The 57,671-nt window shown below is 36.5% G+C and carries 50 protein-coding genes and 2 pseudogenes (2 of these 52 cut by a window edge); 21 read left to right on the top strand and 31 right to left on the bottom strand.

The genetic code is table 11. From position 1 onward, the window contains the following. Together QUF94_RS28105 and QUF94_RS28110 are read right to left on the bottom strand one after the other, a co-directional pair. Window positions 1-511, bottom strand: the 5' portion of a protein-coding gene (locus QUF94_RS28105) for a cytochrome c oxidase assembly protein (RefSeq protein WP_289319013.1). Its footprint begins 317 nt before the window's first position; 511 of the gene's 828 nt are visible here — the first part of the coding sequence; its start codon is at window positions 509-511; the stop codon falls past the left edge of the window. Further along, window positions 498-1,016 carry a DUF2243 domain-containing protein gene (locus tag QUF94_RS28110; RefSeq protein ID WP_289318920.1) on the bottom strand — a complete coding sequence of 173 codons (519 nt, stop codon included), beginning with the start codon at window positions 1,014-1,016 and terminating at the stop codon, window positions 498-500. Before QUF94_RS28110 ends, QUF94_RS28105 begins: the two co-directional genes overlap by 14 nt. Before the next feature lie 437 nt (window positions 1,017-1,453). Here QUF94_RS28110 and QUF94_RS28115 point away from each other — a divergent pair, with 437 nt between their 5' ends. Beyond that, entirely contained in the window at window positions 1,454-2,281 is an 828-nt protein-coding gene (locus QUF94_RS28115) for a glycerophosphodiester phosphodiesterase (protein ID WP_289318921.1), read from the top strand. A 571-nt stretch (window positions 2,282-2,852) separates the two neighbouring features. On the opposite strand, the gene QUF94_RS28120 is transcribed toward QUF94_RS28115, so the two are convergent. The 4 genes from QUF94_RS28120 to QUF94_RS28135 form a co-directional block, all read right to left on the bottom strand. After that, complete coding sequence (locus QUF94_RS28120) at window positions 2,853-3,323, bottom strand: hypothetical protein (protein WP_289318922.1); 471 nt, start codon at window positions 3,321-3,323, stop codon at window positions 2,853-2,855. 312 nt (window positions 3,324-3,635) lie between these two features. Further along, window positions 3,636-4,301, bottom strand: a complete 666-nt coding sequence (locus tag QUF94_RS28125; protein WP_289318923.1) for an HAD family hydrolase — start codon at window positions 4,299-4,301, stop codon at window positions 3,636-3,638. A gap of 132 nt (window positions 4,302-4,433) precedes the next feature. Then, the gene (locus QUF94_RS28130) at window positions 4,434-4,811 is read right to left on the bottom strand and encodes a hypothetical protein (protein ID WP_289318924.1); all 378 of its coding nucleotides are present in this window, start codon (window positions 4,809-4,811) and stop codon (window positions 4,434-4,436) included. A gap of 170 nt (window positions 4,812-4,981) precedes the next feature. Further along, a complete protein-coding gene (locus QUF94_RS28135; protein ID WP_289318925.1) occupies window positions 4,982-5,482 on the bottom strand; it encodes a GNAT family N-acetyltransferase in 501 nt (166 codons plus the stop codon). A gap of 332 nt (window positions 5,483-5,814) precedes the next feature. On the opposite strand from QUF94_RS28135, the gene QUF94_RS28140 reads away from it, so the two are divergent. Both QUF94_RS28140 and QUF94_RS28145 read left to right on the top strand, forming a co-directional pair. After that, window positions 5,815-7,491, top strand: a complete 1,677-nt coding sequence (locus QUF94_RS28140) for a M4 family metallopeptidase (RefSeq protein WP_289318926.1) — start codon at window positions 5,815-5,817, stop codon at window positions 7,489-7,491. 567 nt (window positions 7,492-8,058) lie between these two features. Then, window positions 8,059-8,399, top strand: a pseudogene (locus tag QUF94_RS28145) (alpha/beta fold hydrolase); the annotation flags it as partial. A gap of 124 nt (window positions 8,400-8,523) precedes the next feature. Here the strand turns inward: QUF94_RS28145 and QUF94_RS28150 are convergent. The 5 genes and pseudogenes from QUF94_RS28150 to QUF94_RS28170 form a co-directional block, all read right to left on the bottom strand. Further along, window positions 8,524-9,771 (bottom strand): helix-turn-helix domain-containing protein, encoded by a 1,248-nt coding sequence (locus tag QUF94_RS28150; protein WP_289318927.1) that lies wholly within the window; start codon window positions 9,769-9,771, stop codon window positions 8,524-8,526. 309 nt (window positions 9,772-10,080) lie between these two features. Continuing rightward, the gene (locus tag QUF94_RS28155) at window positions 10,081-14,163 is read right to left on the bottom strand and encodes a S8 family serine peptidase (RefSeq protein WP_289318928.1); all 4,083 of its coding nucleotides are present in this window, start codon (window positions 14,161-14,163) and stop codon (window positions 10,081-10,083) included. A gap of 346 nt (window positions 14,164-14,509) precedes the next feature. After that, a pseudogene (locus tag QUF94_RS28160) lies at window positions 14,510-14,719 on the bottom strand (GNAT family N-acetyltransferase); the annotation flags it as partial. Between the two features lie 631 nt (window positions 14,720-15,350). Beyond that, the gene (locus tag QUF94_RS28165) at window positions 15,351-15,689 is read right to left on the bottom strand and encodes a hypothetical protein (RefSeq protein WP_289318929.1); all 339 of its coding nucleotides are present in this window, start codon (window positions 15,687-15,689) and stop codon (window positions 15,351-15,353) included. 541 nt (window positions 15,690-16,230) lie between these two features. Beyond that, complete coding sequence (locus QUF94_RS28170) at window positions 16,231-16,827, bottom strand: RIO1 family regulatory kinase/ATPase (protein WP_289318930.1); 597 nt, start codon at window positions 16,825-16,827, stop codon at window positions 16,231-16,233. 321 nt (window positions 16,828-17,148) lie between these two features. Here QUF94_RS28170 and QUF94_RS28175 point away from each other — a divergent pair, with 321 nt between their 5' ends. From QUF94_RS28175 to QUF94_RS28190, 4 genes are read left to right on the top strand one after another with little or no spacing between them, the layout of a single operon-like run. Next, window positions 17,149-17,622: an NUDIX hydrolase gene (locus QUF94_RS28175; protein ID WP_289318931.1), complete on the top strand. Its 474-nt coding sequence runs from the start codon at window positions 17,149-17,151 to the stop codon at window positions 17,620-17,622. Then, window positions 17,622-18,710 (top strand): glycosyltransferase, encoded by a 1,089-nt coding sequence (locus QUF94_RS28180; protein WP_289318932.1) that lies wholly within the window; start codon window positions 17,622-17,624, stop codon window positions 18,708-18,710. The genes QUF94_RS28175 and QUF94_RS28180 overlap by 1 nt, the downstream gene beginning before the upstream one ends. Window position 18,711: 1 nt before the next feature. Continuing rightward, window positions 18,712-19,584: a HipA family kinase gene (locus tag QUF94_RS28185; RefSeq protein ID WP_289318933.1), complete on the top strand. Its 873-nt coding sequence runs from the start codon at window positions 18,712-18,714 to the stop codon at window positions 19,582-19,584. Between the two features lie 29 nt (window positions 19,585-19,613). Continuing rightward, the gene (locus QUF94_RS28190) at window positions 19,614-20,402 is read left to right on the top strand and encodes a HipA family kinase (RefSeq protein ID WP_289318934.1); all 789 of its coding nucleotides are present in this window, start codon (window positions 19,614-19,616) and stop codon (window positions 20,400-20,402) included. A gap of 64 nt (window positions 20,403-20,466) precedes the next feature. Here QUF94_RS28190 and QUF94_RS28195 read toward each other — a convergent pair whose 3' ends face one another. After that, window positions 20,467-21,036: a kinase gene (locus QUF94_RS28195; RefSeq protein WP_289318935.1), complete on the bottom strand. Its 570-nt coding sequence runs from the start codon at window positions 21,034-21,036 to the stop codon at window positions 20,467-20,469. Between the two features lie 34 nt (window positions 21,037-21,070). Beyond that, the gene (locus tag QUF94_RS28200) at window positions 21,071-21,667 is read right to left on the bottom strand and encodes an RIO2 family protein (protein ID WP_289318936.1); all 597 of its coding nucleotides are present in this window, start codon (window positions 21,665-21,667) and stop codon (window positions 21,071-21,073) included. Window positions 21,668-21,875: 208 nt separating this feature from the next. Here QUF94_RS28200 and QUF94_RS28205 point away from each other — a divergent pair, with 208 nt between their 5' ends. Next, window positions 21,876-22,466 (top strand): serine/threonine protein kinase, encoded by a 591-nt coding sequence (locus QUF94_RS28205; RefSeq protein WP_289318937.1) that lies wholly within the window; start codon window positions 21,876-21,878, stop codon window positions 22,464-22,466. Window positions 22,467-22,876: 410 nt separating this feature from the next. Beyond that, window positions 22,877-23,206 carry a hypothetical protein gene (locus QUF94_RS28210; protein ID WP_289318938.1) on the top strand — a complete coding sequence of 110 codons (330 nt, stop codon included), beginning with the start codon at window positions 22,877-22,879 and terminating at the stop codon, window positions 23,204-23,206. A gap of 1,486 nt (window positions 23,207-24,692) precedes the next feature. On the opposite strand, the gene QUF94_RS28215 is transcribed toward QUF94_RS28210, so the two are convergent. The 4 genes from QUF94_RS28215 to QUF94_RS28230 form a co-directional block, all read right to left on the bottom strand. Beyond that, window positions 24,693-28,841 carry a S8 family serine peptidase gene (locus tag QUF94_RS28215; protein WP_289318939.1) on the bottom strand — a complete coding sequence of 1,383 codons (4,149 nt, stop codon included), beginning with the start codon at window positions 28,839-28,841 and terminating at the stop codon, window positions 24,693-24,695. A gap of 271 nt (window positions 28,842-29,112) precedes the next feature. Then, window positions 29,113-29,754 (bottom strand): response regulator, encoded by a 642-nt coding sequence (locus tag QUF94_RS28220; protein WP_098373780.1) that lies wholly within the window; start codon window positions 29,752-29,754, stop codon window positions 29,113-29,115. Further along, complete coding sequence (locus tag QUF94_RS28225; RefSeq protein ID WP_289318940.1) at window positions 29,729-31,588, bottom strand: GAF domain-containing sensor histidine kinase; 1,860 nt, start codon at window positions 31,586-31,588, stop codon at window positions 29,729-29,731. Before QUF94_RS28225 ends, QUF94_RS28220 begins: the two co-directional genes overlap by 26 nt. A gap of 814 nt (window positions 31,589-32,402) precedes the next feature. Further along, a complete protein-coding gene (locus tag QUF94_RS28230; RefSeq protein WP_289318941.1) occupies window positions 32,403-32,642 on the bottom strand; it encodes a hypothetical protein in 240 nt (79 codons plus the stop codon). Window positions 32,643-33,148: 506 nt separating this feature from the next. Here QUF94_RS28230 and QUF94_RS28235 point away from each other — a divergent pair. Further along, window positions 33,149-33,298, top strand: coding sequence for a hypothetical protein (locus QUF94_RS28235; protein ID WP_289318942.1), 150 nt, complete (start codon window positions 33,149-33,151; stop codon window positions 33,296-33,298). Between the two features lie 352 nt (window positions 33,299-33,650). On the opposite strand, the gene QUF94_RS28240 is transcribed toward QUF94_RS28235, so the two are convergent. From QUF94_RS28240 to QUF94_RS28255, 4 genes are all read right to left on the bottom strand, one after another. Further along, window positions 33,651-33,812: a hypothetical protein gene (locus QUF94_RS28240; RefSeq protein WP_289318943.1), complete on the bottom strand. Its 162-nt coding sequence runs from the start codon at window positions 33,810-33,812 to the stop codon at window positions 33,651-33,653. A gap of 414 nt (window positions 33,813-34,226) precedes the next feature. Further along, on the bottom strand, window positions 34,227-34,571 hold the full coding sequence (locus QUF94_RS28245; protein WP_289318944.1) for a hypothetical protein: 345 nt from the start codon (window positions 34,569-34,571) through the stop codon (window positions 34,227-34,229). Between the two features lie 134 nt (window positions 34,572-34,705). Continuing rightward, window positions 34,706-34,891: an NlpC/P60 family protein gene (locus QUF94_RS29010; protein WP_353957826.1), complete on the bottom strand. Its 186-nt coding sequence runs from the start codon at window positions 34,889-34,891 to the stop codon at window positions 34,706-34,708. Then, window positions 34,866-35,111 (bottom strand): lysozyme family protein, encoded by a 246-nt coding sequence (locus tag QUF94_RS28255; RefSeq protein ID WP_289318946.1) that lies wholly within the window; start codon window positions 35,109-35,111, stop codon window positions 34,866-34,868. Before QUF94_RS28255 ends, QUF94_RS29010 begins: the two co-directional genes overlap by 26 nt. Window positions 35,112-35,973: 862 nt before the next feature. Here QUF94_RS28255 and QUF94_RS28260 point away from each other — a divergent pair. From QUF94_RS28260 to QUF94_RS28270, 3 genes are all read left to right on the top strand, one after another. Beyond that, on the top strand, window positions 35,974-36,273 hold the full coding sequence (locus QUF94_RS28260; RefSeq protein WP_430103291.1) for a hypothetical protein: 300 nt from the start codon (window positions 35,974-35,976) through the stop codon (window positions 36,271-36,273). 237 nt (window positions 36,274-36,510) lie between these two features. After that, window positions 36,511-36,921 (top strand): hypothetical protein, encoded by a 411-nt coding sequence (locus tag QUF94_RS28265; RefSeq protein ID WP_289318947.1) that lies wholly within the window; start codon window positions 36,511-36,513, stop codon window positions 36,919-36,921. Beyond that, complete coding sequence (locus QUF94_RS28270) at window positions 36,908-37,498, top strand: hypothetical protein (protein WP_289318948.1); 591 nt, start codon at window positions 36,908-36,910, stop codon at window positions 37,496-37,498. Before QUF94_RS28265 ends, QUF94_RS28270 begins: the two co-directional genes overlap by 14 nt. A gap of 309 nt (window positions 37,499-37,807) precedes the next feature. On the opposite strand, the gene QUF94_RS28275 is transcribed toward QUF94_RS28270, so the two are convergent. From QUF94_RS28275 to QUF94_RS28285, 3 genes are all read right to left on the bottom strand, one after another. Further along, window positions 37,808-39,463, bottom strand: a complete 1,656-nt coding sequence (locus tag QUF94_RS28275) for a helix-turn-helix domain-containing protein (protein ID WP_289318949.1) — start codon at window positions 39,461-39,463, stop codon at window positions 37,808-37,810. Further along, entirely contained in the window at window positions 39,463-39,948 is a 486-nt protein-coding gene (locus tag QUF94_RS28280) for a hypothetical protein (RefSeq protein WP_289318950.1), read from the bottom strand. The genes QUF94_RS28275 and QUF94_RS28280 overlap by 1 nt, the downstream gene beginning before the upstream one ends. A 651-nt stretch (window positions 39,949-40,599) precedes the next feature. Further along, on the bottom strand, window positions 40,600-40,824 hold the full coding sequence (locus QUF94_RS28285) for a VOC family protein (RefSeq protein ID WP_289318951.1): 225 nt from the start codon (window positions 40,822-40,824) through the stop codon (window positions 40,600-40,602). Window positions 40,825-41,112: 288 nt separating this feature from the next. On the opposite strand from QUF94_RS28285, the gene QUF94_RS28290 reads away from it, so the two are divergent. Beyond that, the gene (locus QUF94_RS28290; protein WP_289318952.1) at window positions 41,113-41,382 is read left to right on the top strand and encodes a MerR family transcriptional regulator; all 270 of its coding nucleotides are present in this window, start codon (window positions 41,113-41,115) and stop codon (window positions 41,380-41,382) included. Window positions 41,383-42,041: 659 nt separating this feature from the next. Here the strand turns inward: QUF94_RS28290 and QUF94_RS28295 are convergent. After that, the gene (locus tag QUF94_RS28295; protein ID WP_289318953.1) at window positions 42,042-42,539 is read right to left on the bottom strand and encodes a hypothetical protein; all 498 of its coding nucleotides are present in this window, start codon (window positions 42,537-42,539) and stop codon (window positions 42,042-42,044) included. Between the two features lie 637 nt (window positions 42,540-43,176). Here QUF94_RS28295 and QUF94_RS28300 point away from each other — a divergent pair. Then, entirely contained in the window at window positions 43,177-44,298 is a 1,122-nt protein-coding gene (locus tag QUF94_RS28300; protein ID WP_289318954.1) for a hypothetical protein, read from the top strand. 954 nt (window positions 44,299-45,252) lie between these two features. On the opposite strand, the gene QUF94_RS28305 is transcribed toward QUF94_RS28300, so the two are convergent. Next, window positions 45,253-46,155 carry a hypothetical protein gene (locus QUF94_RS28305; protein WP_289318955.1) on the bottom strand — a complete coding sequence of 301 codons (903 nt, stop codon included), beginning with the start codon at window positions 46,153-46,155 and terminating at the stop codon, window positions 45,253-45,255. 587 nt (window positions 46,156-46,742) lie between these two features. Between QUF94_RS28305 and QUF94_RS28310 the strand changes: the two genes are divergently transcribed. Together QUF94_RS28310 and QUF94_RS28315 are read left to right on the top strand one after the other, a co-directional pair. Continuing rightward, window positions 46,743-47,993: a ParM/StbA family protein gene (locus QUF94_RS28310; RefSeq protein WP_289318956.1), complete on the top strand. Its 1,251-nt coding sequence runs from the start codon at window positions 46,743-46,745 to the stop codon at window positions 47,991-47,993. A 57-nt stretch (window positions 47,994-48,050) separates the two neighbouring features. Beyond that, window positions 48,051-48,524 carry a hypothetical protein gene (locus QUF94_RS28315; RefSeq protein ID WP_289318957.1) on the top strand — a complete coding sequence of 158 codons (474 nt, stop codon included), beginning with the start codon at window positions 48,051-48,053 and terminating at the stop codon, window positions 48,522-48,524. Between the two features lie 455 nt (window positions 48,525-48,979). On the opposite strand, the gene QUF94_RS28320 is transcribed toward QUF94_RS28315, so the two are convergent. The 4 genes from QUF94_RS28320 to QUF94_RS28335 all read right to left on the bottom strand — a co-directional run bounded on the left by QUF94_RS28320 (window position 48,980) and on the right by QUF94_RS28335 (window position 53,087). Continuing rightward, on the bottom strand, window positions 48,980-49,192 hold the full coding sequence (locus QUF94_RS28320) for a hypothetical protein (RefSeq protein ID WP_289318958.1): 213 nt from the start codon (window positions 49,190-49,192) through the stop codon (window positions 48,980-48,982). A gap of 62 nt (window positions 49,193-49,254) precedes the next feature. Beyond that, window positions 49,255-49,875 carry a hypothetical protein gene (locus QUF94_RS28325; protein ID WP_289318959.1) on the bottom strand — a complete coding sequence of 207 codons (621 nt, stop codon included), beginning with the start codon at window positions 49,873-49,875 and terminating at the stop codon, window positions 49,255-49,257. A gap of 1,200 nt (window positions 49,876-51,075) precedes the next feature. Next, the gene (locus QUF94_RS28330; RefSeq protein WP_289318960.1) at window positions 51,076-51,216 is read right to left on the bottom strand and encodes a hypothetical protein; all 141 of its coding nucleotides are present in this window, start codon (window positions 51,214-51,216) and stop codon (window positions 51,076-51,078) included. A gap of 1,268 nt (window positions 51,217-52,484) precedes the next feature. Further along, on the bottom strand, window positions 52,485-53,087 hold the full coding sequence (locus QUF94_RS28335; RefSeq protein ID WP_289318961.1) for a ParB N-terminal domain-containing protein: 603 nt from the start codon (window positions 53,085-53,087) through the stop codon (window positions 52,485-52,487). 367 nt (window positions 53,088-53,454) lie between these two features. On the opposite strand from QUF94_RS28335, the gene QUF94_RS28340 reads away from it, so the two are divergent. The 4 genes from QUF94_RS28340 to QUF94_RS28355 all read left to right on the top strand — a co-directional run bounded on the left by QUF94_RS28340 (window position 53,455) and on the right by QUF94_RS28355 (window position 56,842). Then, window positions 53,455-53,973 (top strand): hypothetical protein, encoded by a 519-nt coding sequence (locus QUF94_RS28340; RefSeq protein WP_289318962.1) that lies wholly within the window; start codon window positions 53,455-53,457, stop codon window positions 53,971-53,973. A 731-nt stretch (window positions 53,974-54,704) separates the two neighbouring features. Continuing rightward, on the top strand, window positions 54,705-54,800 hold the full coding sequence (locus QUF94_RS28345) for a YjcZ family sporulation protein (RefSeq protein ID WP_289318963.1): 96 nt from the start codon (window positions 54,705-54,707) through the stop codon (window positions 54,798-54,800). A gap of 294 nt (window positions 54,801-55,094) precedes the next feature. After that, complete coding sequence (locus QUF94_RS28350; protein ID WP_289318964.1) at window positions 55,095-56,021, top strand: O-fucosyltransferase family protein; 927 nt, start codon at window positions 55,095-55,097, stop codon at window positions 56,019-56,021. 239 nt (window positions 56,022-56,260) lie between these two features. After that, the gene (locus QUF94_RS28355) at window positions 56,261-56,842 is read left to right on the top strand and encodes a hypothetical protein (RefSeq protein WP_289318965.1); all 582 of its coding nucleotides are present in this window, start codon (window positions 56,261-56,263) and stop codon (window positions 56,840-56,842) included. 5 nt (window positions 56,843-56,847) lie between these two features. On the opposite strand, the gene rfbB is transcribed toward QUF94_RS28355, so the two are convergent. Continuing rightward, window positions 56,848-57,671: the 3' portion of a dTDP-glucose 4,6-dehydratase gene (rfbB, locus tag QUF94_RS28360; protein WP_289318966.1), read on the bottom strand. 160 nt of this gene lie beyond the right edge of the window; 824 of the gene's 984 nt are visible here — the last part of the coding sequence; its start codon lies beyond the right edge, outside the window; its stop codon occupies window positions 56,848-56,850.

Here is a 57,671-nt window from a genome sequence, read left to right on the forward strand (position 1 = left end):
AATGCACAATGAAATTCAAAACGGTACTCTCGTGCATAAGTGAGTATAGGTTGGTCGTGTACAACAACCACAGCCCTCCTATATTTAAGACAGATGTAACAATAGGATGGGTAAACATGCGAGACAGCCAACTCCTTAGAACACGAGTAAGACGTCTTGCTAAAGTGATTCTTATTGTTCGTAGCACTAGCGTCATTGGTGCAGCAAGTACCATAAGCAATGGAGCTAGCATCCCCAAGAGTAAATGACCTAGCATATGCGCTGTAAAATCTATGTGGGCGCGATTTGCTAGGGGTCCGGCCACTGATATAACTGCCAAGAGAACTCCAGAAACCCAGTATACAGTTCGGGATAGAGGCCATTGCTTATGATGCCGATTGGAGATAATTACAGCAAAAATATACAGAATCAACGCTAATATAAAAGGCAGTGCTAAAAGTAGCTGAGGTGCTATCTCTGCTACTTGGTTCAAGTTAGTTCCCACGCTATTACTGTGATTATTGTGATTCATGGGTAACAGTCTTTCCATGTTGTTGTCTGCTTCGTGTACGAATAATGAGGGTGGCACCGATTATAATCATGACAATAGCAAGGAAATTCCAGATCAAATCATAGACATACACATTATCTACATAGCGAATCTGATGTAACTCCATTAATTTGTGCTGGATGGTCCCATCGTATAACTGGAAAGCCCCTCCCCCAAGAAACACACCTGCTAACCACCTTTTGAACCAATAAGCTTGTTTACGGTGTAAGTCTGCTAATAAAAACGAAGAAGCAATGGTCGCAAACCAACTAAAAGCATGGAACAAACCATCCGAAACCAGTCCAATGTCTGTAGTTGATTTGTCGTAGAAATGGTGCCAATGTAACAGCTGATGAAACACAACTTCATCGATAAAACCGACTAAACCGAGTCCGAATAGAATCCCAGTCCATATATTTCTACTTGAGTAAACAGATCGATTCGAAATGTTTGAATTATTTTCGAGGCTTTTATTTGTATTACTCATTTGCTCCTCCTTTTCTATAAGCTTTATTAACTCTGTCATTTTGTATTTACCCTAATATCCCCAAAAATCATCATTTATATTCAGAAAAAACAGAATTTTCTAGATTCATGTTCTGTATTACTACTCTGGTGCTGCAGGTGTTCCAAAACCACTGAAGCTATGAATACCATTCTCCGTATCCTAGATAGTGAAGAATAATAAATAGCCTAAAGGCTTTGGCAGGGTTAACCCTGATTTGTGCCTTTAGGCATCTGTAACTTAGAAATAAAGTTTGAACGGTCCCATACTTCTTCTTGATAGGGAATCTTAACCGTAAATATACAATTGATTAAAAAGGATATTAGACATATAAAACCAATACATTATAAACATATTTCTTCAACATTTCTTTTCTATAATTATAGTTGTATACATATTTTAGATTGGAGATGGAGAACATGAACAAAAAATTATTAGCAGGTGCCGGGGTAGCGTTTACGTTGTTATTCAGTCCACTAAGTCAAGCTTTTGCATCAGAAACAATAGGAGACTTAAGAAAGGTTGATAATGTTGCCCATCGTGGGGCATCAGCATATGCACCTGAAAATACGATTGCTGCTTTTGATAAAGCAGTAGAAATGAAGGCAGATTATATTGAAATCGATGTTCAAAGAAGCAAGGATGGAGAATTAGTACTTATCCATGATACGACAGTTGATCGTACAACTGATGGAACTGGAAAAGTTGGTGATTTCATGTTTGAAGAACTAAGAAGCCTTGATGCAGGCAGCTGGAAAGGTGAGCAATTTGCTAGTGAACAAATCCCAACATTTGATGAGATTCTTGATCGTTACCACGGGAAAATTGGAATATTAATAGAATTAAAGGCTTCAGAGCTTTATCCTGGGATTGAAGAAAGTGTAGCTGAAGAATTAAAAGAACGAAATCTTGATAAACCACAAAATGAAAAAATCATTATCCAATCATTTAACCATAAATCAATGGAAAAAATGAATGATCTCGTTCCTAAAGTTCCAATCGGTGTGTTAACATCTTCAAGAGCTGACACAACAGAACTAGCCTTACAGGAATTTTCAACATATGCCGACTATTTTAATCCAAGCTATGGAATTGTTACTGAAGAATTAGTGAATCAAGTTCACTCTCTTGATATGAAAATTGGATCATGGACAGTACGTAGTCAAGAGGCAGCAGATTTCCTATTAGATATGGGAGTTGACGCAATCATTACGGATTATCCAGATTATGTAGATCCAAGAAACTAATATTTTTGTATAATTATTAGAAAAAAGGTCGATTTCTACAGGAGATTGATCTTTTTTTTGGGGTTGAAACCTTCTTAACGTTAGAAATCCCCATTTTCCAGACGTCTATTATGGAATGTATGACCCTATTTATTTGAATCGAATAGGTAATTTAAGTCTAAATGTAGTTAATTTCGTTGTAGAGCGTTTCTCAGCATTAATTTTTTTAAAAAACAGGTGTTTTTAACTGGTAAAAGGTATGTTTTCACTTTCAGTTAGGTTTGGGCTCAGCTTTTATTCAAATGAAGCAATTGATTTTGTATTTTTATTTTAATTAACATAATCTACCTCACAAATTACTCAACAATCAATGCTACAATTATTATGAGGTGGTATCTTTGTTTATTTCTCCTATGCTATTGCACAAAACAGAGCAACCCTTCGAGGATGAAAATTTTATAACTGAACTCAAGTTATCTATACCTAAATTATAAAACCTTAATAAATAAAGGAGAGTACATATTAACCATGTATAATATGTACTCTCCTTTTCTTAATGAACTAACGCACCCGTTAGTTCATTAAGGATTAATTAAAACTTAATGTTTAATAATTCTTTCATTTCAAGAAGAACATCAGTATGTTTTTCTTTTGATAAATACATCATTTTCTGTCCTGCTCCATTTGCTTCTTGCTTCTTTCCGTTCGGTTCTTGAAACATAATCCTTCCATCACTAAAAAAATTCATAGTGTACACTTTGTTATCCATGGTTTCTTTATCGGATAATACAAAAAAGTAATTCCCTTTTTTATTTAATTCTTTACTCTTCTCCAATAACTCCTTATTAGGAGGTTGCACAACTTCCATTTTGTTCACTTTTTCTATAAAAGCTTGTATTTCATTAATATCTGTAATGACCTTTGAAGTTGACTCGGAAGATCCCCCGTCCTCATCAACACCTTGCACTAATAAGATTGTATATTCATCTATATTAGGTATTTCTAAAATTTCACTTTTCGTTTTTGTAGTATTTAAACTACAAGCATTTAAGAATGCAATCATTAAAGTGCAAAAAGTAAACATCTTGAAAAACCTCAAATTTCATCCCTCCATTTCTCTCTTCTACATTATACGAAAATTGTAAAATTATCCATAATTATCAAACTATCCTGCCCCGTTAGTTCCATAAGAAAAAGGCTGCCGGCAGCAACCCCTGTTAATAAACTAAAGCACCCGTTAGTTTAAGTAGATTTCTTCACAAACTTTTTAGTATTTCAGTTAATACAGGAATGCTGCCCCTTTAGTTGCATAAAGAAAAAGCTGCCTTAAAGACAGCTCCGATCTTCAGCTAACACACCTTTAAGTTCAAGATCTTTATTTGACTTGACTACCCATCAATATATCCTTTAACTGGCTTACACTTTTGACAATATGAGTAGGGTTAGAATGACTTAGTTCTTCAAATGAACCATATCCATAAGTTACTCCAATAGAGTTAATTCCAGTGTTATTTGCACCAATAATATCGTGCTTCCTGTCGCCAATCATAATAAAGTCACTAAGCGTATGTTCCTTGTACTTATCTAGTATGTATTGAATTATTTCAGTTTTAGACGCTCTTGTTCCATCAAGGTTACTTCCGACAATAAGTTCAAAATATTGGTCAATATTAAAGTACTTTAGTATTTGTTTAGCAAATACAGTAGGCTTTGAAGTTGCTACAACTAAAGTAAATTGTTGTTCTTTTAACGATTTCAATAGTAATGAAATATTTGAATATAACTCATTCTCAAACATTCCCTTTTCCTTAAACCTCTCCCTATATAATTCAATTGCTTTTTGTGTGTCTTTCTCGTCAAAATCGTAATATTCAGCAAATGAAACTTGTAGTGGAGGACCAATAAAACATTCAAGTTTATCAATGTCAGGCTCAACAATGTTCATTTTTTGTAGTGCATATTGAACCGATTTAGTTATTCCTACCTTGGGGTCTGAAAGTGTTCCGTCTAAATCAAATAAAATTACTTTGTATTTATCCATATTAAACTCCCTTATTATATATAAGATTCACCCTGATTTTACCACAGTAAATACAAATAAGTTCCAACTCTTGTTGAACTAACCTGCCCCGTTAGTTGCATAACAAAAAGGTTTAATAAAGCTTTCCAATCATTACTCCCATGGATTTTCGTATTTAGTTCTAATTTTATCGACTTTATTATATTCGCAAATGGTATCTTTGCCTGATAATTGAACTTTCATCGTATTTTTTTCGACTATAATAGTAAAATTGTCAGAACCACCATCATAATCAAATTCGTAATCATTCTTCTCTATGTGCTTATATGTTCCAGAAGATTGTTCTCCGCCCTGGACTCTTGAATTTTGAATTTCAAAATTGTTTTCCCCTTTAAAGGTAAAGGAGTCTTGACAAACACTCTTTTCTCCATCCGTATTTTTCCACGTACCTTTCCAAGATAGTGCTTTTCCTTCACCACACGCAGCTAATACTAATACAGCCATCGTTGAGATCATTAACATTTTTTTCATTTATACACCTACTCCAAAGTACATCTTTATTTCCTGCTCCATTTAATACGAACTAAAAAGGTAAAAGTTCCCTTGTATTGAACTATCCTGCCCCTTTAGTTGCATAACAAAAAGGTTGCTTCAGCAACCTCCCCTTATTGAAGTAAAACACCTGTTAGCTTAACAAGATCTTATAACAATTTGGACATATAATACTGGTCGAAAAGTGTGTCATCTATCACTAGTGAGTTTCTTTTTATTCCTTCTATCTCAAATCCCATTTTCTTATATAGAGATACTCCTGCTTCATTTTGAGTGACTACTGTAAGTTCTAACCGTAAGATATTATGAGTTATTGCCCATTCTTCTAACCTTTCAAATAGACTTGTTCCTATACCACGCCCTGTGTATTCTTTTACAATACCTATAACTAGGTAGGCTGAGTGTTTGGTTCTTCTTGTATCTCCGCCAATAACTGCTAAATATCCTACTAACTGCCCACCTTCTTGTTCTGCAACAAGTACCTTTGAATTACTCTCTTTGTCCATTCGTTCCAACCATTTACGTTGTTGTTCAGGAGAACTTTTTCTTTCTCCTGGTTCCATAAGCATAAAATCAGCCTCGTTTTCAACTTGCTTCATTAGCAAATCAAAAAATTCAGCATCCTCAGGTTTTATCTCTCTAATTAACATCAGAATCCCCTCCACAAATATGTATATCCAATATTATACATCTTAATGAACTATCCTGCCCCTATAGTTCATTAAGAAAAACCAAAATTAGATCATTTCGGTTAATCTTTTTTATAAACGATTAAACTCTTTTCAAAATAGTACAACTGTTTGGGGGATTTTTGTTATGGTGACCATAAAAAATGCGAATGGTAAATTATGCCTATTACAACTCGTTAATTAGGCTTTCCCACATTTAGAAAATATTAAAATAATTAGAATTATTCATGTTATTTGATTTTTACTAATCTATAATAAACTATATGGGAATAAATAGGAGGTATGTATCATTGATGAAGAAAAAGTTTATTTTACCTGTAGCTCTGTCGTCAGCGATGTTGGTAGGTTCTATCCCAGTTAGCAGTGTATTTGCGCAGCCGGCTGATTCGAAGGTCATTAATAGTGTACAAGCTTCTAAGGAGTGGAATGAAAAAGCAAGCGTTCCATTATTTGTGAAGGAGAGATTTGCAGAGAAATTCTCTTCTAGCACCTCTTCCGATGCATTTAATTATTTGAAGAAAAACGAAAGTAAAACCGGAATTAATAATCCGAATAAGAATCTAAAAGTGAAGAGTGTACAAAAAGATAAACTAGGTATGACTCATGTCCGCTTTAACCAGTCAGTAAATGGAGTGAACGTAGAAGGATCTGAGGTTGTTGTTCATTTTAATAAGAATAATGAAGTCGTATCCGTCAACGGAAGGATAAATAAAACAATTTCCGATAAGGCAGTGGACACGTCTGCTTCTTTAAGTGGTGATGCTGCACTAAAGACAGCATTATCCTCTGTCAATGCTCCTGAAGAGCTGACCTATGAACCAACTACTGAGCTTGTTGTTCTTCCTTTTGAAGGGGAAAATTATACAGCCTATAAAGTGAATGTTAACTTCATGGGGCATGATCCTGGGAACTGGTTTGTTTTTGTGGATGCAAACACAGGAAAAGTCATCGACAAATATAATGGCTTAATGCATGCTGATGAAATGAAAACACAAAAAGGTGCTGGAAAAGGTGTACATGGCGAGCACAGGGAATTACATATTACCCAAGTGAAGGAACCGAATTCTGGAACGAAGTTTACATTAGCAGATTACTCTCATGAGAACCTTGAAGGAATCGTAACGTATGATGCTAAAAATGATAACACTTCCAGTAATGATACTCTCTATGTGGGGAATTCTGCGGCATTTATCGGCGACTATGATCGAGCGCTTGTCGATGCACACTATAATTCAGAAAAGGTATATGAGTATTATCTAAATGAGCATGGCCGCAATTCTCTTGATGGGGAAGGAATGGCGATCATTTCTAAAGTTCACTATGGTAACAATTATAACAATGCTTCTTGGAATGGGCGTTGGATGACCTATGGTGATGGTGACGGTGTGTTCATGACTTCTCTATCAGCTGGTCTTGACGTTGCTGCACACGAAATGACTCATGGTGTCATCACTCATTCAGCAAATTTAGTATACCGCAATCAATCCGGTGCATTAAACGAATCGTTTGCTGACGTCTTTGGTGCACTTGTTGACAATAGTGATTGGGAAATGGGCGAGGATATTATGGCACCGGCTGCTAAAGCTGATGGTGTAACAGTTTTGCGCAGCTTAAGTAATCCAAACAGTGTTGTCGTCAGCAACGAGCAAAGAAGGGCGTATAGTACAAATGGCGGAGTCTATCCAGACCATATGGATGAGTTTTATAATATGCCAACCTCTGTAGATGGCGGTGGTGTCCATGTTAACTCCTCCATTACAAACCATGCCGCATACTTGATTGGTCAAGAAATTGGAAGAGAAAAATTAGGACAAATCTACTATCGTGCTTTAACGGTTTATTTAACCCCTAATTCCGATTTCAGCGACGCACGTCAGGCTATCGTTCAGTCTGCTATCGATATTTATGGTGAAAGCAGCGAGGAAGAGGCTGCAGTCCAATCTGGATTTGATTCGGTGGGAATATACTAAGTATTTCAGATAGCCTGCAAGAATCACTGATATATCCCCCATATGGACAGTACATGCTCTTTTTTCTCTCCATGAAACCCGCCCGTAATTTATGCAATAAAAACGGGAAATACTTAAAATGTTTTTCCGACAAAAGACCATATATCAATGATGTATCAAATCCTGTATATTGGATAATTCGATGCCATTTTAAAACAATTGATATCACTGGCTTTGTGAAAATATCAACTGCCGGGAAGGGCCATTATGTAAAGTAGTTCTGCATCCCACATGCAACTTTTTGGCTACTGTTGATATTTATTAATTACACACTTTTAACTAAGATAACTTTAGTTGAGGAAACATATTAAAGGATCTTCCAATGGAAGATCCTTTTTCATTATCGATAGAATCGATCTCCTATGTAAACTCGCATAGTATTTTTGTTCAACGCCTCCGTTTTGGCGCTCCTTGTTGAACTATCCTTATTTTAATTTGTTGCAGCATTACGACACCCACTCCTTTCCTTTGAAATCTCCTGTTACTCTTTATTCAGTTATCATTTTAAATTCCTTGTTGAACTAACCGATAAATGACCGCCTTGCATTTCTTGACAAATTTACGAAGGATTTTTCGCGGCTGGTAATCGAACAGATTTAGTTAGTGAACCATTCCGTTTATATAATCGGGATATTGCAGATAGTGCATCACCTAAGGGAAAGCTCGATTGTATTACCGCCTTTAGTAAGACAGATTTTAGAGAGGACTTGGAAAAGTTCAATATACCTACTCTTATTATTCACGGAAAACGCACATATGATTCCATTCCTGGGAGTAAGCTCGCTCTAATACAGGGTGGTCCGCATGGATTAAACGTAACTCATGCAAAAGAATTTAATGAAGCGTTACTAACATTTTTAAAAGACTAATAAAGTAATGACAATTTTATTAAATGAGAAAGAGCAGTCTTTCTTTTTTACAAGGTTGTTATGAGGATAAATAAAACCTAAGTGTCAACTTTCGTTTAGGTTGCCACTAGGTTTTTATTAAGACTTATTCATGATCATAGTAGCTCTTTCTGCCTTGTATGTAAGAGTTGGCAATGTCCAATGCTTTTTGAACGGCACCAATTCGGTTATAGAAGTGGAAGAGTTTTTTTTCGTAGTGTTCAATTAACATGGTGAAGCCCATATTTTTAAAAAAAGGAAGGGCTGTAGTCTCAATAAAATGATAGTAATCGTCTTCTTCATGATTAAGCTGATAAAGGTGTAATTCAAAAAAAATCCAGTTATACGATTTTGTCGATTTTGCTATTCTTAGGCCTTTATGTGCTAATTCCAATAAAATCTCGTTTGAAAGTAGTTTTCCTTTATAACAAGTATTCATATAACCATCTAATGCAGTTAAATAATGAGGAACCTTTTCATCAATTAGTTCCATGGCTTCTTTGTACAGTTCGGATGCTTCTTTGTATTTTTTTCTTCTGTAAAGTTCAAATGCGAGATTATTAAGGAGCTTTGATTTACGGTCCATTTCATTAATGGTATCACAGGTACGTATTAATTGTTCGTAACGTTCTTTCGTCTCTTCAAAATCATGAAGCTCCTTTGAATTTAATTGTAATAACATGATCGTCTCTGTATCAATTATTCGGATGACATTTAACGTTTTTTGAAAATAGTCAAGGACTTTCTCTGCATAATAATACGATATTATATTAGAATGAATAAGGTGATAGGCTAGTGCCAAATGGTAATAATATTCAAAATGATTATATTGACTTTGATCAATCGATGTTAAAATTTGAATACAATCTCGATACTGTCCATTGTGAAAATAATACATACCTAGAACATTCTTTAACATATTGCGGTCTTGCGGAGAAAAAGATGATTCATTTTTTTGCAGGTTTTGAATAATTAATAATGCTGTTTCTAATTGATAATTAGATAAATAATACCTTGCAGAGAGTAATTGATAGAAAACTTGAAAATCTGGCAATTGAATCAGTGTTTCTTTTTCGATTTCATCTTTTAAAATTTCTGATTCTTTGCTTTGTTGCATAACGAACGTGTCGTGCCATAACTTTAGTTTCTTTTGAAGATTATGATACCGCACTAATTCATCATCAAGACAGATATTCAATCTTTGGGATAATAAGTGAGTAATTTCCCCTGAGTAATCTGTTATCCCTCGTTCTATCTTACTAAGATGTGTAACCGAACAAATTCCTCCACAAAGCTGCCCCTGAGTCAACCCTGCTCTTTCACGATAAAACTTGATAAGTTTCCCCTCAATCATAGCTGCACCTCTAGATTGTAATTTTATCTACTATATATAGAAAAAAATGAATATATAATCTATATATTCTAGTAAAATTAGGAAAAGCGCAAGGCTACTTTAATAGCTTCCCTCTATTTATTAGCTTTTTCAATAATCACTCTTATTTCGAATTCCCAACCTACCTCAATATTTTATTCTGAAGAAAATCCAAATAACGTAACCTTATTGGAATACTCTCTTTCTTTAAAAATACTTTTAGAAAAATTTTATACTTTCTTTAAAAGTTAAAACACGATGAAGCTAAGCTTTCATCGTGTTTTTTAATCGTTATGGCTGTATTCCCAACTCAACTAAAATTGATTCTAATGTCTTACCTTTATACATTTTCTTTGGTTTTGGAGCATTATCGACATGCTCATTTTGCTTGAGATAGTTTGTTTGAACATATTTCATATCTTTAGCATCAACTATTCCATCAAAGGTGATATCCGCTGCACGCTTCTTTGTTTTCCATGCATTTTGAATTTCAATTGCATCTAGAACATCAATGACATTGTCTTGGTTTACATCACCTGCAGTAATATCAAGGGCAGTTATCCAGCGATTTTGACCGTATAACTCACCATTGTGCTCAAAACCTATACCAGAATTTAGTTTTTCTTTCGTGACAAAGTGGCCTGGGACTTTCATTTCAATCGTGAAGGCACTTGTGCTTAACGGCAGCTTGTTGAATACATATTGTCCATTTTCTTCTACCGTTGATGTCGCATCGAACTCATTTCCTTCTGAATCAAAGATTTTCACTGTACCGCCAACCTTGCTCCAATCCCTTTTCTCTGTAACAGTACCATCTTCATTTTTAAATCCTTGCGGAGTGACATAACCGTTAGCCATTGAGAATTGAGGGTTAACCTTCCAACTATAACCAGATTTTAAAACACTGCTTGTCTGATTATTAGCATCCGTTACGCTCACAATCGGATTAATGGCTGCTCCAAGGGTATATTGATCATCCTGAACCTTTAAGGTAACCTCAACGACTTTTGCATGGTCTAATGCTTTACTCTCTTCATTAAATTGGACAGTAACGACATTGTCTTTAATCGTTAAAGAGGCTTTGTCCGAGAATTCGCTGTGAAGCTTGGCATCAACTAACTCTACCCTATCTAAACCACTGTCATAGCCTCCGTCACCATTAAAGTTCCATTCCGCCTTTGACACTGCGTTAAGGTTATCTAATGATAGCGTTGTTTTTACCGTATCGCCTGTTTTCACCTCATATTTTTCGCCAATAGCATACGCGACAGGTGTACCTTCTTTTACAAAGTAATATTGCTTTGTAGCTGGTTTGTTTCCTGCCATATCATATCCATTCATGCGGAATTGAAGTGCTGGGATGGATTCATCCAGGGCGATTTCTTCGACAAACTTTCCTTCTTTATCCATTGGAATTGGCGAAGAAGGGAAACCACCTTGACCCCAGTAATACACCATCGAGTTCGATGATTGATCGATATTTACGCCCAATTTCTTTAGTTCGTCAATGGTTGGATCTGTGATTTGAATTTCGAATGGATATGTTTCTTGACCTGGCTTATATTCAATAAATGGAGACTTTCCATCAAGTGAACTTTTAAAGCTCGGTGCATCGAGATCGATGAGCAAATGCTGCGTTTCAGTTGTAACCTTGCCGGAAGTACCTGTACCAATGAATTTCAACTTGTAATGTCCCGGTTTTTTCACATAACTTGCTTCTTCCGAAATGGGCTGTTTTGAGTTTCCTGTAAACTCATAATAAGCTCCATTAAATGCATATAATCCATAATCTACATTGTCATAAACGTAATCTAAATTTATTGTTCCGACCAACCCGAGGTCCTTTCCTGTTTTGCCATCTTGAAGAATGACATCCATTTTTTCCATTGGTGCACGAAGGTTAAAATCGGCTAATACAAATGGAGTACGCATAGGATCCCATCCTACTTGGTTTAAATGACTTGGGGAATAGGCAGGATTTAGTAGTCCAACCTTATTAAACCCATCTTCCATTGTTCGGAAGCTGAAAGGAATCCGATACTGCTCTGATGAATTCGCATTGTTTGTTAATGTAATATTGCCTTCATAAATTCCATCCTTTGCTTTCTTAGGAATAAGCAAACGTGGTGTTACTTTTTTGAAGTCTTCACTTTTTACGGAAATTTTGCTTGGAATTTCCATCTCCACTCCGTTTTCCTTCAAGCTATTTGAACCATTCGTTTCAGTTACAGTGACACTGAATGTTTTGTTTACTTTATCATTATTTTCAATAGTGATTGATTTTTTTAGATTTAGCTTTTTATCTACATAGTGAACATCAAAGCTGAGTCCGCCCGTCAATTCTTTTACCTTGATTAATTCCTCAGCACCTGGAACAAATGTTTTATCGTTAATTTTGAAGCTTGTTCCACTATACACAGCTTGGTATGGATCAACTCTTCCTGCTCCAACTTCAAATACACTGTAGTCTCCGTTGAGAGGATCTGCCGTATTCATTAGAACGACTTTAATATCTTCCGGCTCTAATTGCGGATTCGCTTGAAGCATGAGTGCTGCAATCCCCGCTGTATGAGGAGTAGCCATAGATGTTCCAGAATATCTTGAATATGCATATTGATAGTTTTCTTGATGTTCAGCGTCCACCATATAAGAAGGGATTGTTGAGAGAACACTTACTCCCGGTGCCGTCACTTCTGGCTTCATATCGTATGTTTCTCTTGCCGGGCCTCTTGAGCTAAAGTCCGCTAAGTGGTCACCTTCTGTCTGTTTATCCGCGTATTTGGAGAAAGTAAAATTCGCTTCACCTGCTTGAATCTGTGCTTTAATGCTTTCTCCCGCTTCTTTTGTTAAAGAAAATGACGGCACAAAGTCAACGGACTCTCCAAGATTGGCATTAATTTGCCCTTCCACATTGTTATAAAGAAGAACGGCGGCTGCTCCATTTTGTTTCGCATTGCTGACCTTTTCCGCTAAGGCGAATTCGCCGCGTTCCACAAGTGCAATTTTCCCTTTTACATCCTTGCCGGAATAATCAGAGCCATTTCCTAAACCGACATTCACTACCTCATAGGATTTCCCTTCCCATTCCTTTAATTGGTCTGAATAGTGGCGTGCCAAACTAACAAGTTCGATCGAATCTTTATTTCCGATTTTCCCACTGAAAGTAGAAACCGCCATCGGCACATCACTCGCCCCGACTGTCAAAGCAAGTGCTGCTGAGCCAGGTGAACCTAATGTATAATCATCTGATCCTGCATTTCCAGCTGCTACAACTGCTGTTACATCATTAAGGACAGCATAGTTAATGGCAGTACTGGTTGGATCATAAGGATCATTGATGTCCGATCCGAGGGAAAGGTTGATAACATCCATGCCATCGTTTACAGCTTTTTCTATACCTGCAATGACCCCTTCAGATGATCCTGAGCCATATGGTCCAAGAACACGATATGCATATAAATCCACATCAGGAGCCACACCTTTCACAGAAACCTCTGCATTCGTTCCTTGTCCAGCAATGGTACCTGCGACATGTGTTCCATGGGAAGTATAATAGGAAGAACCGGACCAGCTAAATTCTGGTTGCCCCGACGCTTGCCAATCCTTGTACGTTGCCTCCATTGGATCATTATCTTGATCAACTAAATCGTAACCGCCCTTATAGGCATCCTTCAAATCAGGGTGGTTGTAATCAATCCCTGTATCAAGAACCCCAACTTTGATTCCTTTTCCAGTAATACCTTCATTGTGCAGCTGGTCAACTTTTAAATATGGAATACTTTCAACGGATGTACCAGGGGCTGATTTCTCTCCCATGGCGATCGGATCGACCTTAAATTCTACATCTTTATATACTGCTTTTACGACTTCGGATTGTAAAAGCTGCTCTACCTGATTAGCGGGCAGCTTCATAGCTACCCCGTTATAAACGGTCTTAAAGGTAGAAGTGATTTTATGACCTGTTTTCTTGCTTCTAAGATTAGTAGATGGAAGAATCGATTGAATGTCTTTATTAAACTGAGCATGTTCCTTTTCTACTTTATCATCCGCTTGTTTTTTAGAAAGCTTCTTTCCTTTTACATTCGCATCCAAGACTGCAACTTTTCCCGGCTTTGATTTAAACTGGACGATGACCGAGATTTCTTTATCCTTTTTTAACTCTTCCATTTTAAATCCTTGCAATCCGACATTATCTGTCATTTCAAGTTTATTTAACGCTTTTCTTTGTTCACTTGTCAACGAAGCCAAGACGTCTTCTGCCTTTATGTTCGCTGCATTTGCATAAGGAATGAAAGGCTTGTTTGCTGATGATAGCAGCAAGCCAGCTGACAGCGTAATCGCCGCTGTTCGTTTAATGAATGAGTGAATTTTCATATGTTCCCTACTTTCTTAGTTAAATAGAAGATTTCCGAAAAAATTTCCCTTTCTAAAAATTTAAAATATTCTTATAATAATATTAATTGCCTTTCTATTGGATTGCTATCGGGTTAATTTTACAGTGCTTTATATCTACTTTTTCTTTTAAATGTTCTAAAAAAATCATTATTCCTGCGAAAATTAGTGAAAAAGACTTAAATTCATTTTTATAAATTGGGGTTTTCTTTATTAAAATGGCTTTGTTAAAGATTAATGTTGATTTTGAACAAATAAAAGAGACCACTTAAAAGTGGTCTTCTTAAGTACATCCTATGGAACTAAAGCACCTGTTAGTTGAAGAAATTTAAATAAATTTTCTATATTCAATCAACAAACAATCTCTATACTCACCTTCATGAAATTCATGTTTTGGCATTATTTTCACCTTTTTAAAACCACATTTTTCATAACACCTAATTGCTCTTTCATTCCATGTTTGTGGGTCCATTACAACTATATCTGCTTGTTTTTGTTCAATTAAATACTCAACCATAGAGGTTATAAGTAACTTCCCGCGACGACCAAAAAAGGATTAATCTCCCAAGGTGCTACCTATAAAGGGCGCGACAGTCGGTGGTGCACCGTTTTTTAATTTTCATGGGAGTTTATTAATTCACCTTTTTCACATTCAAAAGACCACCTAATGTTAAATTTACACGCCCTTAAAAACTCAGAACCATTTTAAAACCCCTGAGCTTGTCCTTAAAATTCACTAGACAAGTTCACGATATCAAGCCTTTGTTACTAGTTTTGAAGGTTTATAATTCTATTAAATAAAAAAATATTTGGACAAATAAAAAAAACATTTCCATTTGCTAAAGGCGGGAACCTTTAACGGAAATGACTTTCACCCTATAGCACTTTTTCGAATGAATATACTCCCTATAAGAAACCTTAGTTAAAACAGATGACCTTTAAAATATATAGTACGTACTTGTTTTGACTAATTTTTTAAAAGAAATTATTATCAATTGATTGACCTCATTTACGGTGAAGGAAACCTTGCTGCTTCAAAGTTTGGAGTTTGTCCTGAATTTTGAATAGTTCCTGGTACAGTACTAAAAAAACTACCCTAACTGTATCGCCAGGTTGCAATTGTACTATTGTGCATGCACTGTCGCTATTTCGTGTCAATGGTAATCCACCTATATAAAATTACTTGATACAACTTGAGCTATACCATTAACTTGGATGCTCAATTCAGTTGCATGGTTTATAGCCGGATTGATAGGTAAAAGTCCAACATTAGCACAAATAGAATAGACACCAGATTGAGTTGGGGTAAATATCGAAGTCGCAGGATCATACTCATTATTTAAATCAAATATTTCATTAGGGAAATTTACAATAACAGATGAACCGGCTACTATAGGTTGTGCTATCAAATTATTTTCAGCTCTAAACGCTGATTCCTGCTCAGATGGGCCTTGGTCGCCTTGTGATCCTTGTGGTCTTTTGTGCACCTTGAGGTCCTTGATTACCATTAGCTGGTACAATTACATTCCCTTTAACGTTTTGATCTACCTTTTGTTCCTGTTTAGATGAACATTTACATTTACTATATCCGCAATCCTTACATTTTTTTATTGCATTTACATTTACCATGGCCACAATCAGAACATTTTTTATCCTTACTCATTTTTTCATCTCTTTTCCAAGGCATTACTATCCTGTTTAACTGGCATTAAATTGGATTGGACAAGTATTTATAAATCAATCCAAGCTATTTGCATTTAACAATTAATCTTAGATGAAGTAACAAATCCGTTCGTATACTTTTACGAACGGGAGTAACAATACTGTACCCCATTTCGCAAATTTTATAGGCTAAGAGATGCCAACCTAAAAAGTCGAACTCCTCTACATTAAGGGCTCGACTTTACTCTTTTAGGCTTTCCTGCTTGTACAACATAATTGGTTTTGTGAGGAATTCTCATAATTTTTTTTGATGTATGTCATTCTTGTACCGGTTAAAGCCTTTTCTACAGCGATTTCCCCATATTTCCATCCTATCGGGTAGATTTCCTAGATCGCATTGAAATCGATATTTTTCTGCCAGTCCTCATATGATTCAGGATCGATTTTCTTTGCTTGTTCCAGGAATGTATCCAATAACCCCAATTTCTTTAGATCACGAAACATCTTCGGATTATATGGATCATTCATTGTGAGACCATCTGAATGATCAATTGCTTTCAGCACATTACCCTCTGTTACTACAAAATGTCCGATTGAGGTCTTGATCCTAATAAATCCAACTCTCTTTAATTCCTTTCGAATCATTATGATTTGTTCTGTAAACGATTCGGGAATATCTTTCGTTTCTTTCAAGTAATCCTTTAAATTGGGACCTTTTAAATACTCCATAATTACATAGTTTGGTCCAACTTCATATAACCTCGGAACAATATGAGTTTCCTTCGCTGCTTCAAGTGCATTCCCCTCTTTAGTTGCTGCATTTGGATTGACATAAATCTTTACGCAACGATCCTTATCTAGCTGGAAAACAGCACCTTGAGTTCCTTCCCCAATTAGTTTTAATGTGGTTGGATTATGAATAATAAGCTCTTTTGCACCGTTCTTTTCTATTCTTTCAACCTTAATTAATTTAAAATCATTCATCTAACCTACCACCTCTTTTCTTCTTTTTGATAACCCTAATATCTATAATATGAAATCATCGATTTGTTGCTTTAGGTTAATAACACACTTTTTCACAAAATTAAGTCATCCCCTCTTTTACAGGGTTCTTAATGATGAACAGGTCCTAAAGGAAAGCTTTTCCCAGCATTTCTTCAGTGTCTTATGCTCATACACCTACAATTAAGAACTTTACAAAAAACATACAAATATATGTACTTGTCCGTTTCAAATCCTTTCCAATTTGCATTTACTATAAAAGAGGAATAACCAGAAAGGAACTGATCAGAAAGGAGAGTTTACATGGGATACATTGAAGATTTACGTGCGCTCGTTGGGCCAAGAGCTTTGATACTTACAGGGGTCACCGTTTTGGTTATCGATCAGAACAGCCGTTTTCTGATGGTACAATCCGGTAAAATTTGGAAATTGCCAGGCGGTTTTATCGAATTAGGAGAATCTGCGGAAGAAGCATGCAGGCGTGAAATTTTGGAGGAAACGGGAATTAATATCGGTAACCTTCAATTAATTGGCGTTTTTTCAGGGAAGGAATATTTTACGAAGCTGCCTAATGGTGATCAATACTTTCCAGTCAACATTGCTTACGTGACCGAAGAAATACTCAGCGGGGATTTAAAACCTGATGATATAGAAATACAAAAAGTTCAATTTTTTAAATGGTCCGCCTTTCCGAAAGAATTAACTGAACGAGATCGACAAATATTTCAAAGTTTTATCGAAAATTTGATTTTAGAGGGAAGGAAGGGATTGAAATAGTGAAGACAATCGCTTTTTACATTAGAGAACCTATTAAAATAAATCAAGGATTTATGTACAATCAGATCATTATGTTGGATCAATATCGGCCTATTGTAATAGGCCCTTACCCAAATAGCGACAATGTTCAATATCAGTTTCAACATTATTATAATTTGAACGAAATTCAAGACCTCGGAGCCTTCTTTAAGGAGCAAAATGTAGTTGCGATTCACGCTCATCAAGGGAAACATTCCATCGATATTTTACCAACAGCTATAGAGTATGATATTCCATTGATAGTGCATTTTCGAGGACGTGATTCATCCACTCAAACATATAAGAGATTTCGCAAAAATGTCCTCCGATATCAAAATTTAGTAAAACATGGAGCTGGTTGTTTTGCAGTTTGCCATTTTCTTGCAGATGAATTAATGAAATTAGGATTTGAAGAAGATAAAATACATGTATTATATGGTGGTCTAGATTTAGATTTATACCCATTTTTCCAACGTTCCTTACCTAAGGAAGGAGAAATCCGAATCTTGTCTGTAGCCAGACTTGTCGAGAAAAAAGGATTCCTTACGCTTTTGAAGGCTTTTCAACGGATTCATCAGGAATTCCCAAGAACGACACTGCACATTATTGGGACAGGAGAAGATGAAGAGAAGATAAGAGTTTTCATTGATGAAAACCAATTAACCGAACACGTTTTTCTTAGAGGACCAATGGATTCCAACCAAATTTCTAAGGAATTAAGAAATTCCCATCTCTTTTGCCTTGCTAGTGAAACGGGCGAAGATGGCGATGTAGAAGGGATTCCAAATGCATTAAAAGAAGCCATGGCAAGCGGTTTACCAGTCATCTCCACCTTTCATGGAGGGATTCCAGAATTGATTGAGCATAAAAAATCAGGATTCCTTGTTCCTGAGAAAGATGATTTAAAATTGGCTCAAGGTATAAAATATTTCCTGAGTCATCCAAGAGTATGGAAAAGATATACTAGAAGTGCAAGACAGGTTATTGATGAAAATTTTGATTTGAATAAGCAAATCATCGAACAACAAAGGCTATACAGCTTAATAGAAAAAAATAACGGAGATAATTGACATGGAAACCATGGGACAGTCCAAATATCCAGTTGAGCTCGTACAAACTTTAGTGGGTGGAACGGCTCATGTCATTCGTTTTAGCGATGGTAAAAAATATGTAGTGAAATGGAACGGTACTCAGAGTAAAAGAGCCAAAGAAGTAGTAAATGAGTATGTGGTCGGTAAATTAGCAATGTTTCTTTCCCTCCCTGTTGTCCCCTTTGAACTAGTATTTATCCCAGAAGAATTCATAAATAATACTCCTAAATTACATTCAAAAAAATACAAATTCAGTTCTGGATGCCAATATGCGTGTTTATTTATCGAAAACAGTATTGTACCAGATGAAGTGGTTAAAGCTTTTCCATCCAAGACGGAAGTGAAAAATCACGATATGCTTGCCGCAATGGTGGTATTCGATCTTTGGGTGAATAACATCGATCGGACTATGAGCAATTTACTTCTGGAACATCTTAGTGATGGCAGCTATTTTGTCCATTTGATTGATCATGGTATATGTTTTCCGGGTGGATATCAATGGTCTGCAAAAACGCTTACTCAGAAACTGAATTATGATATCCCTTACCAAGAAACTTACCGATGGGCCTTCTCTATGCTTAATGAAGAAGATTTTACATCGTTTGTAGATAAAATTGTATCCCTTCCAAACGAATTAATCTATGAAGTTACCCAATCCATCCCTGAAGAGTGGGGAGTCTCGAACGAGGAAAGTGCAGCGCTGTACAATTTTCTTGTAGAACAGAAAAGTCATTTACCGAATCTTATAACCAATTTCATCAATCAATACAAGAGCAATATAGTTAATAAAAAAGATAAAGAGAAAAAGGTAAAGAATAAAAAAGATAAGAAAAATAAAAAGAAAAAGAGCTAGACAAATATTTCTAAAGGAGACAAAGTGATATGAAAAAATACCCAGTTAAATATGTACAAACCTTAAGGGGTGGAACCGCTCATGTCATTCTTTTCAGTGATGGCAAAGAATATGTAGTGAAGTGGTTCGATACTAAGAAAGGAAGAGAAAAAGAAGTAGTCAATGAGTACCTGATCGGCAAATTGGCAGAGCTCCTTTCACTTCCCGTTATCCCATTTGACCTTGTATTTATACCGGAAGAATTTATCAAGAAGACTCCTGAATTACAATCTACTAAACTCAACTATAGTTCTGGATACCAGTATGGCTGTGTTTTTATTGAAAACAGTACAGTTTTCGAGAATGTTAGAGTAAATCCTCCCACTAAGACGGATGTTAAAAACCGAGATATGCTTGCCGGTATAACGGTATTCGACCAATGGGTGAATAATTCTGACCGAGGTACGATGAATGTCATCTTGGAAATTCTCAATGATGGAGGCTATTATGTCCATATGATTGATCATGGCAGAGTTTTTCCGGGTCGCTACCAATGGTCTGCTCAAACGCTAAGTGAACCACCGGTATATAACTACCACTGGCCTTTTTATAAATGGGCTTTCTCTCTTCTCGATGATCACAAAGAGCTTACATCGTTTATAGAAAAAATAGTGAATTTGCCGAACGAATCGATCTATGAAGTGATCCAATCCATCCCTAAAGAGTGGAATGTGGGTACGAAGGATAGAGATGCTCTTTACCAGTTTCTTTTAGAACAGAAAAATAAATTGCCAGATATCGTGGATCGTATCATCCATCATCATAGCAATCCAAAATAACGTGGGTTTTTTCCCACAGAATAAAGTAACTCCTTATCAGCTTTAAGGGAGTTACTTTTTTTGTCTATAAATCTTTCCATTCCATATAGGATTCCGGGTCCATTTCTTTTAACTGTTCCAAGAACAACGGTAATAGACCCAACTTTTTTAAACCTTTGAATATCAACTCTGGCCGGTATCGAACCCTTGTATAGGAGCTATAATGATCTATTACTTTTAATTCCTCTTCCTTTGTTACAATAATGTGGCGCAAATCGGCATCCAATCTGGTAAACTTTAAACGCTTCATTTCATTTAGCACAAAAAGAATTTGCCTCATCATTTTTTCGGATAGGACCCCTCCAGACTCTAAATACTGGAATAAAGTTGGCCCCTCAATATATTCCATAATAATATAGTTTTGCCCCACCTCATAAAGCCGGGGAATTGTGGGAGAATTCTGTGCAATTTTCAATACATTCCCCTCTTTAACGGCATATTCTGGTTTTGCACAAATTTTCACGCATTTGTCTGAAGAAATTTTAAAAACGGCTCCTTGCGCCCCCTTACCAATCAGCGGAAACGACGTTGGATTTTTTATTACATCTACTTTTTTAATCCCTTCAGTAACCCTAATAGATTTAAAGTCCTCCACTTTCTATCACTCCTTCACATTTCCTATCATGATATTACTTTTTATCCTTTTTTTTCTTTTTCTCTAAGTTTCTCCATTCCATATAAGATTCTGGATCTGCTTGTTTTACTTGTTCCAAAAATGATGAAAATAGACCCTTTTCATTCAAATCTTTGAACAGCTCTGTAGGTACGGAGTCAATTTTTATAAAAGAATTCGCATGGTCTATTACTATAAGCTCTTCTTGAGTATTCACGAAGATGTGTCTTAATTTTGCGTCCAGCCGTGTAAACTTTAAACGTTTCATTTCTTTTAGCAAGAATAGGATTTTCTTCGTCATATCTTCCGATAAGAAATCTTTTGATTCAAGTAATTGGTCTAAAGAAGGACCGTCAATGTACTCCATTACAATATAATGGGATCCGACTTCAAAAAGCCTTGGAACTATGCGCGCTTCCTGTGCAGCTCTTAACGCTTGACTCTCATTTAGACAACGTTCTGGGTCCGGAAAAATCTTCACACAGCGATCAGGAGAAATTCTAAAAACAGCGCCTTGTTTTCCTTTCCCTATCATCGGATACGATGTTGGATTGTCAACAACGGTTACTGTTTTTTTACCACTTGAAACAATAATAGATTTAAAATCCTCCAATATCGATCAACTCCTTATTATATGTTTGGGCTCCTTGATTGAGGTCCATAGCTTACTATATTTTATGTAAATGATTAGAGTTTGCTATAGTCAAGCGCCGTTTCCTTGTCCCATTGACACCATATAATGAATTTATAAGATCCTTTTCTCTTCAAAATATATTTGACCCGTGAATTTCTAAAATTTTAGTGAAAAGTAGGAGAACAGCATGAATGATTTCAGCTCTATTACTGTGACCCGCAGAGGAAAAGAAGAAGAGTTGGTTGTTAATAATCCGACTTCATACCCATTGATAGGCAAAGGGATACAGGGAGCCGTATTCAAGTTAACGGAAGATCGTTGTGTGAAAATATTCTTAAAACCGAAAAATGTTAAGAAGGAAAAAGAGGCGATGATCAAAGGTCAAGGTTTGCCATTTATGCCGAAGTTTTTTGAATCAGGCCCAAATTATATCATTATGGAATACATCGATGGTCCTTCATTACGTGATTATCTTAAGGAACAAGGGACGATATCCGAATCCATTACTCAACAGCTGGTTAATATGAAAAAGGAAATGAATCGTTTAGGATTTACTAATTTAGATCGCTGCGTCACTCGTCACATATTTGTTGATAATCAGCATGTTCTAAAAGTCGTAGATCATGCGAATTCTTATGATCGGAAGCCCATACCGGTTCGGCTTTTAGATTCCTTATCCGAACTAGGATTAATTGACCCCTTTTTACGGCAAGTCAAAGTTTTGGACTCTGAACTATATTCCGAATGGAATAACTTCCTGTCAAAGCCGCGCAAGTGAAGGCAACGAGCTACTTTCAAGTTTGAGTTAATAATAAACCAAACGCTTGCAAGTAATTACATGATCTCTCTTGGAAGCAATTCGCGATAAGCATGTCGCGAATTTTTTTGCAGTCTGCATCTTTCTGCCCTTAGAATCATTTTTTTGCCTTGGAGTTGAAGGGTCTGCTGCGTGGGAACACCGATGCGCCTATCGCAGTTCTAATACAAAGAGAATTTAATCACGTTCCGAACAATGGCGCGTAGAACCTATTGGATAGATACTTGACCAACCAAATCCAATTTAGTGGGAAGTAATGCTTTGGAAAAAGAGGATACAAAATTAGGTAAAGGCAAAAATGTAAACATTGTGGACATAGCCAATGCAAATGCTCATCTAAACAAGAACAAAAGGTAGAGCAAAACATTGAAGTGAAAGTAAACGTACCTGCTCAAGGTAATCAAGGACCTCAAGGACCTCAGGGAGCTCACTCAAGGCGTTCAAGGAGACTGGAACAACCAACAGCACCAACAGGTCCAATAGGTGCTACTGGTGATCCAGGATCTGGAGGGTTAATTCCATTTTCAACGGGCATTATCATCAGTGGTGCTACAGTAGTCTCAGCTGCTCCAATTTTAATGGGTATTGGTAATCACACGGTTAAAGTTATTGACGTTCTGGACAATCAACTAGTCCACCAGAAGCAGGTGGTTTTGCTTTCCCAATTCCCTTTGCGGGAACCGTTCAAAATATACAAATAAGCGTAGATTTATTGGTTGCTTCAGTGGCTGCGATAAATGCTGTCGGTGTTGAATATGAGTTTACAGTATTCCGCGCACCTTCAGTTCCTAATACAGGGATTGTTCATCTTTCTTCACCTTACGTGACAACTCCGCTGACTAGTTCGGTTAGATTCGGATTTCCGAATACTACTATTACTCCCGGTACTTTCCTTACAGAGCAACCAATATAAATCTGGGATCATTAACAGTCGCTGCGGGTGATCGTATTGGTATTCGTGTAAGGAGGGTTGAGTCGACGGATGCCTCAGCAGCTGATATCACCCAACTCTCATTTAGCTCAAGTACCAATCCACAACTTGTTCTATTATCTATGTTTATCCTTGTTTCTGCTATAAATGCAGGAAGATATGGGGTAGATGGTATGATTATGCCAACTTTTCAAGAAAAGCTATTTGCTAAAAAAACAAGAGGTATAAAAAGTGCTGCTTAATTTTCAGTAAATTAAAAGATCACTAGTATGAGCTGTCTTTTTTTGATTATGAAAAGTAAAGTATATGTACTATCGATACAGCTTATTTTTTTAAAATACAAGTCGGGTAGGAGAGTGCTCCTACCCGACTTGCGTTGAAGAGCCCTTGGATTCTATTAAATCTGAGTTTTTTTTGATTGCTGTTAATTGCAATTATGTTAACTATAGTTTTAGTTGCCTTGAGGGCAACCTTTTAGCCTTAAAGGCTAGTATTTTTTATCTTGGTTTTTCTCCCTTGTTTTAAGGTGTTATGGTGAGGAAATCAACAACGGCACTTAGCCATATTACAGCTAATGTCTCTGCCAAAAAGCTTCAGATGAAACTACGGAAAGAGATTAGTTTTCTAACTGTCTTTTTCACTTGATCGAAATATCAGGAGCAAAAACATGCTCAAGGCGATTTGCATAAATTAGATAGGGATATCTGTATACCGGTGTTGATTTAGTCGCTTTACATCGTATCAGACCGGATGCCTTATTGCTATATTTTGGAAATAACTAGCAAATCAAATGACGTGAAAACAAGTATAAATCTTGATTCCAAAGTAACCTAATCCCTAAAAACAAGTGGGGTATTCCTTTTGAAATAGCCCACATGAGTCCCCATATAGACTACTGTTCCAACGGTTAAATGGAGTGATTTCAGGACATGAAGATTTGATGGCATAGTGAAATAAAAAAGTTAAACAAGACTCTATATTTTCCCATTTGATGCACATTCTCCACACCGCCCCCTGGAGGCTTTCCCTCCCATGTTCAACGGGTCAATTGCCCTATCATTCCTTCGTCATGCCTCTCCAAGGGGTGGAGGCCAGTTAAGCTAACCTGATGGGTCGGTGCCCTTTTGTTGAAGAAATCTGGTACTCCGTACATATCTTCTAAAAAAGAGGACTTATCAACTTTTCTTAACTCTGCTCTTCTTATTTTATAAAAAAGAAAGGGAGGAATGCTCTGCATTCCTCCCTTTCTTTTCTTGCTATTGCTTTGGCTCCAGTCCGATCAGGCGCAGGAAGTATTCCAGACCTTTTTTTCCAATTTTTTCTTTCGGCTGTTTATCGGCAGGCGCATCCGGTCCCTTCGTTAAGAAATTTTTCTCAACGAAGCGAATGTCTGTCTCGTTCACCTCTCCGTCTTGATTGATATCTTGCGGCACGATGGATGAATCCTTCGTACCATATGCATCAACGACACTCTTGATATCGAGGATATCAATCATTTTGTCGCCATTCACATCCCCTGCAAGACTTCTCTGAGCAATTCTTAAAAATTGCCCTCGTAGCTCTCCATTTGCATCATGATATCCAGGAATGAATTTCTTCATCGCTTTAAGATGCCCCGGAACTTCGAAAACGGCTGTATATACTTGATCGGAAGCCGGAATATCATTGATCGTGATAGCTCCATTTTTAGCAATTGTTCCTGGATATTTTTTACCACTTCTAGAGAGAGCGTATACTTGTGCTCCTATTTTTGTATAATCTGCTTTTTTCAAATATGGTACCCCTGATTCATATATCAAAAATGCTTCTGGCGAGATGGATCCCAGCAACTGTGTATGTGTAGGAATTATTTTAAGATCTTCAGTGCCGTAAAAAGGAATAGCAGTGCCTGCTGATTGTCCGGATTTCTTATAAGACCCGTTCTGTACATTAAATCCTTGAATTTCATCGTAAACTTCATCATTCATTAATTTAATCGTTACATCGAGGAACGGCATATCTCCGTCCAGTCCTCTGAATGCATTTCCAGTAATGGAAGCTCCGATTTTCACATTATTATGATATATACTTTCCGTCACAACTGGCTCATGGAGCGATACCTGTAAGCCTTTTTCCTTTGCATATTGTTTGACTGTATTGTTCAGCTTCACATTCGAAAACTTGAAGTAGTCTTTGTCGATTGCCACGTTAAATTCTCCGGAGACAAGCTCTTTCACATTATTAAGGCTGAGTGTCATCGTAAAGTTATCGCCGACTTTCAACTCTCTCTTGTCATAACTGGTAGTCGTATATTCCGTTCCTTCTTTCATGAAGTAATACTTTTGGTAACCAACTGCCGTTGCAGTATCCCACGTTCTCAACCAAAATCTCATAGGTTGTTTTGCAATATCACTTTCCTCAATTCCTAATTTCACATCTCCATTCGCTTGAACCGGGAAGAACCCAGCCATATATCCAGAGGAACCTGTATAGTAAGCCATAGTGTTGGACGATTGATTGATGTCCAACCCTTTAGATTGTAATAGATTCACTGTCTCATCCTTAGCTGTTCCATGCAGCCACAGTGCTTTTTGCCCATCTTCTACTGTATACATAGAATCATTGACTTCGATTACACCCGATTTTATATCCATGTTGACTTCTGGTGCTGTATTGTCCACGATAAGTGGATTTTGGGAAACATATGATTTCCCATCCTCATCGTGTGCAATCAGTTCCAGTATATAGTCGCCTGCTGGAAGCTTTATAGGAATATCACTGATTGGCTGGGACGGATCATTTGTAAATGGTAAGACCGTACCGCTGAACGCACCCATAAGATACACTTCTCTATCTATTGGAAAGTTAGTGTTCGCTGTCCCTATGAACCCTACAGATTTTCCTGTTTTACTGTCTTTTACAAGCACATCCATGGTTTTCATTGGGCTGTTCAACTTCATGATGAAATGGATCATTTTGTCATTAAGTTGCCAGAAAGGTGTTGTATTTGTCACGGATGGTCTAGTCGTTTTGACATAAGCAAATCCTTTTTCTGTCGCCATAACAGCAAATGGAATTTGATAGGTTTCGTCTGGATTATCGGCATTGGTCACATGAATATACCCTTCATATCTTCCTCCCGCAGCGCTGGTTGGTATCGTTATTTTAGGCTGGAGCTCCTGCACTTGGCCGCTTCCCACTGTAATTGATGAAGGAACATCTACTTTAACACCGTTACTCACTGCATCTTGAATGCCTTTGCGCTCACCGTGATACTCCACTTCTAGTTTAAAAGATTTTTCTTCCTCGCTGTTGTTTTGAACGGTCACCTTTTTACTTGCTTCAATGGGTTGATCATCTTCTTTAATATGTCTTCCGAATACAATGGAACCTGTTTCTTCATCAATTTCTACGACTTTTCCATTTTCGATATTTTGTGTCTTATCCCATACTTTGATGGAGGTATCTGTATGAACCGCTTGATAGGCATCGATTCGTCCAGCACCCACTTCGTATACAGAATTATTCCCTTTTAAATCATCCGATGTATTCATGAGTGCCGCTTTTACATCGAAAGGAGTGTATTCCGAATGCTCCTGCAAAATCAATGCTGCTGCACCTGCCACGTGTGGCGTAGCCATCGATGTACCCGACATGCGCACATAGGCATTCCCGTAATTAATGCCGTCCTGCGGATCGTTGATGAATTCCGGTGTCGTAGAGAATATCGACACACCTGGAGCGACTACATCCGGTTTAATATCATAATTTCCATTTACCGGTCCGCGTGAACTAAAATCTGCTAAATGATCGCCTTCCGTTTTTGTGTTATTTAACGTTTCAAATGTGAAAGAACCTTCGCCCAGCCCCTTTAATCGCTCACCATCCGCTTTTGACAGGCGGAAAGAAGGGATTAACCCGACGGCCTCACCCAAGTAGGCAGGTATTTGCCCGTCGACATTGTTATACACAATCACTGATTTAGCCCCAGCGTTTTTGGCGTTTTTGATTTTTTCATCAAACGCAAGTTCCCCGCGCTGAATCAACGCAATTTTCCCACTGACATCTTTCCCAGCAAAATCAGTTGCTTTACCAAGTCCCGCAAATACAATTGGTAAGGATTTTCCTTGCAATTCTTCTAATCGATCAGAAAAATCTTTGCCTAGCAGCTGCATATTTTCAAATTTCTCGGCGGAAGCGCTTCCATTAAATGCAGGAATGGACATGGAGGCATCGCTTGCACCTACTGATATGCCAAGAGCCGCTGTTCCCGGAGAACCCAGAGTTTTCTCGTTCGGTCCGGCGTTACCTGCAGCAACGACGGTCACCAAGCCTGAAAGCATGGCGTTATTTACTGCGACAGAAGTGGCGTATAAAGGATCGTTAGTCTGCGCGCCAAGCGACATATTGATGACGTCCATGCCATCTTCAATCGCTTGATCGATTCCAGCAAGGATTCCTTCTGTATATCCACCTCCCCAAGGTCCCAATACTCTATACGCATATAAATCTACTTCAGGTGCTACCCCTTTCACAGCGTAATCGACATTGTTTTTCTTTTGGGCTGCAATCGTCCCTGCGACATGTGACCCATGGTTTGTGTAATACACATAGCCTGGTTCTTCTGGCTTGCCAGCATTAATCCAATCCTCGTAGGTCGTTTCCATTGGATCGGCATCATTATCTACAAAATCATATCCGCCTTTATAGGCTTCTTTTAAGTCAGGATGATTGTAGTCAATACCTGTATCAAGAACGCCGACTTTTATTCCCTTACCGGTAATGTTCTCGGCATGTAGCTTGTCCACGCCAATTTGCGGAATACTGTCTGCCATTTTCGGCTCAATGGCTTCTTTCGTTTTTACCGGCGGTTCCACTTTTACCTCGTAATCTTTAAAAATACGTTTAACTACTCCAGATTGCAGCAAATCCTTAACTGCCACACCAGGAAGTGTCATCGCTACGCCGTTGATGGCGTTTTTATACTCTCTTGTGATCTTTACATCTTCCACTTTGTAATTAGTCACGTTTTTCTGTGATTTCAATGATTGCACATGCTGTTTAAAATCTTTATGAGCTTTTTCCACTTTCTCATTCGAATCTGCAGAAGATAGTTTCTTTCCTTTCGCCGCTTGTTTCATCACTTCTATTTTGGCTGGCGCCTGTTCAAATTCGACGATGACTTTGACTAATTCCGGACTATTTGCATTAATATCCGGAGAAATCGTAAAGTTTGGATTGGCATCCAATTGCTCTAACGCCTTTCTTTGTTCTGCAGACAGGCTCGCTAAGATCTCTTCCGCATTTTCAACTGGATTCAACTCAAACGGGCTTTTCGCCAATACATTATACGGAGCGCCTTGAGATAATAACATGCCAACAGCTAGCGTTCCTGTAAGAATCTTACTGATTTTTTTCCTCTTCATACCGCATCCCCTTATCCTATATAATTACTATTTTCTCTCTAAACATTTGTTCTTCATAAACAATTCATTTAAAGATGAATTCATATATCTAGTAAACTAAGATTCAATATATCATCCCATATTTCTACTTTTCTGAAAATTAATCATAAGAAGTAATTTTTCATCTATTGGTTCTAGATCAATATATAACTAAAGAACTATTCCAGTTCTGTTATTAAGAAAAATAATAAAGGTACTGAACAGTTGTTTTTACCTTTTAAGTAATTATGATTTATGAAAATGGAACAAGTTGATTTCGAACGGCATAAATGACTGCCTGTGAACGGCTTTTCACATTCAGCTTTTTGAAAATCTTATTGATGTGAATTTTGACGGTCTTATCACTGATAAATAAGGCCTCAGCGATTTCTTTGTTACTAAGACCTTTGGCCAACTCAAACAGTATTTCTTTTTCACGCTTAGTCAAAATATTTTCGTTTGGCTCTGATTTCGTTTGCTGGTGATGATACGTTATCAGCTTTTTGGTCATGCGAGGATGAATAACCGAATCCCCTTGTGACACCATTCGAATCGCTGCTACCACTTGTTCGGATGACGAATCCTTCAATAAATAGCCATCTGCACCAGCCCGAAGTGCTTCCATTAAGTATTCATTATCTTCAAACATCGTCAATACAAGAACGCGGCAATTCGGATACTGACTTTTCACGAGGGACGTTACCTCAATGCCATTTTTTCCAGGGAGATTGATGTCCATCAAAATACAATCAGGTCGATACTCCTCTACTTTCTTCAACACCTCTTCCCCGGACACGGCTTCTCCCACGACTCGGATGTCTGATTCGAGATCCAATATACTCCGAATTCCATCACGCAAGACCGTATGATCATCTACTAATAATATTTGAATCATGATACTCCTCCCTTGTTTCTGAATCTGGAATGATCAATGTAATTTCTGTACCTTTTCCTGTGGAACTATCAATCTGAAGGGTAGCACCCAGCTGTTCAGCTTGTTCATTCATATGTAAAATGCCATAATGGGGCTCATGCTTTGTTTTAATCATGGATTCAAAAAGGGAAAAGCCAACCCCGTTGTCCTTCACTTTTAAAAGCACATGTTCACGTTGATAGCTTAGAAGAATGTCAACTTCGTCCGCTTTTGCATGTTTTACAATATTCTGCAAGCTTTCCTGTAAAGTATCGAAGATGGCTCGTTCTATTGTAAAACTGAGTGTTCGAGAACGGCCCCTTTCATGATATTTAATCGCTAGATTATTTTCTTGTTTTATCGATTGAATTTTATTTGCAATCGCTTGTTTTAACCCTAGCCTTTGGGTAGGATATGGCTTTAAAGCATAGATAGAATAGCGAACTTCCCCTAAACTCTTCCGTAATTTTTTTATACTTTTGTCTACCACTTGCTCCATGTTTCCTGATTGATCTGCGGACTGCCTCAGAGCTGATTCCAGCTGAAATATGACCCCGGCTAATACTTGTGCAATTCCATCATGAATTTCCCGAGCAAGCCGATTTCTTTCTTCCAGAATCATTCGTTTTTCTTGTTCAGCGACGAGGGACCGTGTTTTCAGCAAGCTGCCCAATTGATTGGCAAACGTAGATAAGGACTGTATATCTTCGGTAATAAAACTCGCCCTCCTGCTTTTACCTGCAACAAACATCCCTACCAATTCATGATTTACTATAAGGGGCAGGTAGACAAGGGAACGTATGACATCTTCAAATACTTCATCTCCCGGGGCCATACCTGTTTTCCAATCAGTAACAACAAAGGTTTCAGATATTTCTTCAAAATTCGGATGGATATCAGAAGAACTTGAAATATTGGAATGTACTTTTCCATCCTTTAATAGAAGCTGCCAATCCCCCTCATCTTTTGCCCATAAAGCATATGCTTGTATTCCCAAGAATCCTTTAAGTGATTGTTTCATTTGATCTAAGTTTCCGGCAGACAGACCGTGACTTAACTCCGTCGTAATGGTAAAAAGGTTATATAATCGTTCTTTTTCAATCCGTATTTGCCTCATGAAGGAGCTGATGGTGCAGATTGCTACAAGTGGGAAAAAGAAGAACAGAACCGTAATTCCATCCAACTCCCCTCGATATCGATGTTCTAAGATATAAATAAGGGAGGCGTAACATAAACAAAAACTTGCGCTCAAAAATAAAAATATATTTTTCTTGTACCACTGTTCTAGTGGATATTGCTGAGGCAGAATCACCATTAAAAGATCATATAAAAGGGTGTTGAAAAGGCAAAAAAATACGGTAAATAAAAGCAAGCTTATTAATTCTTCATATAAAACTGGCAGGTTCATCTCCGTAATAAAAAAAGAAATACATTCGTTGGAAAACCATTCTGCCAAAGTGATACTAAAAGCAAATTGAGTGCAATTAAATAGTGTTCTTTGTATTGGTAAGCGGCGAAGGGTATGTGTAAAAACCATCACACATACACAAGCAACAACCGTTATATGTATACCAAACTCCCAATTCATTGGATAAATAAGCGTAAGACTGAGTGTAATACCTCCTCTTCCAATACGGATAGGAAAATACTCAATAATCCCCATAAACACAGCTAACAACAAAACGATTATGAATTCAGAAGGCATTTCACTTTTAAATATGGAATTGATTACAGCAAACATACCAAGAATAGAAATAGAATAAATATAAAAACTCGCTATTTGTTCCCTCCTAGTGATAGAATCTATCTTTTTCAAAACGGCACCTTCCTTTATTTGCAAGAATCATTGTCCATTATCTAACAAAAAACCGGCACTGGCAAAATGGCAAAATACCCACTAGCCAATCACCGGCTGTGCCATTACCCTAAATGGCAAGACACAATACTAGTATACTATTAGATTCTTTATTTGCCTGCTCATCAAATGTTGTAAATGTCATGGTCTTTTGTTGTGGATTATATAGTACAAAAAGTGTAAGTAAACTAAACTTCATCCCCAATAAAAGACGTTGAAGAAAAAGAACCAAAAGATAAATTTTTGGTATTAAGTGAATTGAAGATGGAACTGATGCTTTTTGAACGCAGAGAGATTGATTTCAAAAGTAATTAAAAAACCTTAACCCAATAAAATACAGGGCTAAGGCTACTTAAAATCTTATTTAATTACTGCCTATTTACTGTAGTAATCCATAAAATGGTTCTTCGTTTGATTATAGAAACTAGCTTAGGATTATTTTAATCCTAACCTAAGGTTAATCAATAAAACGCAACTATCCAATGCCCTTGTACCAGCCTACAAATTTGGTATAGGGGCATTTTACGTTATGAGCTTCCTTTCTTTACACCAAAATAAACCTCTTGGGATTCAAGTGGTTTATCGTCTTTCACGTTTATTGTTTATGTATGATTTTATTCAATTAAAAAAGGATATTTTCTAATCCCTCTTCCGGTATCGGCCCCGCCTACGCCAGATACTATGACAGCCACACATGCCATCCAACCCATTTTCATTATAACAGAAAGCGCTTACATTTCCAATGATTACTAGAAAACAACTTTTTCTCTACGATTTAGTGTTGCATGGTTGTTCCTCTTAGTAGTTTCTCAGCTTCAATTATACGGAAACCCTTATCATGTAGGTATTCAAGTGAGATCCCCCTTCTTAATGCTGTTTGTTCAATTAATCTAATTTCATGATACATAGCATCAGACAAGATTCCTTTTTCAATGTTCTTATTTATTTCAAAATAAAACCCAGCCAATAATCCTAACGGTAATTTATCGTAAAGGGAACTTTCTACTTTCTCCATAAGTCACCTCCTAATTAGATCATACAAAGAACTAGTATTCATTGAAAGAGTTTTTTAATTAAAACATAAATCAACAGCTTGAATTAGAGATAGTCCCCTGTTATTTATGAAAAAGAAACAGATTCTAGCCATAAGCAAGAAAAACACACAGGTATTTTAAGGGGTCTAAGAAGTCGAATAAGCACTTTTACACTACGACCTTACTTTTAAAAAAACGCGTTAGAAGGTTAGCTAGGCAGTTCATGGGCGGGTGGGGGTAGGAATTCATTTTCCTTTTTTAAAGGAATCGAGATCACATTAAAGAAACTAATTTTAGATCTAGAACATTTGAAAGACATTAGCTAAAACTGAACAGGGATTTATGGTGTGAGGGTATTAAGTAATTCTGTTCGAAATATCGGAGGGAATTCACACCAGAAGAAAGAGCGATTCTTAGAGATTTAATAAGAGGATATGTTCTTAACGACCAGCAAGATAGTCATAACGATGACCTGTATCAAAGGGTAGTGACTTTAGAAAAAGGCAAAAAGGTACGGAAGACGATTGTCATAAATGAGGAAGTTGGGGCTTTGCTGGATAGCTTCGCAGACCAACAGAAAGTCAATAACTCCTATCTTATTGAAATTGCTATCCTCGATATGGTTAAAAAGTACTAATAAAAGGCCTTCTCCAATACATGCTGCTACTTTCTTAGAATACTTGGGGCATCGATGGTTTTCTTTTTCTTTATTCTACATGCTTTCAATAGAATTAGAAAAAGACAGCCGGGGATGGCTGCCTTTTCGGGTGAGGGCGGGAAGTAATGATAGGTAAAGAAATTACTCGTGTGGTTCTAAATAAGAAAGGAAAAGGATCAAATAGCCGGAGAAAAATAAAAGAAGAACTATTGAAAATTAAGTTTCTTTTTTATGTTTTTCGTATATTTATGTTATAATGTGGAATATATAAAAAAGACGAGATGCGCTAACATCTCGCCTTAGTAACCAATCCAAAGTGGGTCGGTTGCTCCTAAATTTTGCGCTTTTTAGAAGGCCGCCCGTGCTTTTTGGACAGAGAACGGGTGGTTTTCTTTTTGACTTTTTTAGCAGGAAGCAAGCTAAATAGATAAACAACTGTCGAATTGGCAACTGTTTTAGCCACTTCCACTAGTACGTCTTTTAGAAGATCCATTGCGGTCACCTCCCTTCACTCTTAGATATAAGAGATAGGGTTAGGGCAACCTCCCACCCGGCCAGTTACATACGGTAATTATACCATATTTATGTAGAAACGAGGCGGATGTTTGCTAAAACTTACATAATAATGGTTCATATACACTCACATACTAATTCAATTACCCAGCCTCTAATAATCTGAATTGTAGGTATAAATGTAATAGGAAAACTAAAACAAACTTTTTTTAATGTCCAGTTAATTGACCAATGAACTCAACATCATCAACCCTCCAGCCTTGCTCTTTCACAAAAATGAGCGAAGTTTTAACGATAACCGTGTCGGTTGCAGCCACATTGTTAAATTCCGTAGTGAGTTTAAATTCATTAAAAAATTCAGCTTCCGTTTTAGAGGTCTGAAATTCAAATGGCTTCAGGCCACCATGGACGACTTCACCGATTCTTCCGAATCCGGAAGTTCTGTTCCGGAAGGATGGGACGCTTTGAACCCTTGATCAGTCATGAATGGTTCAATTTTTTTATATCGTTCGGCAGTGGTTTGATAAGTGAAAAAGCTTTCAAGAAACTGGCGATTCAACTTTAAAGCATCCGTGTTTTGGATGGAGGATAGGGATTGAATCTGCTCTTCATAGTGGCCCTGGTTGGCCCTAACTTCATTCAGCTGTGACCGCAGAGAGAAAATATACATCATGACCAAAGAAACCAAGACGAATACTATCATTAAAAACAAGAAATTTTTCTTTTGAGTTGGCTCCATTTCCTTGTACCTCCCTTTCTAAATCCGTCTAAAACCTAGGAATGGATATAATTTTTTCCATTCTTCAACGGACGAATAAGAAGTACCACCACTGCTATTGGCATTGATAAATTGACCGTTCCCCACTTACATGCCTACGTGCGAAGCCCCGGGCTTATAGGTGGAGAAAAAAACGAAGTCCCCGGCTTTATATGTTCCTCTGAAACCGGATTAGTTTTGTTGTACTGCGATTGGGCTGTCCCGTACATATCCATGCCGACCTGTGCAAGGGCATATTCCAGCAGCCCACTGCAGTCAAACCCTCCTGCCTCCCCATACATAGGGTCTGCCGAGGTACTGTTTCATGATGTTATGAACTTCCTCTACATCAAAAGATTGCGAACCGTCCCCCATGACAACCACGCTGCCCTTTCCACCGTTGTAATATTGCATGACATGGTCCACATAATTCACATCACCGTAACGGCTCCACCCTTCCCTAGCAGCCATCCTATGACTAAACTGGGTGGCTACTTCCTTGGAATAGCCTCCACGCTCCAATGCGTATCCGATAAATCTAAATCGACTTTTTTACTTGTTCTTATTGAACTAACGCACCAGTTTTAAAGAAAACAAAAATAAAAAAGCCTTTTGGCTCCAGGTTGCTGCAGCAACCCCTCTTATGAAGTAAAGCACCTGTTTCGTGATTAAGATTTATAGAATAATTTAAACCTTCCCATCAAACGTTGGGCTATTGATTTTACAAAGCCACGAAGGATATTATTGTTAATAGTAAGCATGGTTTTTCGGAATTGATTGCAATAAATGCTCAAAAGAGAGGGGAAAACTTTGGTAGATTTAGCACTCTTAAATCTGGACATATTAAACAATAAATCCTACTAACTACGAATAGTGAGTATTAAACTATTAGGGGATGTTATATACGATATATATTCTATCGAGGTATATTTTAAAATACACGAAATCTTTACGGAGGTTAATCGAAGTGCTCAGTACCTCCAACATTTTTTTGAACTAGAAAAGGAAAGAAAATGGACTGAAACTAGGGATTTTTTTCGTAGGGCTCCAAGAAGCTATTTGCTGAAACACAAGTAAATTTTGAATTACAGAAAAACTAGTCCACTAATTGTCATTCTAAATTAGACCTGATCTTATCTTATCTTCTGTTTTTTTCTGACTTGTCCTTTTTACAAGGATAAACCATGGCTTAAATAACAATCTTACAGATACTAAAATTATTCAAATCTAATCTAGACTAGATTGTAATCTCAAAAACCAGACCAGACTAAATTTGTTCTTTCATTTCCATGATAAAACCCGGCTTCTTGTAAATATCGATATTTGACCAAATGGCATTTTAACCAGCAGACGTCCATATACTATTTTCAAAGGAGGAAGGAAATTGGTGTATAGACCTACCGTAAGATACCCGGATGTTTATAAAAATTATATAGAGAATGTATATAAAATGACTGATCTAGATCGTAATCAAATTATCCGTTTGGCCTTATTTATAGCCGCACATTCAAAAGAATATAAAAGTATTCTCCAAAAACATAAAATTGCTGACGTCCCTCTCCCCTGCCCGCATTGGGGGCGGGATGAAGAAAGTTGCTGGAAAGATCAAAACTATATAAAAAAACATAATCTAGCCCCATTCAAAATTACTGAACAGGGTGGAATTAAGATTATTTTGAGCTAATTATTTCTTTTTAGATTCATTTGTGCTTTTTACGTAATGTAGCGTGGATGCCTTGTTAGCAAGCTTTTCAGCCAGTTCCTTTGAAATATCTTTACTCATTTCGTATCACCTCACTAAAAAAAGCCTTGCCAAAAAGCCTGAAAAAAATACCTCCCTCCACTCTTGGCATAGCAAAACGACGTAACCAACTAACCAACCAACCCAAAGAAAAAGGCAATTTTGAAAGGGGAATAGCAAATGGGAAAGGTTAACCATTTGAATCCGGTTCTATCTTCATCTAATAAAAAAATGATTGAAACACAAAAAAGAAAAGTTCGTTCGGATAAGCTGCATGACATAAAGATTCCCGTGGACGAATCCGTGGACATGATATTAAGAAAGGAATCCCGACGATACTGGAATGGGTCTAAAACAGCCTTTGGCACAGAGATACTGTTATTTGGACTTACACAGGTGCTCGTATATCCTGACGTCACCTATACGGACCAACCTTACACGGTTCATTGCAAAGTAGATCATGAAACTTATCAAAAAATAGGCGATTATGCGGACGTTTGGAAGTGTAGCGTTCGAAAAGCAGCTCATCGAATATTTGTAGAAGCATACAAAAAGAAACAACTAGGGGGCGTAACCGATGGGGAAATATAGCCAAGCCAATCTTATTGATGAAGAACTATCTTTGATTGGATCATCCAACTTTATCGGAAAATTTATCCATAAAGTAAATAAATCCTCTACCGTCTTACTGAGTATAGACGTTCCCTTGAATCTATTTTTAAGAGCAGAAGTTTTTTGTGAAGATATTCAAGACCTATCAGACATGCATTTCGAACAAAATGACTTAATGAATCTTTTATTTAATGACTTCTTACTTTTTGCAAAAAAGAATCCAGATTCGAAGTCCTTATTCCGATTGCTTACATCATTGGATCAGTATGCTGGTAAGGATTCAAGACTTGAAAAGTATGGGGAATCTACTTTTAAATTAATCCATAAAGATAAAAACCAAGAAATGAAAACGTTGAATTTACGTATGAGAAGAAAATTCGCTTTGCGTGGAGAGGTGTTGCTTGCAGATATGGATGAAGTTCAGCCAGAACATGGCTACACATTAGAAAAGGTATTTGAACTTCTTTATATTGATTTTATTGATAAATTCAGAAAAGGTAATCATGCAGGTGCCGTAGAAAATATCCTACGCCTTCTTGATGATGAAATTGAATAGAAAATACACGTAAGGTTATATGCTTAAAAATGTATGGCACACATATACCGTTGATAGGCTTAGCTCACATACCAAAAACTTCTCTTGTTGCAAGTTTGAGATGTTAGGTTCACCACTTATCCTATCCTGCGTCTTTAACTTAAATAAGTTTAACAATCTAATACTCACTCACTTCAACATAAATCTCAAACACCTCTTTAACAAAAGAAATACCAGATCATTTAAATACCTACCCATATTCATTAAACTATGGAGCATGATATGTATGGATGGAATATCTTCAAAAAAAAATAAGCATTGTTAAGATGCTTATTTTGCGTTTAACCACTCTTTCATTTTATCTAAGCTGACTCTATACGGACGTTTAATTAAATTCCTTTCATATCGGGACAAGGTACTATGGGAGATTCCCATTTCCTTAGCAGCCTCTAAAATGCTTAATCCCCGGTCGATTCTTTCCTTATTAATCGTCTCAGGGGAAACCTGTTTTTCTTCAACTATCTCCCTAGTTGCAACAGCCTCCCTGTCCGTCATACCCTTCAACATAGTTAATAAATTTTCTGTGTCATAGTCCTGATCCTCAATCAATAATAAGTCCTGGTAATCTCCCATTCCCGTGATTTCATTAGGTGGGATGATTTGGACACGAGCCTTTAACCAGGTGTTAGCGAACCAATTTCTCTCCTGCTCTATTTGCTTCTCAAGGTTGTTTTCCTTATAGCTCCAACCTTTAATTATTCCATCTTGCTGCAGAGTATCCAATATTTCTTCAAATTGTTCCTTAATCCTTGAACCATATCTCGGGTTCACGTCCAAATCCATGACTTTTAAAAGACCTTTATCTCCCCCGATAAGATAAGCCCTAAGATAATCCGCACTCTTCTGGCGAATTCTCCATTGCCAGGACAGGTACCTGGATAACCGTTTATGGTACTTTTGCTTAATTGGATGGTATTCGAGAGTCTTTAATGCAAGAAGCCCACTGCTTCTTTGGGAACCGTACAAGAAGTTGGCAAGCAATTCCCCCGGACGAATGCTACATTCATAAATACCAATCGGGTTATCCCCCCGGTAGGCTACAGTCACGCTATCCACCAAAAACAAAGGATTGAACTGCACTTGTCCAATCTCTTCAAAATCTCCCTGATCCTCATTGATGAACCTCAAATTCTCTTTTTCAATTCTGATCCATATCGTTGTGAGTGCGGCCAATCTTTTCATGATATCATCGCGCTCTTTTTTACGGTAAGACATTTGATAGCCGTCTAAATCTTCCTTCCTACCTTGCAATCTCCTTAAATTCAAAGCGTCATCTGTATGGAAATGAATCATTTGGTCCTTATGAGTAGCCTGTTGCATCCAAAGAATAGAGACAATATCAAAAATGTCTGCGGTTAAGTCATCCATCGACGTGATGGCTTGAGAGGTGAGGTTTTTCCATTGTTCGATGGCTACATTCGATTTCATCATCAGATAATCATTTTCCGCCCTCACTTGAGCCGTCGCCTCTAACGCTCTTTCCGCAATTCTTGCAGTAGGAATCTCAGTAGCAATGTCGAATTCATTTTTACTGATGGTCTCCCTTAATTTGTGAAATAATAAGGCCGAACCAGACTCGGCAAAATTTTGATTCAACAAGGCATTTATCACTTCCCTGTTGTTAGACTTTGGAGAGCTGGGTGAATTCTCTTCTTCTACTGTCTGTATGTATGGAAGTACAAAATTTCTAATTTCTTCTATGTAATCATCGACCCATTGTTCCATATTCTCGAATTTCAATTCATAATCTTTCACCAAGCTATCCAAAATCACAAAGAATGCTTTTAATGTTTGGCTAGGCTGGTAGTCATCTTGACCTGACATAAGATGATTGATATCCATTTTCCATTCAACATAGATTTGAGGATAATCTGGAAAAACCGTTTTCATGACATTCAAAAATTTTGTTTGCAGGGTTTGTATCATTATTCTTTAACCCACCCTTCTTTTATTGACTCTTTGTATTCAAATGAGTACTGTTGGATGTAATCTTGAAAAACCACTGTTTCCAAAATACCCAAATCATGTAGAATGCTAATTGACTCAAAAGAAAGAAACTGAACGATCGGCTTTTTTTCTAGGATGGCATTTTTCAACTGTTGGACGTCCTTTTCCTGATAAAGGATAAAATTCCCCACCTGTTCTTTGATGTCGTTAGGGGAATAGCTGGTATCTTTAAAAGGTTGATTATGCGTACATTCATAGACCATCTCCCCTTTTATATAATAAGTCCTGACACTAAAACCTTTCCCAGCTTTATAAAATTCGATTTGTTTTCGAAACCAAATGGGGCCACTATATAAATGGACCACTGGTTTAGGAAGCACGCCACGTAGTTGATAGGTGGAAACCTTTCTCCGATCCCATCCGAGAATTTCCCCCACCTCTTTTACTCCAACTAAAAAATCCATATCTGTTCCCCTTTTAATCTAGTAATATGGTAATTATGAGTGAGCAGTGTTGCTTTTGTCAACAAACGGTTAAAAAGAGCAACTTCTTTTAGTTTTGACGTTTGCTTTCACAATGTGCACCATAAACTTCTTCTCTGTAGCAGCCTAACTCTATTGCCACATTTTGATTCCAGGCTGGGATCTTGACAGCTTATCATGTTTTCAATCTGACGTTTCCTCTCACAATATGCACAAGTCTCTTTGTATGGATTTTCTTGTGTGTATTTTCACTAAAATCTATAACTTTCGGTGCTATTTTGCACATCCCACTTTAAAACCCAGCTATCTTCACAAGAGAATATTAGTTGGGTTTCGTTATTATTTACGTCCAATCACTAAGCTGGTTTTGTGCAACTTCTACAACTTCTGCGGTGAATACGTTCAGTAAATAGCCTATTAATCAATCTAAAATAACTGTTTATGACTCATAATCAGAAGAGTCCTTTTTTGTATCAATAATTGATAATGCGAAAAGGAATTATTAAATAACAGCTAATTGTTATTCATTAAAGGGGGTATTTATGAATTAACTAAAGCCCAAATTCTCAGTGTTGTAAGCTAGTGATTGGGCTTTTAATATTGGGTTATCCTTAAGTTGTATATGCCGTTCCCTTATTCATTTAGAGACTTAATCCACCATAAATTATTAAATGGATCTACAAATCCCCCCATTTTACCACTTTCATCTTCCATAATAGGCATAGCGGCAGTACCTCCTGCTTTTTCTGCTTTTTCGATGACAGCACTTGCATCATTGACGTAAGCGTGCATGTGACTATTTGATGGTTCTTTTTCTTCGATTTTTTTCTGTCTCTTGTTCATCAGCATTACATTCAATACCACAATCTATATCTTCGTCTGTACCGTCTGCAAAGAAGATAATATTATCACCGATTTTATCAATTATAGAGTTGACGAAGGGGATTCCTATGAAAGGTATTGAAATAGCAAAGAAATTAAATATAAGCACTAGTGCATTAAGGCATTATGAATGCTTGGGGGCTTTTTCCAAAAGTTGAGAGAGCAGAAAATGGGTATCGTATCTATACATTGGAACATGAAGCTTATTTTCAATGTATACGTGCGCTGAATTATGGATTTGGGATGGATTTAATTCGGGAGGTTATGCCACTTATTATAAATGGTGAAAAGCTTGATGCCTTATGGATAATAAACAAGGCACAAGTTGACCATCACGAGGAAAAGAAAACCGTGCAGCGAACTGCTGAATTGCTTGATTTAAAAGAGTTAACTGATATTCCGAAGTACCGCAATAAAAGGTCTTTTACCATTGGAGATGTAGCCAAAGAAGCGAGTGTATCTACTTCTTCAATTCGGCATTGGGAAAAGGAAGGCTTAATAAATCCCGAGCGTCACAGGATTCCGTTTATATAGTCCATCTGATATTCGAAAGGTTCTTATTGTCAAAACCGTTCAAAGAGTAGCTTATTCCTTAGATATAGTTCGTGAAGTCTTGTCGGAACTTGATAAAAACAACCTTGCCTATGCTAAGGAAATTGCCCTTAACTCTCTTCAATACATTGATAATGTGTTAGTTGAACAAATACGAGGTATTGCCTATTTGCATAATCATTTTGAGGTCTTGTCAAACAAAAAAAGACAGTAGATATAATCTTGTTTAAGCAACAGCAATTTTACACGGTTTGTTATTCGCACACGTTATTGTGCAAGTTTTTACATTTCCGTTCCATTATAGATGATGAACTCTGGTTATATCCGCATTTCTTTCAACTCTATCATTTAAGGGAAGACGTTTCCTTTTTCAATGTGCACACCATTATATGGGATTACATCTACTCTTTCATTTGACGTTACCTCTCACAATGCGCACACCATTATATGGGATTGCATCTATTCTTTCATTTGACGTTTCCTCTCACAACACGCACACCATTATATGGGATTGCATCTATTCTTTCATTTGACGTTTCCTCTCACAATGCGCACACCATTATATGGGATTGCATCTATTCTTTCATTTGACGTTTCCTCTCACAATGCGCACACCATTATATGGGATTGCATCTATTCTTTCATTTGACGTTTTCTCTCACAGTGCGCACACCATTATATGGGATTGCATCTATTCTTTCATTGACGTTTTCTCTCACAATGTGCATACCATTATATGGGTTTGTATCTATTCTTTTCGATTTGACGTTTGCTCTCACAATACGCATACCATTATATGGGTTTGTATCTATTCTTTTCGATTTGACGTTTGCTCTCACAATACGCACACCATTATATGGGTTTGTATCTATTCTTTTCGATTTGACGTTTGCTCTCACAATACGCACACCATTATATGGGTTTGTATCTATTCTTTTCGATTTGACGTTTGCTCTCACAGTGCGCACACCATTATATGGGTTTGTATCTATTCTTTTCGATTTGACGTTTGCTCTCACAGTGCGCACACCATTATATGGGTTTGTATCTATTCTTTTCGATTTGACGTTTGCTCTCACAGTGCGCACACCATTATATGGGTTTGTATCTATTCTTTTCGATTTGACGTTTGCTCTCACAATGCGCACAATGATAAGGGGATACAGGTTTATCTCCCGTTAACAAAACATCTTATAAACTCGACATCATCTTGCACATCTCATACATCCATAATAAGCTGTGCAACTTTTTCCCGTTTGACGTTTCCTTTCACAATGTGCACAATTCCCTATATTTGATCTGAAATTTTTAAATACATTTTGATAAACATCCTTTTACACCCCTAAATTACCAACAAAAATTTCAGCCAAAATTAAGAACACCATACAAAATAGTGCCAAATTAATCTCTTTTTGTTCTAAAATGATTAAAATGACGTTTGCTCTCACACAAACTTGCACACATTTCTGTGCAAGTTTTTTTATTCATGCCCATTTTCGGATGGACTATTTTATAAAAACGTTGATATATCAACGTTTTTCCGAATCCCCTCCCCTATAAATTCATGACGTTTCCTTTCACACCATTCACAAACCTTGTGAAAACATGACGTTTGCTCTCACACAAAATTTTTTAGAGTTTTTTTCAACCCCTTGCCCCCCAAGGGATGAGCACCCGTTGTGCAACTTTGAAAATCCCTTAATAAAGGACACCATTTCCTGTTTTTCCACTCTGCTATAATTTAAACTAGAAAAATAGGCGAGAGGAGTGCCAAAAATGAAAGAATCTAGATTAAGAATCCATGGTTTTAGAATGCATCACGCTATCTTAAAAGAATTCCATTTTCTTCGTGATCAGTCATTTGAGCGCCCTCCTGCTTCTGCCTATGTCGTATATATGACCATGTTAAACCAATTACACGTAGAACAAAACCAACGAGGCATGCTTAAGGAATATAATCTTTCTTACTGGGCAAAGAAACTTGGAATTTCTTATTCTACCCTATGGGGAGGAAGAAAGTTCTTAGAAGATCATCATTTTGTGAAAGAGGAAATCCACGAAGGGTTACCTGTTATCGTGTTAAAAGATGTTGAACAGTATAATACACCTGAACTTAATGGGGTATCCCTCAACTACCTAATCATACCGCATGCCCTTTTTGAAACGAATATTTTAGCAGAATTCGTACGTACCTCCAACCCGGAAGGAATTGAACTTCTCTTATCCTTACTTAACCAGTTCCGGACTGGTCTGTCTTTCAGCAAGACAGGTGAAATGGAGAAAATCAAACAAGAACGGACTATGAAGACACTTAAACTTCAACTAAACAAAAATGCAAAAGGGGTTCGTAAAACTTTAAGCGTTTTAGAAGCTCTATTTTCCATCGAATTCACAGGGGTGGAGATCCGTGGCAAGCAAATATGGATAAAAAAAGCCTCCTTTTCCTTGAAGCCGGAATGTGTTGAAGAAAACTCGGATGAATTCAATGTCAACTCACTCATGGCGAAACTATCCAAGGAGCTCACCTACTTCTTTGATGGACATCAAATTAAATTTAAACCAAGGGACCAAATCGATGTCATGATTTCCTATAAACAGGAAGTAATGAATAAACTGAACTATCTTATGGATGAGGACTATGAAAGCTTCACCATACGTGATCGATTCATGAAAAATTTCTTTTTACAAACAATGGATCAGATAGGAATTCATATACATACAGAAAAACAGCGAAAAGGATCTTTCCATTTCTACTCGATTGGCGCCTTTTTCAGAATGGCCTTTAGAAAGTACCTTCCTGGGGCCTTAAAAAAGATTCCTTATGAATTAATCCATGAAGCCAAAATCAAAGAATACACCAAAACCGGCCAAGCGCCGGAGTTACACGGTGTAATTTAATAGCTTAACCAGCCTTGTGAAAAAATAGGACATTCACAGGGCTATTCGAATATACTCCAAAAAAGCAGAAAAGCATTTACTTATAACAAAAGTCTTTCCTTCCCACATCTGCAACAGTTTTTGGCAGATTTATTGAGAAGGATTATTTTTTTACGTCTATTAGTTTCCGAATGTTGCCTTGTGTAATAGTGGATATTATAAATATGATACTGTGAATTTGTGAATAGTTTAAAAAAAGCCCTGTGTATATGTGACTTCTTTTGCATTCTATATGTGGGAACGTGGAAACTCTGTTATAGCAACACTTAAAAATGGCTAGAACTCTTCTGCCTCAAGGGATATACCTAACAATTGAAAATTGCCTATTAGTTCTGTTTCTTTTATTAAATTTGTATTCTCTTATTAAATATGCTTTTTTATTAAATTTGTTTATTTACGAATAAATCCCTTCAAACAGAACAATTAAATATTAGATTAATATGAAGAAATATAAATAAACTGTCTTTCAAAAGATTACATATTGAATTTATGGCTTTTATCTTTATACAATCTCCAATAGATATCCAAAATATAGATGTTAAGCTATGAAACGGACACCATTCTAGAGAACCGTTCACGAAAATCGATTTTACCAATATTCTAGTTCTAAAACATCAAAAGGATACAAGTTTAGGCCCTCTTAAATGGGCCCCTAAACTTGTATCCTTTTCAATTCAACGTTAGTAAGGGGGTAAGGTCTTCCCTTCCCCCCTTACTTGCTATAAATGTATAGAGAGCCACTGAGAAGCTATAGACAATCTTTGATCTTCATAAAGCAAAAGGACACTTTAATTCCTAATTTGAATCAGATCAATGAAATGTAAAAATGTCATTTTTTCCATAAAGTTCTAAAAGTTTAGGGACAGCCAATTTTTTTCTCTAACACTTGGACCAAAAATTAATAAAAAGGATCCATTAATCTTCCATGGTTTGTTCTAGAACTTTACTTTCATTTGTTAGAAGTGCTGTTTCAGATTTTAACCTTTTTTCTAAAGCGAGTGACTCTTCTTCAATTTGACTAATCTTCTTCCTTATTGTTTCAATTTCTTCAAGAAACTCCACTTCTATATGGTCAGCTTTAATGTCTCTCTCATCTACCAGTATTTCAGCTTCTAAATTCAGAGTATCTTCTGTATTTTTTTTTGCAAAAAATGAGAAAAAACCTGTATTTTTCTTTTGTTCCAAACTTTTACGTAACACGTTCGCTGCTTGTCGATCCATTTTGCGATTTAACCGATGATTTTTAATCTTTTCTTCGATAACTTCAATTTGTCTTTGTCTATCAGCTATTCCCGTTCTCCGTCTTAGCAACTCCACTTCAATTAGATTGATCGTATTTTGTAGAGTAAAGGTTCTCATCATTACATTCTGCCTTCTATCAAATTCAGAGAATAATTGATCTAAGGTTTCTTCATTGTACTTGCTCCCTTTTGCTTTCCCTCCATTTTGTTGAGGAATCGATTTTAGCGATAACTTAACTTGGATATCGGAGATTGTTTCGCCCCTGTCAATTGCCAGTAAGGTCATATGGATTTTAAAAACGCTGAGGTACGGCAATCGTTTTTTTCTGCCCTCTACATATATCTCTAAGTATCCCTCTAGCATCCTGACGTAATACCTTAGAGTCGAATTAGCTATATGAAAGATTTTATCGGAACAATCAGTAGTTGAATACATGGCATTCGGATCTAACTCTAATATATCTTTCTTAAATAGATTGCCACTGTATTCCTTATCAAGGACCAACGAAGTATATAATGCATCGTCACGAAGTGTTTCTTTAATGAAATCCTTATTAGCCTGTACTCTATTTGTCACGATAACCCTCCTCTTAACGCTAGTTTAACTATAGCTTATTTTTATCTACCTATCGCTAAGCGTCAATTTATCTGTATCTATAGTTTACCTACTAGATAAAGACTAATCAACTACGTTTGCTGGCTTTAATAGAAAAAATGAAGTGAATTCAACTTAAACTAATCTAATCTAGTTTACTCTAAAAGTATTAAACGGATAAATTAGATTAGTCTAGATTAATAAGTGGATTTCTTCTTTGTAAATTAAGTTAAAACACCGATAACGTCAATTTAACGATAAACAACTGGTGCAGTATAAAGACATTTAGCGATAATTTGCGGGTATCTATAGTTTGAAAAAGGTAGTTAAAACACCGATAACGACAACTTATCGCCAAATAATTAATGAACATTGACCAAATGCTTAATAGTTTTGTGTTAATATCTAGATTAAGGTCTAGATAGCGCTAATTTATCGATGTGAAATTAGCGATAGAACACCGATAACGCTAATTTAGCGCTAATTTATTATTGACTTTAATGGGAAGTCTCTATATATTGGATGTAAGTAGAATAGACTAAACTAGATTAGTCCAAAGGAGGAAAATCATGACAAAACTTGATTTTTTATTTAAAGAAGATTATTTAATCGCAGGAGTAGATAGTGGGAACATCTCAAATAAAATTACATATATCGATCAAAATGGAAATGTTGTTTCAATAAATATCGCGAGTATAATCGGGGAAAACGCGGAAACTACTGCCGAAGATATGCCAGATGAGAGCTCAGATAAATCTTTTCCCGATGATATGATTCTTCATTTACATATTAAAAGTAAAGCCTTACCAAAGAATCGAACAAATGCTTATTATACAGTAGGGGAATATGCTCAAATTTCAACGAATGACAAAAATAATTTAAGAGAAACCAGCAGTGATGCAAGAGATAAATTAGGGAATGAAATCCATGTTGTAACAACTTTAGCGGGATTAGCCTTAGCTGCTTGGAAATCAGGTAAGACCAATAAGGTAGACGTACCATTGAGTTTTGGGCTTCCAATTGAAGAGGCCAAACAGGCGTCATCGGAAAAAATCAACTTGTATATGGGTGAGCATGAAATTACAGCAATAAAAGGCCCTTATAAAGGAAAAACCATAACCATTAACATTACGGATGTTCAGCTTAATGTGGAAGGCGTAACGAGCTACTTGGCATTGGCCTTTGATTTAGTAGATGGGGAAGTGGTCGAAACCGAATTTTCATCACAAATCAATGACGAGTTTGCCATAGCTGATTTAGGAGCCGGAACATTGGATTTAGCTCTTTATGATGAAAATGGTTTAAATTCAACTAAATCCACAAATCATCTGATAGGTACAAATAAATATATAGATTTAATTATGAAAGAAGCAGCAGAACTAAAGGAGTTTGACAGCATACGGGGCCGTTTTGAAAGGGTGGGTAAAACTCCTAAGATTTCGTTTACACGTGAAGAATTCATGAGGAAGTTCATTAAGCCGGAAATCGATAAAATGATTATAAAACCTAAATATTCTCCTGTTTTTAAAGCGACCTGGCAGTCCAAAACAGCAGATATCACAAAGATTGTTGATAAATATACGAAAGAATATGCCGAAGAAGTGAAAGATAAAGTCATCCGGTATTTTGTTGATACAAACGTTGGGCAAATGATTATTGTCGGGGGAGGGCTTCTCTTCGCCTATCAATACTTAGCGGAACTCAAAGATGAAGATTGTCTATTTCCTCCGAATATAGATCAAGCCAGTTTCTTTACTAGTAAGGCATATCTCTTGAAAAATATTATTGCTGAAATTGAAAAGCAATCAATTGAAGCATGAAAATGAAAGAATGAGAGCAGCATCTTTATTTAGTTGTGATACAAGGTGGTGGTAACGTTGTCCAATAGAAAAATCACTCCAGGTCGGGGAATACAATATACCCCAAAAACCTCGATAAAATGGGCTAATGAATTTAATGAGTTGGCAGACAGCTTTAAAAGCAGAAATGAACTTATTAGCGCGCTTATTGAAGATGGGTTAAAGGTTCGGAATGGATCTTATAAAGAACAAGGTATTTACCTTCCACTAGACACCTTTGCGAATGATCAATTAGCAATTTTGAAAACGGAGGAAGGGCAAAAGATTCTTTATAATATAGTTTCTTTAATTGTCGGGAATCCCGAAGGGGCGGCGCTTGCCCAGCAAATGGTGCAGCCGGTACCTCAGAGAAGTAAGGCAGCTTCCTCACCAATCGTTCCATCTGAAGGGCAAGAGAATCATGAAGAAGATACTAAGGAAGGTAAGGATCAATCAAACGAAGCCCTTTCTAAACTATTGAAGTTGGGGAAGATGACCAATTTAAGGGGATAAAAGGATAATTTTATTGCACTGATATACTTAAGAGGCTAATTCAAAAGATGTTGAATTAGTCTCTTTTTAGAATTAGTGACATTGGCACAGATTCGCACTAAAAAAGGCTAACGATCATGAATCTCTCACAGCCTTTTTGAGGGGTTTATGGTCCTTTTGGTTTCATATAAAATGATTTACTTCACTTCAATAGGTAAAGGGGGGGCAAAAGGATTTTTAATTGGAATAATAAAGAGGTATTTGTAGGGAAGGCAAAGAACAAATCGAACAGTTTTAAAGTTGGTCAAATTGTGGTATCGGAAATAATCGATATTACATAGTAAGGTGTAGAGATGGAAAGAAAACGTGGATTAGGAAAATTGGATTAAATTTTAGTATTAAAATGTTCCCTTAGGGGAGTTTTTTATCCCAATCCACTATAAAGTTGAATTTAGCACATGGCTTCTCTAGAAAGATCACAATTTGGAATATTTCCTTTCAATTTTCCTGAATTCATCTGAAAGTCCAAATAAGGTGTGTAATACGGCTGTTTGAATATATAGATTCATATAATTATCATTACTCTTCTTTTGAAAGGATAAATCATGTTTTTCATTAATTATTCGAGTTATACATTCATTAATTTCGTTCCACATTTCTTTCGTTTCTTCTTTAGTTTTAGTCTCCATAATCTCCCACTCCTTTTTTTATTAGTTTATCCACTCTATTAAATTCTTATACTTTGGTTCACTTATTTTCTGTGTTTTTCAATAAATCCAGTGATTGCTGCTGTCATCGTTGTTGTACTAGTTTTAATTTCTTTATAGATATAGGACAAAATCTCGGACCAAGAAATTTCTTCTTCATAAGGATTATTATCATTGATAAACTTTATAATTTTCTTTAATTCCTTAATTCGCGTTGTATCTATATTTTTCTGTAAATACATTTTTAAATATTGGTTGATTATGATTGGATTCTTGATGCTTGTTTCTAATAACAGGGCAGTTGCTTTAGATGGAGTAACATCTAAGGAATAGGCCAAAGCATTTATTTGTTCATTAGTTGATTCCTTGAAACGAATTGTAGCTCTTTCCGTCGGTACATTATACTTTTCTCTTTGAAGTGACTTTCTTTCAAGTTCTCCAAAATACACCGTATTATTAAAATGGTACGATCTTCTGAAATGTCCGGATAAAATTTCAATTACTTGTTTTGAATGTAAACCGGATTCACAAATAAACTCTCCAACATCTTTAACAGGTGTTGTGGTGATATATGATATTCTATTTATTGTTTCTTTAAGCTTTACTGGAATTGTTGGTTTAATAGTATGTTTTTTATCGGACCTAACTTTTCGTGTTTTTAGCAATATTACGCATCCTCCAAATTCGTATATATTTTAACCAGTGTCCTTCTGTCCCAAAGTTATTAATAAATGTGTATGTACAAGCTTTCGTAATATGTATACAAATTTATTAATATGGGGATAACTGAAGTTAAATTCGGAATATTCGGAGGTTAAAGAAATGACTAAAGCCGAAGCCAAGATGATAGCAAAGATCGCCATTAATGAAAGTAAAAAGAATGGACTGCCATCACGTAAAAAAAGGAAAAAAGAACCAAATTAAATGACCTTTATTTGTATGAATAATAAAGATGATAACAGTAGCAAGCTAAAGTAAAAAAGCATTCGAAATAACTGAATGCTTTTTTACTTTATTTATTAAACTCTTCTCTCTAGTCAAAACTTAAATATTTAACCTTAAGTTTTACCCACTGTCCTAGTGTCCCAAAGAATAAAGTGGTGTAGGTGCTGTGGTTCTCTAAAAAAGCAGGATAGATTGCATATAATTTTAAGTAACTATCATAAAAGTAAATTTTCAAGCAGTAATAAAATACAGGGAAAGAAAAATAATAATTTTTCGAAACATTTAAGTTTCTCCTTTGACCAAAAGATTTTAGAATGAAATTTATTGTCTTAATGGAGGTTTGTATCTTTTATTAACCAGCTCTATCATAACTTAGCCTTAAATTTCACAATAAAATCCCTTTTATTTACAATTTAAATTAATTCTTACTATAACACAAACACAAATTCTTATAGATTTAGAGATAAGGGGAGATACTTGAAAACGTAAACCAGGAAAATTATTCCGCAGTACGCTTAAATATAATAATGATTAGAAAAACAGTTCACCATTCTTAGTTGTGATCTGTTTTTTATATATATTAGACGCTTCTCTCTTCTCGAAATCGATTGAAAATCAAGCGTTAAGTTTAACCCACTGTCCTACTGTCCCAAAGATAATTATTTAATAAAGTGGGGTAAGAGGGAGGTTTGGTATTGTTGCTCCTAGAAAAGCGTTAATCAATCTTGGTGTGTAAATAAAATAAAAAAAATTTAGGATAGTAAATTTACAAATTTACAATACTGTTTAATTATCTCTTTGAATTTTTTCATGTAAAATTTCTAGAAAAAGATATTTTGGTTTTTCTGATTTAATTGTTGTAGAGCGTTGAATTTTATTTTGTACATTCTTCATTGCATCTTCGTAAATATAAGTATCTTTTACTCTGCCGATCGCTTTACATCCTGTGCATGGAATCCTCCAGCTACCATCTCATTTAAGACATCAATATTCTTAGATATATTATTCAATTTCTTCTTCATATCAGTAATATTTTTAAACTGATCAACTCTGTCTTCCATAACTAAAACAGCATAACGGAAAGCGTCCGAAAAAAATTAATCCCTGGAATCTTTTCCAGTATCTGATTGAAAATAATCTGCTTCTTCATACCATTCTGCACTCATTCTTTTAAGAACTGTTTTTTAGCAAAGAGCATAAGGAAACTCGGTGTCACCCTATAGAAAAAGGGGTTTAACAGGCTGTGTCTGTTGAGTTTCTGGTCTTTTTGAATTAGTGTCATTTTTTCACCAAGAGATATAGTCCAGATATAGCGAAATATCTCTAAAGATATAGTCGATATTGGATATATCTCTAGAGATATATTTGTATTTTGACTTACCTTTTTAATCTCTATAGTTTTTTGTAAAGTCGAATCTTTAGCTCTTATTAACTTTATTTGAATATCTTCAACTGAAGTTTTCTTATATAATTGCATACTTTTGTTCTTCAACTATATTATTTTGAAAACCTTAAGGAAAAGGTTCCGAACTAATCCGGATCTTTTTTAATTAGTTATTGAATTCTTTTCGATTTCTTTCCACCAATGTTTTAGTTGCTCCTTATTAATACAACTAACTTGCCCATTAGTTAATACAATTGCGTTCCAGTCTAGATTAGACTAGATTGAATTATTATCTGTATTATTGTTATTTGAAGCCATGGGTTTGTAAAGAGGAAAAGTCAGAAAAGAACAAAACCAAGTCTGAATTTCGAATGACAAGAAGGGGACTAGCATTCTTTAAATTAAAATTACTTGTATTTCGGCAATATAGTTGCTTGAGCACTGTTTAATGCCAAAAACTCCGTAGTTTCAGTCCCATTTTTCTATACTTTACTAGTTTAAAATGTTGTAGGAATCTGAGCACTATCGGAAGACCTCTGTAAAGATTTTGTTTATTTTAAAATATACCTCGATAGAATATATATTGTATATGGCATCCCAGAATAGCTAAATACTCACTATATTAATTCAATAAAGTTGTTTAAAAACGCAGTCATATTTAAAGGGCTCGATTCTTTAATAAAAATCGCTTTCCTTATAGTAATAGCCTTTCTTTGATCATGCAGCCCAGATTGAAGATTTTGGAAAAGTGTTTTCCTTGATAGGAAAGCCATTTCACACATAGTCGAACAAGAAACCATTACATATACGGCTATAAACGCCTTTAAACAATCCATTAGCGGCTATAAACGAGGAAAAGTAAAAACCAATCTGGTTCGTTATTTCACAGGTACTTTTAAGAGACTCATGGATCGGACATATTCGGAGCTTCCTATAGACGTTTTTTCAACCAGTAAAAAAGTAAGGTCGTAGTGTAAAAGTGCTTATTAGACTTCTTAGACCCCTTAAAATACCTGTGTGCTTTTCTAACTTTTGGCTAGAACTGTTTCTTTTTGGATAGACAACAGGGACTATCTCTAATTCAAGCTGTTGAGCCACGATGTAACGTCTATAGCCATCTGTCAGCAAGTTTGTCTCCCGGTTAATGGTAAGTGGTTCATCTAAATAGCCATTCTGTTTCACATAGTTCACTACTTGCTGCGTTTTTTCAGGATTAGGGTGCGAGTTTAAAAACGCTTCTGGAACCACGATTTCTTTCAACGCTATAAAATCCTCCGTTCCTTTTGGAGATTTTGGTTTTTCTTGTGGCTTTTCTGCAGCTTGGATCTTTATGGGGTGGGTTGTTCCCTTATTTTCTGGTTTTTCAGGGAGAATGGACACTTGAAAACAGATTAATCCGATTTCCCTGGACAATCCTCTACGGGTACATCCAGTGTTGGTTCGCCTTGAACCATAAGTTTTTGTTGATTGATATTTTAGCCGTAAGGCCTGCCTGGAGCTTCTGAAAGCTACCGTTGGATTCACATTTTCGAAAATCAATGCCAGCAAGCCCAGCAACAATTGGAAACGATCAATTGGATCAATCCTTTTAAACTAAAGGAAAATTGAATAACAAAGGAACAAGCCGAACTGGAAATGCGATAAAACGCTACATACCTATCGTGAAAAGCTTGGCTTTCATACTGAAGAAGAATTTCACGAGGTCCAAAGTCAACATCAAACCGATTATCCTGATCTCCTAGAGAAAAACCGACAGACACGTGGACAAATCCATCAGGCAAGAAAGGTCTTAGAAAAGGCTGAAACAGCCTATCAGAACGCTTTTGTGCGTCAAGTGGCCTCTTTATATCCGGAACGACCTGAAATGCGCCACATAAGCTTTCAAACGGCTACAAGGCTTGTAGAAGTTAATAAAGTGAACGGAAATAAAGTGCTACCTCTTGAGACCATCCAAAAAACGCTGAATAATCGTAAAGAAGAAATTCAAAGGCTCCATGGTGAATTGGATCGTGTGAATCAGCACCGGTCACGGTTACAGCGTGCTGAAGGATATCTAAACCATTATGAAAATCAGCATACTATGGTGGGAAAAATGGAGAATAATCCTTTTCTCAAAGGGAAAATACGTGTTTCAAAATCAGTCAGTCAAGAATATGAACAGGCCATGACTAAGCGTGATCATTACCAGGATTTAATGAAAAATGAAGGCGTTTCTGGAAGAGCAGCCTTTATAGCGCAAGCTAAAACTTTGGGCAGGATGGAAGCTCAAATACCTAAAGTAGAAAGACAAATCCAGTCTCAAGAAAACGGTATGGGACTACTTGAAGGTATTATAAAGGGTATCGAACAGGCCAGTAGAAACATGCAGATGGACGAACAACGTCAAAAATACCAGCACAGAAACCTAAAAAAAGAAAACAACAAGGGGAATTAAAAGGATCGTAGCGTCTAACTAGCAAGGTTGGCTGCCTTAAAAGCAGCCCATTAGCCTTTAGGTTAATGTTTCCTTCCAATCGAAGATCCTTTTTTTTACTGCCTTAAGTTTTATACTGTAGCTTTGAAATAAAGTTTAATCGAAATAATGTAACCTTTATAAACGAACATATACATCCTCCCTCTATAGGAGCCATTTATTTACGTTAGGCTTTTGTTATACGAACGGGTATACAAATACAAAAAAGACGACTGCTTCCGAGCAATCGCCTGAGATTCGCTTGAACTTTTAAGGGAACAAATTTTGGGCTAAGTTTATCATTATCCTAAACATTCGCATAATTCTTTGTTAAATCTATTACTCTATAGAGAGGTCAATCCACCAAGCGTCAAATGATGCAAGTACCCCTGAATTTAAAGAATTTATCTTTAACTGAACAAGGGGACTAGAAGGTCCTGTATTGGTAAAAAGTATAAAATTGTTCTTCATCTGCATTTGTACTTGAAGTAAACCCAGTTCCAGTTACAGCTACGTCCTTAAACGCCTTGAGGTCCTTGGTCGCCTTGGTTTCAATACGTTGTGGGTTTCTTCTTCTGTAATGCCGATATAGCGTAAGGTGACAGAAGTATGGGAATGATGCAGGATCCGTTGCAGCATGGCAATATCCTTCGTGATTGGGTCATTTTCCTGATTAGATCATACGATGATATAACCCATTTAAGTTTTTCTATATGTCAGATTTTGACCACGGTTTTGGATTTGGTCGAGGTTTCGCCTTTATAGTCGTATTGTTTATACTCTTAATCATTGTTGGATGTAGTTGTTAATAAGGCGAATGTGTGCCCTTGGTTACGGATATGGCGGCTTCTGCTAAAAATAGGAACAATTGATTCACATGATGGTTGACGCTGACTTGGAAAGAATTAAGTAAAGAACACTCACATGAAACCATATGTATATCGGATTGCCGGAATTGCAGGAGAATTTAGAGACAATTAATATGCATTTCTTCATAGCAAAGTGTAATTGTTTATTAGTAAAAACCCAACTCTTACTAAGTGAAAAAGCCTAATAAGATCTTGAGATACTTGGGTCAACCATCTAAGAAAGGAGGATATATTTTGCCTCAAAGTAATCGTTTTTTGCTAATCAAAGCCTGGGGATGCGGTTTCTGGTCAGCTGTAGAGCACGTCGTTGGCCAACTTTTGATCGCGGAACTTACCGACCGTATTCCTGTTGTTTATTGGGGAGCAGATTCTTTGTATGCTTCTGATGAACCTTTGGTTAAAGATGCATTTACCATGTATTTTTTGCCTGTGTCAAATTATTCGATGGAGCATCTTGTAAATGAAAATAATACGTACTATCCACCGATATGGAATCATGGTAATTTACGATTGTCAGGTGTCCAGGGTGTAATTGATAAAGCTGATTACTTTAGTAAGTCTGAAAATGTATTGGTGAGCACCAATCACATCTACGTACATGATTTTATGCAATGGATTAAACAAAGTCACCCGGCATATGGTTTGGAGTACCCAGATGCATACGGCTATCTTTATAAAAAATACCTTAAATTACAACCTTATCTAGCCGATGAAATTGAAGACTTTTATGTTAAGAATATGAAAAGTAAACACCCTATTTTAGGCGTACATGTTCGAGGTAGCGATAAAATTAGGGAATTTCCTCATTTACATGAGCTTAATGCGCTATATTTCTCTGAAGTTGATAACTATCTAAAAAATAACCCGACAGCCTCTATTTTTTTGCTAACAGATAGTGATAGTATTTTGAGAAAATATCAAGAGTTATACGGTGATAAAATCATTTATACTGACTCCATACGAACACCTTTTGAGAATATTTCCGTGCATCATGACTTATCTTATTATAACAAAAGACAGAAGGGTATAGATATTGTGAAAGACACGTATCTTGCCACGAAATGCGATCATTTTATTGGTGCTAGTTATTCTAACGTTTCTGTAGCAGTCAGTTGTCTTAAAGATTGGCCCGAAGGGTCAATTAAGCTTATTCAGTACTGAAATTTGATAGAATGTAATCAGTGTATTAATAACCAAATCACTGAAGTGACTTTAAGATGAGAAAGTTCAGCAACATAATAAACTATAAGGGGAAGCAAATTTGTGAATGAGAGCAATCGTTTTTTGCTAATTAAAGCCTGGGGGAACGGATTCTGGTCAGATGCAGAGCACGTCATCGGCCAACTTTTGATTGCGGAACTCAGGGACACATTCCCGTTACTTTTTGGGGTGCAGATTCTTTGTATGCTTCTGATGAACCTTTGGTTAAAGATGCATTTACCATGTATTTTTTGCCTGTATCCAATTATTCCATTAATGATCTTATCAATTCAAACTATACGTACTATCCATTTAGATGGAACTATGGCAATGTACGATTGCCAGGTACAAAAGATTTTGCGGAGTTAGAAGATGTACCTATTCGTTTTAGCAGATCTGAAAATGTATTGGTAACTAACATTCATATTTATGTAGACGTTCTTATACATTGGATTAAGCAGAGTCACCCGGCATATGGTTTGAAGGTTGAAGATGTATATAGCTACCTTTATCAAAAATACTTGAAACTACAACCTTATTTATCTAGTGAAATCGAAAATTTTTATGTCAAAAATATGAAAAGCAACCAACATCACTGCATAGATGGATCGAACGAAGAGCATAAAATAGGAGTTTTAGGAAGTAGTACTCACCAAAGAATACATCGTTTAGTCTTAAAAAAAAGAAGGGGAAGTGTGATATCACACACTTTCCCTTCTTTTTCAACGTGCCCTTATTTCCTAGAATCGATTGAAGCGTTCTACCGAGCTGACTGTAATTAACCTCTTCATACTTGCCCGCCATTAGAAGAGGTATGAAACCAATCTTGATGATCGACATACCAGTCAATCGTCATTTTGATTCCCTTGTTAAAAGAAGTACAAGGCTGCCAGTTGAACTCGTTTTTCATTTTTGACCAATCAATTCCATACCTTCTGTCATGACCCTTTCGATCGGTTACAAATGCAATTAAATCATGGCTTTTTCCTATATGATTCAATATGATTTTCACCATTTCAATATTGGATTTCTCATTGTTTCCACCAATATTATAGATTTCTCCCGGCTTTCCGTTCATCATGACAGCAAAGATTGCCCTACAGTGATCTTCGACAAACAACCAATCTCTTACGTTCTGCCCATCACCATAGACAGGTATTTCCTTATCGTGAAGGGCATGATAAATCACTTTTGGAAAGAGTTTTTCGGAATTCTGATTGGGACCATAGTTGTTGGAACATCGCGTAATCATTACCGGGATTTTATACGTTTGGTAAAAAGAACGAATAAGTAAATCAGCGCTTGCTTTACTTGCTGAGTAAGGATTATTTGGGGCGAGGGGATGAGTTTCTTTAAATGGATACTCGTTTTTTTTTAATGATCCATATACTTCATCTGTTGAAATTTGCAGCATTTTTTTTGCTTTACCATCAAGGACTTTTCGAAGCAAGTGATAGGTACCTAATACGTTCGTATGAACAAACGATTGTGAGTTTTCGATACTGCGGTCGACATGTGTTTCTGCTGCGAAGTTGATGATCATGTCGTATGTTTGATCAAACACTTTATCTAATTCATCTTTTTTCGTAATGTCAACTTTGAAGAAACGGT

Source organism: Peribacillus sp. NJ4 (assembly GCF_030348345.1).
Classification (GTDB): Bacteria; Bacillota; Bacilli; order Bacillales; family DSM-1321; genus Peribacillus.

What these genes read in the sequence shown, in the direction of transcription:
- QUF94_RS28280 (WP_289318950.1), bottom strand. Translation starts at nt 39,948, where the DNA reads ATGGATTTTTTAGTTGGAGTAAAAGAGGTGGGGGAAATTCTCGGATGG.
- QUF94_RS28270 (WP_289318948.1), top strand. Translation starts at nt 36,908, where the DNA reads ATGGGGAAATATAGCCAAGCCAATCTTATTGATGAAGAACTATCTTTG.
- QUF94_RS28205 (WP_289318937.1), top strand. Translation starts at nt 21,876, where the DNA reads ATGAATGATTTCAGCTCTATTACTGTGACCCGCAGAGGAAAAGAAGAA.
- QUF94_RS28330 (WP_289318960.1), bottom strand. Translation starts at nt 51,216, where the DNA reads ATGGAAGACAGAGTTGATCAGTTTAAAAATATTACTGATATGAAGAAG.
- QUF94_RS28150 (WP_289318927.1), bottom strand. Translation starts at nt 9,771, where the DNA reads ATGATTGAGGGGAAACTTATCAAGTTTTATCGTGAAAGAGCAGGGTTG.
- QUF94_RS28345 (WP_289318963.1), top strand. Translation starts at nt 54,705, where the DNA reads ATGTCAGATTTTGACCACGGTTTTGGATTTGGTCGAGGTTTCGCCTTT.
- QUF94_RS28215 (WP_289318939.1), bottom strand. Translation starts at nt 28,841, where the DNA reads ATGAAGAGGAAAAAAATCAGTAAGATTCTTACAGGAACGCTAGCTGTT.
- QUF94_RS28120 (WP_289318922.1), bottom strand. Translation starts at nt 3,323, where the DNA reads ATGATTGCATTCTTAAATGCTTGTAGTTTAAATACTACAAAAACGAAA.
- QUF94_RS28290 (WP_289318952.1), top strand. Translation starts at nt 41,113, where the DNA reads ATGCCACTTATTATAAATGGTGAAAAGCTTGATGCCTTATGGATAATA.
- QUF94_RS28185 (WP_289318933.1), top strand. Translation starts at nt 18,712, where the DNA reads ATGGAAACCATGGGACAGTCCAAATATCCAGTTGAGCTCGTACAAACT.
- QUF94_RS28135 (WP_289318925.1), bottom strand. Translation starts at nt 5,482, where the DNA reads ATGTTAATTAGAGAGATAAAACCTGAGGATGCTGAATTTTTTGATTTG.
- QUF94_RS28300 (WP_289318954.1), top strand. Translation starts at nt 43,177, where the DNA reads ATGAAAGAATCTAGATTAAGAATCCATGGTTTTAGAATGCATCACGCT.
- QUF94_RS28130 (WP_289318924.1), bottom strand. Translation starts at nt 4,811, where the DNA reads ATGAAAAAAATGTTAATGATCTCAACGATGGCTGTATTAGTATTAGCT.
- QUF94_RS28275 (WP_289318949.1), bottom strand. Translation starts at nt 39,463, where the DNA reads ATGATACAAACCCTGCAAACAAAATTTTTGAATGTCATGAAAACGGTT.
- QUF94_RS28320 (WP_289318958.1), bottom strand. Translation starts at nt 49,192, where the DNA reads ATGGAGACTAAAACTAAAGAAGAAACGAAAGAAATGTGGAACGAAATT.
- QUF94_RS28265 (WP_289318947.1), top strand. Translation starts at nt 36,511, where the DNA reads ATGGGAAAGGTTAACCATTTGAATCCGGTTCTATCTTCATCTAATAAA.
- QUF94_RS28110 (WP_289318920.1), bottom strand. Translation starts at nt 1,016, where the DNA reads ATGAGTAATACAAATAAAAGCCTCGAAAATAATTCAAACATTTCGAAT.
- QUF94_RS28240 (WP_289318943.1), bottom strand. Translation starts at nt 33,812, where the DNA reads ATGGATCTTCTAAAAGACGTACTAGTGGAAGTGGCTAAAACAGTTGCC.
- QUF94_RS28175 (WP_289318931.1), top strand. Translation starts at nt 17,149, where the DNA reads ATGGGATACATTGAAGATTTACGTGCGCTCGTTGGGCCAAGAGCTTTG.
- QUF94_RS28140 (WP_289318926.1), top strand. Translation starts at nt 5,815, where the DNA reads ATGAAGAAAAAGTTTATTTTACCTGTAGCTCTGTCGTCAGCGATGTTG.
- QUF94_RS28230 (WP_289318941.1), bottom strand. Translation starts at nt 32,642, where the DNA reads ATGGAGAAAGTAGAAAGTTCCCTTTACGATAAATTACCGTTAGGATTA.
- QUF94_RS29010 (WP_353957826.1), bottom strand. Translation starts at nt 34,891, where the DNA reads ATGTATGGGGAGGCAGGAGGGTTTGACTGCAGTGGGCTGCTGGAATAT.
- QUF94_RS28165 (WP_289318929.1), bottom strand. Translation starts at nt 15,689, where the DNA reads ATGGTAATCAAGGACCTCAAGGTGCACAAAAGACCACAAGGATCACAA.
- QUF94_RS28170 (WP_289318930.1), bottom strand. Translation starts at nt 16,827, where the DNA reads ATGAATGATTTTAAATTAATTAAGGTTGAAAGAATAGAAAAGAACGGT.
- QUF94_RS28310 (WP_289318956.1), top strand. Translation starts at nt 46,743, where the DNA reads ATGACAAAACTTGATTTTTTATTTAAAGAAGATTATTTAATCGCAGGA.
- QUF94_RS28190 (WP_289318934.1), top strand. Translation starts at nt 19,614, where the DNA reads ATGAAAAAATACCCAGTTAAATATGTACAAACCTTAAGGGGTGGAACC.
- QUF94_RS28115 (WP_289318921.1), top strand. Translation starts at nt 1,454, where the DNA reads ATGAACAAAAAATTATTAGCAGGTGCCGGGGTAGCGTTTACGTTGTTA.
- QUF94_RS28125 (WP_289318923.1), bottom strand. Translation starts at nt 4,301, where the DNA reads ATGGATAAATACAAAGTAATTTTATTTGATTTAGACGGAACACTTTCA.
- QUF94_RS28220 (WP_098373780.1), bottom strand. Translation starts at nt 29,754, where the DNA reads ATGATTCAAATATTATTAGTAGATGATCATACGGTCTTGCGTGATGGA.
- QUF94_RS28245 (WP_289318944.1), bottom strand. Translation starts at nt 34,571, where the DNA reads ATGGAGCCAACTCAAAAGAAAAATTTCTTGTTTTTAATGATAGTATTC.
- QUF94_RS28155 (WP_289318928.1), bottom strand. Translation starts at nt 14,163, where the DNA reads ATGAAAATTCACTCATTCATTAAACGAACAGCGGCGATTACGCTGTCA.